The sequence below is a fragment of the Citricoccus parietis genome (assembly GCF_042433045.1).
In the GTDB taxonomy this organism is placed as follows: domain Bacteria; phylum Actinomycetota; class Actinomycetes; order Actinomycetales; family Micrococcaceae; genus Citricoccus; species Citricoccus parietis.
Genome location: NZ_JBHLWH010000047.1, coordinates 1 through 57671 on the forward strand (window position 1 = coordinate 1; position 57671 = coordinate 57671).

Annotated in this window: 46 protein-coding genes, 1 tRNA gene and 1 riboswitch (1 of these 48 running past the window's edge); of the genes, 17 read left to right on the forward strand and 30 right to left on the reverse strand. The window is 69.8% G+C overall.

Annotated elements, in window-relative coordinates:
- Nucleotides 1–91 precede the first annotated feature (91 nt).
- Nucleotides 92–2533, reverse strand: a complete 2442-nt coding sequence (locus ACFFIO_RS16205; protein ID WP_378043449.1) for an MMPL family transporter — start codon at nucleotides 2531–2533, stop codon at nucleotides 92–94.
- Nucleotides 2534–2645: 112 nt separating this feature from the next.
- Here ACFFIO_RS16205 and ACFFIO_RS16210 point away from each other — a divergent pair, with 112 nt between their 5' ends.
- Nucleotides 2646–3143: a MarR family winged helix-turn-helix transcriptional regulator gene (locus ACFFIO_RS16210; protein WP_378043451.1), complete on the forward strand. Its 498-nt coding sequence runs from the start codon at nucleotides 2646–2648 to the stop codon at nucleotides 3141–3143.
- Nucleotides 3140–5539 carry a chorismate-binding protein gene (locus ACFFIO_RS16215; RefSeq protein WP_378043453.1) on the forward strand — a complete coding sequence of 800 codons (2400 nt, stop codon included), beginning with the start codon at nucleotides 3140–3142 and terminating at the stop codon, nucleotides 5537–5539. The genes ACFFIO_RS16210 and ACFFIO_RS16215 overlap by 4 nt, the downstream gene beginning before the upstream one ends.
- A 76-nt stretch (nucleotides 5540–5615) precedes the next feature.
- Here ACFFIO_RS16215 and cls read toward each other — a convergent pair whose 3' ends face one another.
- Nucleotides 5616–7115, reverse strand: a complete 1500-nt coding sequence (gene cls, locus ACFFIO_RS16220; RefSeq protein ID WP_378043455.1) for a cardiolipin synthase — start codon at nucleotides 7113–7115, stop codon at nucleotides 5616–5618.
- A gap of 9 nt (nucleotides 7116–7124) precedes the next feature.
- Nucleotides 7125–7736, reverse strand: coding sequence for a TetR/AcrR family transcriptional regulator (locus tag ACFFIO_RS16225; RefSeq protein ID WP_378043457.1), 612 nt, complete (start codon nucleotides 7734–7736; stop codon nucleotides 7125–7127).
- Nucleotides 7737–7950: 214 nt separating this feature from the next.
- Between ACFFIO_RS16225 and ACFFIO_RS16230 the strand changes: the two genes are divergently transcribed.
- Both ACFFIO_RS16230 and ACFFIO_RS16235 read left to right on the forward strand, forming a co-directional pair.
- Entirely contained in the window at nucleotides 7951–10695 is a 2745-nt protein-coding gene (locus ACFFIO_RS16230) for an MMPL family transporter (protein WP_378043459.1), read from the forward strand.
- A 72-nt stretch (nucleotides 10696–10767) separates the two neighbouring features.
- On the forward strand, nucleotides 10768–12000 hold the full coding sequence (locus ACFFIO_RS16235; RefSeq protein ID WP_378043460.1) for an aminotransferase class IV: 1233 nt from the start codon (nucleotides 10768–10770) through the stop codon (nucleotides 11998–12000).
- A 2-nt stretch (nucleotides 12001–12002) separates the two neighbouring features.
- Here the strand turns inward: ACFFIO_RS16235 and ACFFIO_RS16240 are convergent, their stop codons facing one another.
- Genes ACFFIO_RS16240 through ACFFIO_RS16250 form a run of 3 tightly spaced genes read right to left on the reverse strand, consistent with a single transcriptional unit; the run spans nucleotide 12003 to nucleotide 15178 of the window.
- Nucleotides 12003–12809 (reverse strand): energy-coupling factor transporter transmembrane component T family protein, encoded by an 807-nt coding sequence (locus tag ACFFIO_RS16240; RefSeq protein WP_378043668.1) that lies wholly within the window; start codon nucleotides 12807–12809, stop codon nucleotides 12003–12005.
- Between the two features lie 2 nt (nucleotides 12810–12811).
- Entirely contained in the window at nucleotides 12812–14455 is a 1644-nt protein-coding gene (locus ACFFIO_RS16245; protein ID WP_378043462.1) for an ABC transporter ATP-binding protein, read from the reverse strand.
- 3 nt (nucleotides 14456–14458) lie between these two features.
- Nucleotides 14459–15178, reverse strand: a complete 720-nt coding sequence (locus ACFFIO_RS16250) for an ECF transporter S component (RefSeq protein ID WP_378043464.1) — start codon at nucleotides 15176–15178, stop codon at nucleotides 14459–14461.
- A 91-nt stretch (nucleotides 15179–15269) separates the two neighbouring features.
- A riboswitch (TPP riboswitch) is annotated at nucleotides 15270–15373 on the reverse strand.
- A 91-nt stretch (nucleotides 15374–15464) separates the two neighbouring features.
- On the opposite strand from ACFFIO_RS16250, the gene ACFFIO_RS16255 reads away from it, so the two are divergent.
- Nucleotides 15465–15746 carry a DUF4235 domain-containing protein gene (locus ACFFIO_RS16255; protein ID WP_378043466.1) on the forward strand — a complete coding sequence of 94 codons (282 nt, stop codon included), beginning with the start codon at nucleotides 15465–15467 and terminating at the stop codon, nucleotides 15744–15746.
- A 158-nt stretch (nucleotides 15747–15904) separates the two neighbouring features.
- Here the strand turns inward: ACFFIO_RS16255 and mnhG are convergent, their stop codons facing one another.
- From mnhG to ACFFIO_RS16290, 7 genes are all read right to left on the reverse strand, one after another.
- Nucleotides 15905–16336 (reverse strand): monovalent cation/H(+) antiporter subunit G, encoded by a 432-nt coding sequence (gene mnhG / locus ACFFIO_RS16260; protein ID WP_378043670.1) that lies wholly within the window; start codon nucleotides 16334–16336, stop codon nucleotides 15905–15907.
- Nucleotide 16337: 1 nt separating this feature from the next.
- Entirely contained in the window at nucleotides 16338–16625 is a 288-nt protein-coding gene (locus tag ACFFIO_RS16265) for an MrpF/PhaF family protein (protein WP_378043468.1), read from the reverse strand.
- Nucleotides 16622–17218: a Na+/H+ antiporter subunit E gene (locus ACFFIO_RS16270; protein WP_378043469.1), complete on the reverse strand. Its 597-nt coding sequence runs from the start codon at nucleotides 17216–17218 to the stop codon at nucleotides 16622–16624. The genes ACFFIO_RS16265 and ACFFIO_RS16270 overlap by 4 nt, the downstream gene beginning before the upstream one ends.
- On the reverse strand, nucleotides 17215–19032 hold the full coding sequence (locus tag ACFFIO_RS16275) for a Na+/H+ antiporter subunit D (RefSeq protein WP_378043471.1): 1818 nt from the start codon (nucleotides 19030–19032) through the stop codon (nucleotides 17215–17217). Before ACFFIO_RS16275 ends, ACFFIO_RS16270 begins: the two co-directional genes overlap by 4 nt.
- Nucleotides 19032–19724, reverse strand: coding sequence for a Na(+)/H(+) antiporter subunit C (locus tag ACFFIO_RS16280; protein ID WP_378043472.1), 693 nt, complete (start codon nucleotides 19722–19724; stop codon nucleotides 19032–19034). Before ACFFIO_RS16280 ends, ACFFIO_RS16275 begins: the two co-directional genes overlap by 1 nt.
- The gene (locus tag ACFFIO_RS16285; RefSeq protein ID WP_378043474.1) at nucleotides 19721–22948 is read right to left on the reverse strand and encodes a Na+/H+ antiporter subunit A; all 3228 of its coding nucleotides are present in this window, start codon (nucleotides 22946–22948) and stop codon (nucleotides 19721–19723) included. Before ACFFIO_RS16285 ends, ACFFIO_RS16280 begins: the two co-directional genes overlap by 4 nt.
- A gap of 126 nt (nucleotides 22949–23074) precedes the next feature.
- On the reverse strand, nucleotides 23075–24406 hold the full coding sequence (locus ACFFIO_RS16290) for an MFS transporter (RefSeq protein WP_378043476.1): 1332 nt from the start codon (nucleotides 24404–24406) through the stop codon (nucleotides 23075–23077).
- Nucleotides 24407–24649: 243 nt separating this feature from the next.
- Between ACFFIO_RS16290 and ACFFIO_RS16295 the strand changes: the two genes are divergently transcribed.
- The gene (locus ACFFIO_RS16295) at nucleotides 24650–25618 is read left to right on the forward strand and encodes a hypothetical protein (protein WP_378043478.1); all 969 of its coding nucleotides are present in this window, start codon (nucleotides 24650–24652) and stop codon (nucleotides 25616–25618) included.
- A gap of 103 nt (nucleotides 25619–25721) precedes the next feature.
- On the opposite strand, the gene dcd is transcribed toward ACFFIO_RS16295, so the two are convergent.
- Entirely contained in the window at nucleotides 25722–26303 is a 582-nt protein-coding gene (dcd, locus tag ACFFIO_RS16300) for a dCTP deaminase (protein ID WP_378043480.1), read from the reverse strand.
- A gap of 152 nt (nucleotides 26304–26455) precedes the next feature.
- Here dcd and ACFFIO_RS16305 point away from each other — a divergent pair.
- The 5 genes from ACFFIO_RS16305 (at nucleotide 26456) to ACFFIO_RS16325 (ending at nucleotide 31614) form a co-directional block, all read left to right on the forward strand.
- Nucleotides 26456–26526, forward strand: a tRNA-Gly gene (locus ACFFIO_RS16305).
- A 75-nt stretch (nucleotides 26527–26601) separates the two neighbouring features.
- Nucleotides 26602–27612, forward strand: a complete 1011-nt coding sequence (locus tag ACFFIO_RS16310; protein WP_378043671.1) for an AEC family transporter — start codon at nucleotides 26602–26604, stop codon at nucleotides 27610–27612.
- A 387-nt stretch (nucleotides 27613–27999) separates the two neighbouring features.
- Nucleotides 28000–29196, forward strand: coding sequence for a hypothetical protein (locus tag ACFFIO_RS16315; RefSeq protein ID WP_378043482.1), 1197 nt, complete (start codon nucleotides 28000–28002; stop codon nucleotides 29194–29196).
- A 221-nt stretch (nucleotides 29197–29417) separates the two neighbouring features.
- Nucleotides 29418–30740: a glycine cleavage T C-terminal barrel domain-containing protein gene (locus tag ACFFIO_RS16320; protein ID WP_378043484.1), complete on the forward strand. Its 1323-nt coding sequence runs from the start codon at nucleotides 29418–29420 to the stop codon at nucleotides 30738–30740.
- Nucleotides 30727–31614, forward strand: coding sequence for an IclR family transcriptional regulator (locus ACFFIO_RS16325; RefSeq protein ID WP_378043486.1), 888 nt, complete (start codon nucleotides 30727–30729; stop codon nucleotides 31612–31614). The genes ACFFIO_RS16320 and ACFFIO_RS16325 overlap by 14 nt, the downstream gene beginning before the upstream one ends.
- A gap of 7 nt (nucleotides 31615–31621) precedes the next feature.
- On the opposite strand, the gene ACFFIO_RS16330 is transcribed toward ACFFIO_RS16325, so the two are convergent.
- The 3 genes from ACFFIO_RS16330 to ACFFIO_RS16340 all read right to left on the reverse strand — a co-directional run bounded on the left by ACFFIO_RS16330 (nucleotide 31622) and on the right by ACFFIO_RS16340 (nucleotide 36972).
- Nucleotides 31622–34219, reverse strand: coding sequence for a GcvT family protein (locus ACFFIO_RS16330; protein WP_378043488.1), 2598 nt, complete (start codon nucleotides 34217–34219; stop codon nucleotides 31622–31624).
- 107 nt (nucleotides 34220–34326) lie between these two features.
- Complete coding sequence (locus tag ACFFIO_RS16335) at nucleotides 34327–34803, reverse strand: flavodoxin domain-containing protein (protein WP_378043490.1); 477 nt, start codon at nucleotides 34801–34803, stop codon at nucleotides 34327–34329.
- Between the two features lie 45 nt (nucleotides 34804–34848).
- Nucleotides 34849–36972: an NHL domain-containing thioredoxin family protein gene (locus ACFFIO_RS16340; RefSeq protein ID WP_378043492.1), complete on the reverse strand. Its 2124-nt coding sequence runs from the start codon at nucleotides 36970–36972 to the stop codon at nucleotides 34849–34851.
- Nucleotides 36973–37508: 536 nt separating this feature from the next.
- On the opposite strand from ACFFIO_RS16340, the gene ACFFIO_RS16345 reads away from it, so the two are divergent.
- The 3 genes from ACFFIO_RS16345 to ACFFIO_RS16355 all read left to right on the forward strand — a co-directional run bounded on the left by ACFFIO_RS16345 (nucleotide 37509) and on the right by ACFFIO_RS16355 (nucleotide 43285).
- Nucleotides 37509–39404, forward strand: a complete 1896-nt coding sequence (locus tag ACFFIO_RS16345) for an alkaline phosphatase (RefSeq protein WP_378043494.1) — start codon at nucleotides 37509–37511, stop codon at nucleotides 39402–39404.
- 139 nt (nucleotides 39405–39543) lie between these two features.
- The gene (locus ACFFIO_RS16350; protein WP_378043496.1) at nucleotides 39544–41943 is read left to right on the forward strand and encodes a calcineurin-like phosphoesterase C-terminal domain-containing protein; all 2400 of its coding nucleotides are present in this window, start codon (nucleotides 39544–39546) and stop codon (nucleotides 41941–41943) included.
- 127 nt (nucleotides 41944–42070) lie between these two features.
- A complete protein-coding gene (locus tag ACFFIO_RS16355; protein WP_378043498.1) occupies nucleotides 42071–43285 on the forward strand; it encodes a WxL protein peptidoglycan domain-containing protein in 1215 nt (404 codons plus the stop codon).
- A gap of 17 nt (nucleotides 43286–43302) precedes the next feature.
- On the opposite strand, the gene ACFFIO_RS16360 is transcribed toward ACFFIO_RS16355, so the two are convergent.
- From ACFFIO_RS16360 to ACFFIO_RS16410, 11 genes are all read right to left on the reverse strand, one after another.
- Nucleotides 43303–43593 (reverse strand): DUF6480 family protein, encoded by a 291-nt coding sequence (locus ACFFIO_RS16360; protein WP_378043500.1) that lies wholly within the window; start codon nucleotides 43591–43593, stop codon nucleotides 43303–43305.
- Between the two features lie 114 nt (nucleotides 43594–43707).
- On the reverse strand, nucleotides 43708–44670 hold the full coding sequence (locus ACFFIO_RS16365; RefSeq protein WP_378043502.1) for a hypothetical protein: 963 nt from the start codon (nucleotides 44668–44670) through the stop codon (nucleotides 43708–43710).
- Nucleotides 44667–46772 (reverse strand): bifunctional copper resistance protein CopD/cytochrome c oxidase assembly protein, encoded by a 2106-nt coding sequence (locus ACFFIO_RS16370; RefSeq protein ID WP_378043503.1) that lies wholly within the window; start codon nucleotides 46770–46772, stop codon nucleotides 44667–44669. The genes ACFFIO_RS16365 and ACFFIO_RS16370 overlap by 4 nt, the downstream gene beginning before the upstream one ends.
- A 98-nt stretch (nucleotides 46773–46870) precedes the next feature.
- Nucleotides 46871–47746: a copper resistance CopC family protein gene (locus ACFFIO_RS16375; RefSeq protein WP_378043505.1), complete on the reverse strand. Its 876-nt coding sequence runs from the start codon at nucleotides 47744–47746 to the stop codon at nucleotides 46871–46873.
- Nucleotides 47747–47838: 92 nt separating this feature from the next.
- Nucleotides 47839–48675: a hypothetical protein gene (locus tag ACFFIO_RS16380; RefSeq protein ID WP_378043506.1), complete on the reverse strand. Its 837-nt coding sequence runs from the start codon at nucleotides 48673–48675 to the stop codon at nucleotides 47839–47841.
- A 230-nt stretch (nucleotides 48676–48905) separates the two neighbouring features.
- A complete protein-coding gene (locus ACFFIO_RS16385) occupies nucleotides 48906–49190 on the reverse strand; it encodes an HU family DNA-binding protein (protein WP_115932098.1) in 285 nt (94 codons plus the stop codon).
- A 260-nt stretch (nucleotides 49191–49450) separates the two neighbouring features.
- Entirely contained in the window at nucleotides 49451–49681 is a 231-nt protein-coding gene (locus ACFFIO_RS16390) for a hypothetical protein (RefSeq protein WP_378043508.1), read from the reverse strand.
- Between the two features lie 269 nt (nucleotides 49682–49950).
- Nucleotides 49951–50256, reverse strand: coding sequence for a 30S ribosomal protein S14 (gene rpsN, locus ACFFIO_RS16395; protein ID WP_115932099.1), 306 nt, complete (start codon nucleotides 50254–50256; stop codon nucleotides 49951–49953).
- A 3-nt stretch (nucleotides 50257–50259) separates the two neighbouring features.
- Complete coding sequence (gene rpmG, locus ACFFIO_RS16400; protein ID WP_159552753.1) at nucleotides 50260–50427, reverse strand: 50S ribosomal protein L33; 168 nt, start codon at nucleotides 50425–50427, stop codon at nucleotides 50260–50262.
- Between the two features lies 1 nt (nucleotide 50428).
- Nucleotides 50429–50665 (reverse strand): 50S ribosomal protein L28, encoded by a 237-nt coding sequence (gene rpmB / locus ACFFIO_RS16405; RefSeq protein ID WP_115932101.1) that lies wholly within the window; start codon nucleotides 50663–50665, stop codon nucleotides 50429–50431.
- Nucleotides 50666–51084: 419 nt separating this feature from the next.
- Nucleotides 51085–51573 (reverse strand): MarR family winged helix-turn-helix transcriptional regulator, encoded by a 489-nt coding sequence (locus ACFFIO_RS16410; protein WP_378043672.1) that lies wholly within the window; start codon nucleotides 51571–51573, stop codon nucleotides 51085–51087.
- 311 nt (nucleotides 51574–51884) lie between these two features.
- On the opposite strand from ACFFIO_RS16410, the gene ACFFIO_RS16415 reads away from it, so the two are divergent.
- A complete protein-coding gene (locus ACFFIO_RS16415) occupies nucleotides 51885–53264 on the forward strand; it encodes an aspartate aminotransferase family protein (protein WP_378043510.1) in 1380 nt (459 codons plus the stop codon).
- Here the strand turns inward: ACFFIO_RS16415 and ACFFIO_RS16420 are convergent.
- Both ACFFIO_RS16420 and ACFFIO_RS16425 read right to left on the reverse strand, forming a co-directional pair.
- The gene (locus ACFFIO_RS16420; protein ID WP_378043512.1) at nucleotides 53254–53853 is read right to left on the reverse strand and encodes a DUF6328 family protein; all 600 of its coding nucleotides are present in this window, start codon (nucleotides 53851–53853) and stop codon (nucleotides 53254–53256) included. The two genes, ACFFIO_RS16415 and ACFFIO_RS16420, sit on opposite strands and share 11 nt — an antisense overlap.
- The gene (locus ACFFIO_RS16425) at nucleotides 53850–56444 is read right to left on the reverse strand and encodes an ATP-dependent DNA ligase (protein WP_378043514.1); all 2595 of its coding nucleotides are present in this window, start codon (nucleotides 56442–56444) and stop codon (nucleotides 53850–53852) included. The genes ACFFIO_RS16420 and ACFFIO_RS16425 overlap by 4 nt, the downstream gene beginning before the upstream one ends.
- Nucleotides 56445–56489: 45 nt before the next feature.
- Between ACFFIO_RS16425 and ku the strand changes: the two genes are divergently transcribed.
- Both ku and ACFFIO_RS16435 read left to right on the forward strand, forming a co-directional pair.
- Nucleotides 56490–57542, forward strand: coding sequence for a non-homologous end joining protein Ku (gene ku / locus ACFFIO_RS16430; RefSeq protein WP_378043516.1), 1053 nt, complete (start codon nucleotides 56490–56492; stop codon nucleotides 57540–57542).
- Between the two features lies 1 nt (nucleotide 57543).
- A protein-coding gene (locus tag ACFFIO_RS16435) for a DNA topoisomerase IB (RefSeq protein WP_378043518.1) crosses the window boundary here: on the forward strand, nucleotides 57544–57671 show its start. 889 nt of this gene lie beyond the right edge of the window; only the first 128 of its 1017 coding nucleotides appear in the window; it begins with the start codon at nucleotides 57544–57546; the stop codon falls past the right edge of the window.

The following is a 57671-nucleotide window of genomic DNA, read 5'->3' on the forward strand; positions in this document are numbered from 1 at the left end:
CCTCGAACGACACGATCCTCGCAACTCCCTGAAAGATAGGGTGTTGCGAGGATCGCTAGAGCCCGCCTCATGATGACGGGGCCCTGCTGTTTCACGTGGTCCTGGCCAGCTTGGAGGGCCACCACACCTTCGGCCCGATGTCATACGTGAGCGCCGGGACCACGAGTGAGCGGACCAGGAAGGTGTCCAAAAGGACACCGAAGGCCACGATGAACGCCAGTTGCACCATGAACATCAGCGGGATGACCACCAGCGCCGCGAAGGTGGCCGCCAACACGACGCCGGCCGAGGTGATGACGCCGCCGGTCACGGTCAGGGCCTTGAGCACCCCCGCGCGGGTGCCGAGGGGGAACGCCTCCTCCCGGGCCCTGGTCATGAGGAAGATCGTGTAGTCCACGCCGAGCGCCACGAGGAACACGAAACCGTAGAGCGGCACGGTGGGATCGGCCCCCGAGAAGCCCAGCACATGGTTGAACACGAGCGCCGAGACGCCGATGGCGGTACCGAAGCTGAGCACGGTGGCCAGCACCAGCAGGACCGGCGCAACGACGGAGCGCAGCAGCACCATGAGGATGACCAGCACCACGATCAGCACGAGCGGGATGATGGTCCGCACATCGGCCTGCGCCGTGGTGTTGGTGTCCAGGTTGGTGGCGGTCGTCCCGCCCACCAGGATTCCCGGGTCCACGGCGTGCAGGCTCTCCCGGAGCTCGACGACGGTCTGCTCGGCCTCCATGGAGTCCGCGGCATCCGCGAGGGTCGCCTGCAGGTAGACGCGGCCGTCGACCTCGAGCGGCTCCGCCGGCGGACCGCCCTGTCCGGCACTCGCCGGGCCGCCGCCCTCGGCGGTGAGGTAGGCGGAGGCGACGCCGTCCGTGTTCTGGACGTCCTCGAGGACCTCGTCCGCACGGTCCGCGGGGGCGATGATCGTGGCCGGGGCGCCGGTGCCGGCGTCGAAGTGGTCTTCGAGCACCACCTGCTCGGCCTTGCCGTCACTCTCACCCAGCAGGACTTCGGTCTGCGGGACGCCGCTGGCCTGGAGCTGGGTGATGCCCGCCGCTCCGACCAACAGCACCGCGGCGGTGACCATCCACACGGCGCGGGGACGGCGGGCCACCAGGGCGCCGATCTTGGTCCACACCCCGTGGTTGGACTCGAGTCCGCGGATCGGTGTGCCGGCGGCATCGACGGGCTGGCGGAATCGGGCGTCCTTGCGGGACACGGTGCCCGGCCGGGGAATCGAGGGCCAGAAGGCCGCACGCCCCACGAGGTAGAGCACCGCGGGCAGGAAGGTCAGGGATGCCGCCCAGGCCAGGACGATGCCCGAAGCCGCGATCGGGCCGAGGGAGCGGTTGGAGTTGAGGTCGGAGAAGAGCAGGCACAACAGGGCGATCGCCACCGTGGCCGCGGAGGCGGTGATGGGCTCGAAGGAACCCTTCCAGGCGTTCCGCACCGCCGTGGCCACCTTCGTCCGGACGCGCAGCTCCTCTCGGTAGCGGGCCACCATCAGCAGGGAGTAGTCCGTGGCGGCGCCGATCACGAGGATCGAGAGAATCCCCTGCGACTGGCCGTTCAGGGCGATCCACCCCTCGGCGGCCATCCAGTAGATCGCGAGGATGGCCACGCACAGGGCCGCCACGGAGTTGAACAACACCAGCAGGGGCAACAGCACGGAGCGGTAGACCAGCACCAGGATCACGAACACCACGCTGAGAGCCACGGCCAGGAGGATCCCGTCAATGCCAGCGAACGCACCGGCCAGGTCGGCAGCGAGCCCGGCGGGCCCGGCCACGTGGACCTCGGCTCCGGCCAGCCCCCCATTGCCCGCGCCGGTCAGGTCCGCCTGGGAATTGGCGGCCACGGCCCGCAGGTCCTCGACCACCACGTCCGACTCGGCCGACTCCGTGTTGACGAGGGCGATGTACTGCACAGCCTCCCGGTCCTCCGAGGGCACCGGGCCGATGATCTGGTCCACGCCCTCCACGGCGCCGAGTTCCTCACCGAATCCGGCCAGCGCCTCCATCTCACCGGCGGACGCGGCGCCCTCGGCGAGCGCCTGCCCGTCCGGCAACCCGAGGACCACGAGGGCGGGGATCTGCTCACTGTCCGTGAACTGGGAGACCCATTCCCCGGCCTGCGTGGACTCGGCGGAGGCCGGCAGGAACGTGGACTGGTCGTTGGAGGAGACCTCCCCGAGCTTGCCGAAGGTCGGTCCACCCAGGCCGGTGCCGGCCAACCAGGCCAGGGCCAGGACGGCGGCGGCCACCACCCGGACCCACACCTTGCCCCAGGGACGCTTCTTCTCCTGACCCGAACGGCGGTCCGGCCGGTCGTCTGGCCGGGTCTCTGGCCGGGTCTCGGCGCGGTGCTCAGGCTGACGACCTGACTGGAGGTCTGGCTGACGACCTGACTGGAGGTCTGGCTGACGACCTGACTGGAGGTCTGGCTGACGACCTGACTGGAGGCCTGGCTGATGTCCCGGCTGAAGGTCGGCGGCTTCGGGCTCGGCCCGATGTCGGGGGTTCTCTGGCATGGGCACTACGCTAGCGCATTCACTCGATCATCGAGATACCCGCTGTCGAGTGATCTCCTGGCCACTGCCGCTCAGTAGACTGGAGCGTCAGACAACGGCGGAAGGAGGCCCCATGTCGCAGTCCGGCCAGGAGTCTGCCGAGCTCCTTCAGCTGATCCATGCCCTGCGCCGGTATGCCGAAGTGGCGGACCGGGCCGTCGACGCCGCCGGCCACCGCAGCGGCCTGCACCGCACCGACCTGCGCGCCCTGACCATCCTCATGCAACGTCAGGCGGCCGGCCTGAACACCAGCCCCACCGACCTCGGGCGGATGCTGAGCCTCACCTCGGCCTCCACCACGGCCCTCGTGGACCGCCTGGTCGCCAACGGCCACGCCCAGCGCACCCCGTCCACCACGGACCGGCGGCGGGTCAGCATCTCCCACACGGACACCGCCGCCGTGGACGGGCGGAAGATCTTCATGCCGATCGCCCGCACCATGGCCGACCGCCTGTCCGGGTTCACACCGGAACAGATGCAGACCGCCATCGAGGTCCTGGCGGCCGCCACCGAGGCCCTCGACTCTTTCGAGGCGCCGGCGGGTCCTCCGCCCGCCCACGTCCAGTCATGACATCCACCGCTCGTTCCGAACCCCGCACGGAGATCGCGGGCGGGCGACTGCGAGCTCCCCTCCTGCTGGCGATCGACGGCCGCTCCGGCGCCGGCAAGACGTCCCTCGCCGGGGAGACGGCCGCGTTGCTGCGGCCCCACCTGGAGGTGGCCGTCTTCCACCTGGACTCCATCTATCCCGGTTGGGACGGCCTCGTCGCCTCCCTGGACACCTACGTCCACGACGTCGTCGCCCCGCTCGCCCAGGGCCGCACCGCCCGGTGGACCTGGTGGGACTGGACCGCTGATGCTCCGGGACGCGCGGATGCCACCCCGCCGGCCGACGTCGTGATCCTCGAGGGCGTGGGGGCCGGGAACCGGAGCGCCCGTCCGCACCTGGATGCCGTGGCCTGGGTGGCCATGGATGACGGCGAGCGCCAGCGGCGCGCGCTGCGGCGTGACGGCGAGACCTTCGCCGCTCACTGGGAGCGGTGGGCCGCACAGGAGGACGTCTACCTGGCCGGGGATGAGGTGGCGGAGGCGGCGGGACTGACCCTCAATGGCCACGGACCCACGCCGCGGGCCGCGGCCGACCTGGTGGAGCGCCTGCGCTCCCTGCCCGGCTGGGAGGCCGCGCTCGCCCTCGTGCCGGCACCCGGCCCGCCCGAGTGGGAACGCCGCACCCTGGCCACCGCCGCGGAGCCGAGGGCACTGTTCGCCGCCATGGGCGGCCCGGAGGCCGCGACCGCCCTGTTGCTGGAGAGCTCGGACCGGGACGTGACGCCCGCAGCGGAGCGCAGCCGGTACTCGCTCATCGGCCTGGCCACCGACTCGTCGACCGTGGCGACCCACACGGACGGCGTCACCACCGTCTCCTCCGGCCTCCTCACCCTGCGGCGCCCCGGGGCGTTCTTCCCGTGGCTGGCCACGGTCTGGCCCGGCGGCTCCGGTGCCGACCACCCCGAGGCCGGGCACGACGCCGGCCCGGCAGGCCTGAGAGCGCCCGGCACCCACGGCGGTGCGGATGGCGCAGGTCATCGGGGCGGCTCCGGTCATGCAGGCGATCCGGGCGGCTCCGGCCCTGCGGACAGCCCTTTCCAGCCCGGCTGGATGGGCTGGATCGGCTACGGCATCAAGCGTGAAGCCGGTTCCCCGGACGGCGCGGCAACGCTGGCCGCGGCCGCCGACGAGACTGCGCCGACCGTACCCGAGGCCCTGCTGTTCCGCCCGGAGCGGGGCGCCAGCGTGGACCACGTGGCCGGCATCACGACCCTCTTCTGGTCCGCCGACGATCCGGGCGGGCCGGAGTGGGCGGACCGGGTGGCGGATGGATGGGCGGATGACCTGCCGGACGGGCTGTCGACTGAGCGTTCGGAGGGGCAGCCGGCCGACCGCACGGAGGGCCAGACCGTCGCATCACCCGCCGTTCCCCCGGTCTTCACCGTGAGGGACACCCGTGAGGAGTACCTGGCCAAGATCCGGGCGGCCCAGCAGGAGATCCACGAGGGGAACACCTACGAGGTCTGCCTGACCACGGCCCTGGAGTCCACGGTGGACTCCTTCGACGGCTGGTCCACCTACCGGCGGCTCGCCGAGGCGAACCGGGCCCCGTTCACCCTGTACCTGCGCACCCAGATGCCCAGGACCGGCGTCGGGCGCGGAGCCGAGACGGGCAGCGGGCCTCAGACCGGGAGCGAGCCGGTGCAGATCCTCTCCACCAGCCCCGAGCGGTTCCTCTCGGTCTCCTCGAGGGCGGCGGGCGGCTGGCTGGTGACGGAGCCGATCAAGGGAACGCGCCCGCGCGGTGCCACGCCGGACGAGGACCGCGCGCTGGCCGAGGAGCTGGCCTCCTCCCCCAAGGACCGGGCCGAGAACATCATGATCACGGACCTGGCCCGCAACGACCTCTCGCGGTTCGCCCGGCCGGGGACACTGGCGACCACGCGGGTGTGCGCGATCGAGTCGTACCCGACGGTGCACCAGATGGTCTCCACGGTGACCGCCCAGCTGCAGCCCGGTGTGCCGCGGGCGGATGCGCTCGCCGCGGCGTTCCCGCCCGGGTCGATGACCGGCGCCCCGAAGATCTCCACCATGGACATCCTCGAGGACCTCGAGGCGGGGCCCCGCGGGGTGTACTCCGGGGTGGCCGGCTACCTCTCCTCCGATGGCGCGGCCGACCTGAACGTGCTGATCCGCACGCTGGTCGCGGTGCCGGCGGGGCCGGCGTCGGCCGCAGGGGAACCGGTGGAGTCGGCGGGGCCGGCGTCGGCCGTGGGGGAATCCGGGCGCACGCACCTGTCCCTCGGCGTGGGCGGGGCGATCACCGCGGACTCCGTGCCGGAGGAGGAATGGGACGAGGTGCGCACCAAGGCCCACGGCGTGCTCCGGGTGCTCGGCTCGGCCTTCCCGGACGCCTGACCCCCTCGCTTTCAGTCGAGTTGGGGTGCGTGTTTCCGCCCCAGACCCACCCGAACCCGACTGAAAGCGGGGCGGGTCACTGCAGGGCGGAGGTCAGGCGGAACACGTTGTCCACCCAGCGCTGGGCCCGCGGCCGGCCCTGCCATTCCGCCAGGGTCAGCTCCTCGGACACGGCCCGGTAGTCCTCGATCACGGGTTGCAGCGCCTCCACCATCTCGGAGCCCACGGTCAGCACCGAGACCTCCATGTTCAGGGAGAAGGAGCGCATGTCCATGTTGGAGGAGCCGAAGACCGCCACGTCGTTGTCCACGGTGAACAGCTTGGCGTGCAGCACGTTGGGGTCCGGATAGCGGAAGATCCGGATGCCGGCCTTCAACAGCGCGTCATAGTAGGACTGCTGGGCGTGGTGGACCATGAACTGGTCCGCCTTGCGGCAGACGAACAGCTCCACGTCCACCCCGCGCTGGGCCGCGGTGGTCAGGGCGTAGAGCATCGAGTCATCCGGCACCAGGTACGGCGAGACCACCACGAGGCGCTCCCGGGCGGAGTAGAACAGATGGTTGAACACGCGCAGGTTGTTCTCATTGGAGAATCCGGGGCCGGAGGGGATGACCTGGGCGATGCTGCCGTCGTCCACCTCCAGCTCGGCCAGGTCGGGTTCGCGGAATCGACCTTCAAGCTCGTCTCCGGTCTCAGCGAACCAGTCGGTCACGAACACCACGTCGAGCGAGGCCACCACGGGGCCGGTGATGCGGCTCATCAGGTCCACCCACTCCCGGCCTATGGCATGGGACGAGGCCCGCTTGTAGCCGGGCTCCACGAGGTTCTGCGAGCCGGTGTAGCCCACCAGCCCGTCCACGATGAGGATCTTGCGGTGATTGCGCAGGTCCGGGCGCTGGTACTTGCCACGCCAGGGCAGCACGGGCATCGCCAGGTTGTACTCAAGTCCGGCCGCATCCAGCCGGCGCCGCAGCTGCCGGTAGCCCTTGACCCGCATCGAGCCGATGTGGTCGAAGAGGATCCGCACCGTCACGCCCCGGGCGTGGGCCCGCTCCAGGGCCTCGAGCACCACGGAGGAGTACCCCTGCCGGTCCTTCGGGTCGTCCGCGAGGATGTAGAAGATCAGGTGGACGTAGTCCTGGGCCCGGTCGATGTCCGCGGCCATCCTCTGCATGGACGCCCGGTAGTCGGTGAGGTACTCGAAGGCGTTGCCGTCCAGCATCGGGAAGCTCGTCAGGTTCCGGGTCAAGCGCGCCGCCGACACCACGTACCGCGGGGCCATGCCGGCGTCATTGGGCAGCTGCAGGTGGGCGGTGGCCTGGCCGAGAGCGTCGTTGACCGCCTTCTGACGTGAACGGCGCTGGCCTCCGAGCCGGAAGGAGCCCAGCAGCAGGAACAGGATGAGGCCGGGCAGCGGCAGGAAGAAGATGATGAGCAGCCACGCCATCGCCACCGCGGGGCGGCGACCGCCGGGGACGATTCCGAGCAGCAGGATGCGGATGCCGACGTCGATGATCCAGAAGATGACGGTCAGCCAGTCGGGGAAGATGCCGAACTCGGCGGTGGGCCAGAGCATCACCCCAGCCTACGGTGAGTCAGGTCTCCCAGCCGGGACCACGAGGTCCAACAGCTGGTCGATCCACTCGGTGGTCAGGGGCCGGGAGAACATCAGGCGCAGCAGCAGGCTCGCTCCCACCGTCTCGGCGAGGAACGACGGCGGCGCGGCCAGTACCCCCGGATGGTTCCGGTCGTGCTCCTGGAACCGCGCGTCCAGCCCGGCCATGATCGGCTGCACCAGGGCCGAGTGCATGGCGGCGGAGGTCTCCCCGGCGGAGGTCAGGGCGGACATGATCGTCTGGATGAGGCGGGAGACCTCAGGCGCCTCGATCTCGGACTTGAGCGCCGCGAGCCAGGCACCCAGGTCAACGCGCAGGTCACCGGTGTCCTCGGGCACCCCGAGGGGCATCTCCAGGAAGCCCTCGGCCAGGGCCTCGACCACCACGCCGGCCTTGGAGCCCCACCAGCGGTAGATGGTCTGCTTGCCGACCCCCGCTGCGGCGGCGATCCCCTCGACCGTGAGCTCCTGGAACCCGCAGCCGACCATCAGGTCTGCCGCCGCCTCCAGCACGGCCACGCGCGACTTCTCGCTGCGCGGCCGCCCCCGGTGCTCCACCGGCTTCTCCGCCTCGACGTTCAACGACGCCCTCCTGCTCCTGTGACCTGTCCGCCAGCTGATCTGTCCGCCAGCCTATGGCCTGCCGTTCGTGGCCCATCTCACGCCGACCATTTCGATACGAGACGTTCCGTCTACTATAGTCGTTGCCGGACGTGTTGGGTCTCGGCAGGCCGCCGTATGACCCGCCCGCCGACTCTCCTGGCCGCCCATTCTTCTCCTCAAGGAGTGACGCCTCATGGCTGAACTGCTCTACCGACTCGGCTTCGGGTCCTCCCAGCGCCCGTGGACCGTGATCAGCAGCTGGCTGGTGGTGCTGGCGCTGGCCGTGGGCGGCTTCCTCGCCTTCGGCGGGACCCTGACCTCCTCCATCACCATCCCGGGCACCCCCACCAGCCAGGTCACCGACCGGCTGACCGAGGAGTTCCCGGAGGCGGCCAACGGCGCCGGGTCCGTGGTGTTCCGCACCGCGGACGGCTCCGAGTTCACGGCGGAGCAGGAACAGCAGATCACCGACCTGATGGCCGATGTCGGGGACGTCGAGGGGGTCGACTCCACCCTGGACCCCTTCACCACCGAACAGCAGAAGGCGGACGGTCAGCAGGACCTGGAGGACGGCCGCGCCGAACTCGAGGACGGCCGCCAGCAGCTGGAGGACGGCCGGTCCCAGCTGGATGACGCCGTGGCCCAGCTGGACGCGGCGCAGACCGACCTGGACTCCGGGCAGGAGCAGCTCGACGCCGGCCAGGCCCAGTTGGACGAGGCACGCGCCCAGGCCGAGGCGGCCGGTTCCCCGGCCGCGATGATGGCCCAGCTCCAGCAGCAGCAGGCCGCCCTGGACGCCCAGCAGGAGGAGCTGGATACCGCCCGCGCCGAGCTCGACGAGGGTACGGGCGACATTGAGTCGAACCAGGCCACCCTGGACGAGTCCGCCCAGGAACTGGCGGACGGCGAGACCGAACTGGCCCAGGGCGAGCAGATGCTGACCCTCACCCAGGACTACCGGACCGTGTCCGAGGACGGCACAGCCGCCGTCGGGACCGTGTCCTTCACCCTCCCGGCTATGGAGGTCGAGCAAGACATCAAGGACGAGGTGGTCTCCGCCCTGACCGAGGCGGACATCGCCGGCGTCGAGGTGCTGCCCGCCAACGACCTCTCCCAGGCCATCCCCCAGATCGTCGGGCCGGCCGAGGTCATCGGCCTGGTCATCGCCGGGATCGTGCTGTTCATCACGCTCGGCACCCTCGTGGCCGCGGGCCTGCCGATCCTGACCGCCCTGATCGGTGTGGCCATCGGCGCCGCCGGCACGCTGGCGTTCTCCGGGATGATCGACATGTTGTCCGTGACGCCCGTGCTGGGCCTGATGCTCGGCCTGGCCGTGGGCATCGACTACGCCCTGTTCATCATCAACCGCCACCGGCGCCAGCTCAAGGACGGTCTCCCGCTGCACGAGTCCATCGGCCTGGCCACGGGCACCTCCGGCAACGCCGTGGTGTTCGCCGGCCTGACCGTGGTCATCGCCCTGGCCGCCCTGAACGTCACCGGCATCCCGTTCCTGGGCCTGATGGGCACCGTGGGCGCCGTCTGCGTGGCCCTGGCCGTGCTGATCGCCATCACCATGATGCCGGCCCTGCTGGGCCTGGCGAAGCACCGGGTGCTCTCCAAGAAGGAGCGGGCCGCCGCGGACGCCACGGTGGCGGCAGCCACCAGGACGGCCAGCACCGGCAAGCACACCGCCGCTGCGGAGCACGCCTCCCCCACCGGCAAGGCACCCCAGCCGATGTCCACGGTGCGCGCGGTGCTCACCGCCGTCGGGTCCGTGGTTCTGCTGGCCGTCATCGCCATCCCGTTCTTCTCCATGCGCCTCGGCCTGCCGGACGGCGCCTCGGAGCCGCCGGAGTCGGCCAGCTACCAGGCCTACGAGACCATCGGCGACAAGTTCGGCGAAGGCCGCAACGGTCCCCTCGTGGTGACCGCGGATCTGCCGGAGGGCCTGACGGACACCGAGATCGTGGACGAGCAGCTGGCCGTCGCGCAGCAGCTCCAGGGCATCGAGAGTGTGACCTCCGTGGTCCCGGCGGCCGTGTCCGAGGACAACGGCATGGCGATGTTCCAGGTCATCCCGGAAGGCGGCCCGAACGCGGTCTCCACCGAGGAACTGGTGCACACGCTGCGCGCCACGGAGCCGGAGTCAGAGTCCACCAACCTGGCCGTGGCCGGCACCACCAGTGGTTTCGTGGACGTGGCGGAGAAGCTCGCCGAGGCCCTGCCGCTGTACCTGGGCGTCGTCGTCGGGCTGTCCCTGATCATCATGATCGTGGTGTTCCGCTCGCTGTTGGTGCCGCTGATCGCCACCGGCGGGTTCATCCTCTCCGCCTTCGCCGCGATGGGTGGCGTGGTGGCCATCTACCAGTGGGGCTGGCTGGCCACGGTCTTCCAGGTCCACAATCCGGCCCCGATCCTGGCCTTCCTGCCGACCATCATGGTGGGTGTGCTGTTCGGCCTGGCGATGGACTACCAGCTGTTCATCTCCACCGGCATGCGTGAGGCCTATGCCCACGGCTCCTCCGCCCGCGTGGCGGTCCAGCAGGGGCTGAAGGCCGGCCGCTCCGTGGTCATCGCCGCGGCCATCATCATGATCAGCGTGTTCGGCGGCTTCGTGTTCTCCGAGTCCGCCATGATCCGGCCGATCGGCTTCGGTCTGGCGTTCGGCGTGCTCGTGGACGCCTTCGTGGTCCGGCTGCTGCTGATCCCGGCCCTGATGCACCTGTTCGGCGACTCCGCCTGGTGGCTGCCGAAGTGGCTGGACCGGATCCTGCCGAACGTGGACGTCGAGGGTTCCTCGCTGGAACGCAGCCACGGCTACTCGGATCCGGAGCTGGCCGGCGCTGACGGTACTGATGGTGCTGGGTCCGGCGGCGGGTCCAGCGACGGCGGAGACGGCGGGGGCCGTGACGACGACCCCGCGCTGACCCGGGTCTGACACCGCATCACCACCGCTATGGGGCGGGGCGCATCACGGATGCGCCCCGCCCTCCTGCGTAGGCTGTGGCCTATGACAGAGTCGTCCCAGCCAGCTGCACCGTTCGTCCCGGGTCCCGGGGAATCCGTGGTCGTCTACCTCGAGCCCGACGCCGGCCCGGCCGGTTCCGCAAACAGTGCCAGTTCCGCGGGCGGTGCCGGTTCCGCGGGCGGTGCCGGTTCCGCAGGCGGTGCCGGTTTCCCCACCGGCTCCGGTGCCGGGGCCGCAGGCGGTGCCGGCGTGAGCCTGCGGGTGGACGATCCCCGCCGGCCCGCCATCCTGGTGACGGACCAAGGCCTGACCCGGGGGGACGGCGTGTTCGAGACCATGACCGCCGTGGCGACTAAAGGCTCGGGCACGGGCACGGGCACGGGCACGGGCACGGGAGCACCATTCCGAGTCCGCAAAGAGGATTCCCACCTGGCACGACTGGCCACCTCGGCCGAGGCCCTGGAGATTCCCCTCCCGCCGGCAGCGGACTGGCGGCGGGCCGCCGCGGTGGGACTGGAGGCGTTCACCGCTGGCAACCCGGGCGTCGACGCCGTGGTGAAGCTGGTGGCCACCCGAGGCCCGGAGGGGGCACCCGGCGGAGGGCACTACGTGCGGGGCGCGGCCGACGTCGGTTCCGATGGCGAGCTGGCCGAGGCCACAGAACCGGGGCTGCCGGTCCCGTCGCACCTCACCGGCACCTATTGGGTGCTCGTCTCCCCCGTGTCCCCGGGTCTGGCCGCCGCCCGTGAGCGCGGCCTGAAGGTGCTGCTACTGGACCGCGGCGTCGACTCCGGGGTGGCCGAGCGCGCGCCCTGGCTGCTGATGGGCACCAAGTCGCTCAGCTATGCCGTGAACATGGCCGCCCTGCGCTACGCCACCTCGCAGGGCGCGGACGACGTGATCTTCACGTCCTCGGACGGCCAGGTGCTGGAGGGACCGACCTCCACCGTGCTGATGGCCCGGCGGGTCCCGCAGCAGGACGGCAGCACAGGGATCGAGCTCATCACGCCCCTGCGCAGCTCCGGGATCCTGCCTGGCACCTCGCAGGGCACCATCTTCGCCGCCGCCCAGGCCGCCGGGTGGCAGCTGGGGTACGGGCCGTTGGAGCCCTCAGACCTGATGGATGCCGACGGGGTCTGGCTGGTGTCCTCGGTGCGCCTGGTCGCCCCCGTGACCCATCTGGACGGCGAGGAGATCCCGCAGGACGCCGAGCTCACCGAGCTGCTGAACGGCTTCCTGGCCGAGGACCGGGAACCCGGCGAACACGGGCCGTGACCCTACGCCCAGACGAGGTTGAAAGCCCCGGTTGCCACGGACAGGCCGGCTGCTAGGGCAGCCAGCCCGATGCCGCCCAGGACCACCCAGACGTCCACCGCACCGAACCGCGATTCCCGCGCCCAGGTGCGGTCGCCGGTTCCGAAGCCCCGCGCCTCCATCGTGACGGCGAGCTTGGTGGCGCGGCGGATGGCCTGCACCATGAGTCCGAACACCTGACCGAGCCAGGAGCCCAGTCGTCGGACCGGGTTTCCTCCGGCCCCGACGCCACGGGCTCGCCGTGCCTGGCCGAGGGTCCGCCATTCCTCCGTCAGCACGCCCAACAGCCGGAAGGCCGCCAGGGAGCCGAGGACGAAGCGGGCGGGCAGTCGCAGCCGTTGGGACAGGGCGTCGGCCAGGTCGGTGGGGTCGGTGCTGATAAAGACCATCACGCCGGGCAGCGCCACTGCGAGGATGCGTAACCCCGTGGCCGCCCCGGCCAGGACCGAGCCCTCGGAGATGCTCACCGGCCCCGCCTCGAACAGCATTGATCCGGAGTCTTCGCCGACCAGGGCGGTGCCCCAAGCGGAGACCAGCGCGGCCGCCACCAGCACCCAGGCCCGCCGGAAGAACTCGCCGACCCGGATCCCGGACAGCGGCAACAGGGCCACGGCGGCCACCAGCACGGTTCCGGAGGACACCCAGTCCATCGTCGCCACCAGCACCGCCGTCACCGGCAGCAGTGCCGCCAGCTTGGCCAGGGGGTTGGCGCGCTCGAAGACCGATCCGGCCACGGGGCGGGACGGAGCCGCGAGGGCGGCAACGGGCACCGTCACGCGGCCACCTCCAGCTCGACCACCCGGGCGTCGAGCGCGGCGGCGAAGTCGGCATCATGGGTCACGGCCAGCACCGAGCGGCCCTCGGCCACCAGCCCGCGCAGCAAGCCCGTGAGCACGGCCCACGTGTTGGCGTCCTGGCCGAAGGTCGGCTCGTCGAGGAACACCACCTCAGGCCCGGCGGCCAGCACCGTGGCGACGGACAGCCGCCGCTTCTCCCCGCCGGAAAGGGTGAACGGGTTGACCTCGGCCAGCGCTTCCAGATTCAGCTCCGCCAGCAGCCCATCTACCCGCGCGGCTGCCTCCTCGTCCGTGAACAGCCGCTGCCCGGTCTCGGGATCGCGGGCATGGCGGGGACCGAACAACAGCTCGTCCCGCACGGTGGTCGCGACGAACTGATGCTCGGGTTCCTGGAAGACCGTGCCGATCCGGCTGACCAGGTCAGCGGCCTTCCACCGGTGCGGGTCGTCCGGCAGATGGCCGGCTCGCTCCCCCTTGAGCGCGGCCCCCGCCGTGAGCGTGCCCGCGTGGGAGGGGATCAGTCCGGCCAGGGTCAGCAACAGCGTGGACTTGCCGCTGCCGTTGGCACCGGTCACGACGACGGCCTCGCCGGCTCCCAGCTCCAGGTCCAGGTCCCGCTGGACCGGCTTCGGGGTGGGACCGAAGCGCCGGCGCCATCCCGGTGTCACTGGCTCCCGGGAGACGGCCAGGCCACGGGCGGTCAACAGCGCACCGGGGGGCGCCGCCGTCGTGCTGTTGATTCTTTCCGCGCCCCCCTGCAACTGGAGGTCAATATCGCCCGGATTTGGGTCGGTACCAGGCCCATTCCGGTGCGAATTCGACCTCCAGTTGCGAGGGGTGGGGGTAATCGGTGTCGGAACACGGCCGGGCACCCAGACGCCCGCCGCGGCCAGCTCATCCCGGACGGGGCCCGGGGCGAGGAGCTCGCCCGGGGGACCGTCGTGGCTGATCCCGCCGCCGGGCTCCACGACGAGCATGCGGTCCACATGGTCGGCCCACACGGCGAGGCGGTGCTCGACCACGAGCAGGGTCGCGCCGGTCCGCTCGACCACGGCGAGCACGGCGTCGCGGACCTCCAGCACCCCGGACGGATCCAGGTTCGCGGTCGGCTCGTCCAGCAGGATCAGCGGCGGGCGCATCGCCAGGATCCCGGCCAGGGCGAGGCGCTGCTTCTGCCCGCCGGAGAGTCGCGAGGTGTCCCGGGCCAGGGAGATCCCCTGGTCCTCACCCAGTCCCACGGCGTCCAGTGCGTCCCGGACGCGGTCCCAGATCTGCTCCCGCGGCACCTGCAGGTTCTCGGCGCCGAACGCCGCATCATCGCCGACCCGGGACAGGATCACCTGGGTCTCGGGATCCTGCTGCACCAGCCCGGCGTGGCCGCGCAGCTCACGCGATACGGCGCCGTCCACCCGCAGGGAACCGGTCTCCTCGGACTCGTCGGCGGGATCCAGCACCCCGGCGAGGGCGTAGAGCAGGGTGGACTTGCCGGCACCGGAGGGGCCTGCCAGCAGGACCTTCTGCCCGGCCGGCACCTCCAGGTCCAGCCCCGCGACGGCGGGGACCGGCCGGCCGGCGTGGCGCCAGCCCCAGTCCGCGGCGGTGATGCGCGCTCCCGGCACCGCTCAGGCCACCGGCTCCTGGTGGGCACGGCGGGAGGCCAGGGCGGACAGGGCCCCCGTGGCCGCGAGACCACGCGTGGCCAGCCAGGACAGCAGGCCGGCGATCACCAGCCCGGACACGCCCACCAGTCCCACGTAGATCAGCTTCCAGTCCAGCGTGTACTCGGGGAACCAGTTGAAGATGAACGCGTCATTGATACCACCGAAGATCCCCGTGACCAGGCCGGCGAGCAGTGCCACGGGCAACGTGAAGCGGCGGTAGAGGAAGGCCAGCAGGATCAGTTCGGCCCCGAGGCCCTGGACCACGCCGGAGGCCAGCACGGTCAGGCCGAACTGGGAGCCGAGCAGGGCAGAGACCGTTGCGGCCACCAGTTCGGTGAACAGCGCGGCCCCGGGTCTGCGGATGATGAGTCCGCCGAGCACGGCCGGGAACAGCCACATTCCGGCCACCAGGGCGGAGGACGGCGGGAAGGCCGCGAAGGCGGGGCTCAGCCCGGCATAGGCGAGGTTCCAGGCCCAGAAGATGACGCCGGAGGCCACCGCGATGACGGCCGCCACGACGATGTCCACCACCCGCCAGGAGCGCCGGTTCGGGGCGGCGTTGCGGGCTGCCCGGCCGGTGCCGGTCGTGCCGCCGGTGTCGGCGGACGGCGCGTGGCCGGCGTCGTGCCCGGGGGTTGCGCCGGGGTGGTGCGGGGTGTTGCCGGTCTTCATGGAGACCATGTGGTGTTCCTCCTCAAGGATGCAAGGAGGGGGACGGAACGGTACGCCGAGGGCACTCGAAGACGAATGCCGGTGGACGGTTCCTGACGTTCCATCAGAGAACTCGACTTCCTTCGCCGGTGCTAACCGGAGCAGGTTCGAGGGTCTGCGCTGGGCGCACTCTCAGCACCCGAAGGTGCTCCCCTGTCGTTCACAGTGTCCAGCCAGCATAGTCCACGAGGCCCGGTCGATCCACCGACCCGATAGGCTGGGGAACGACCATGCAGTCAAGCCGGGAGGACACCCCATGAACAATCTCACGGACAAGATCGTCAGCACCGCGATCACCGTCGTCGGCGGCTATGTCGGCACCAAGGTCGTCGAGTTCACCTGGCGGAAGGTGACCGGCCATGACGCCCCCAAGGACGCGGAGGACACCGAGGCGAACATGTGGAGTGCCATCACCTTCGCCACGATCTCCGCCGGCATCACCGCCCTGATCCGGGTCACCTCCCAGCGCGGCGCCCACAAGGCCATCGAGTCGATGAAGTCCCGCTCCCCCAAGAAGGCCGGCGCCGCCGAGGTGTGAGCCGAGCCGACCTGTACAGCGTCAGCCAGCGGCCGGCGTCGGGCACCGTTGACCGGGCCCGACGCCGGCCGTCGCGTTCTCCGATGGCCGCACCGGGCGCGCGGGCACGGGCGCGGCCCGGGCGGGCAGGCCAACCAGAATCCGGAGGACAGTAGCGCCTAGTCCCGGCCCCCGTGGTCGGTGGGGTCCTCCCTCGGTACGGTCCGTTGGTCCGGCGCCGAGGCCGCGGGCTTGCCGGCATCGTCATGGCTGGCGACCACGTCCGCGAGCTCGTCCACGTAGAGGTACTCCTTCTTGAGGTGCTTGGTCCGGTATCCCGCTCGGCCCACGAGGTGGGCGGAGACCGGGGCGGTGAGCATCTGGAGTACCCACGCCAGCACGAGCACGGGGACCCACACCCAGGCCCGCCAGGCGAAGGCCAGGGCCAGCAGCATCAGCAACAGGCCCAGGACCTGGGGCTTGGTCCCAGCGTGCATGCGGGAGAGCTGGTCCGGGAACCGGAACAGGCCGATCCCGGCCACGGTGGACATCAGGGCACCGAGCACCAGCAGCACTGCTGCGACTCCGTCTGAGATCTGGATCCAGTCCATGTCAGGCACGTTCACTCGGCTCCTTCCTGGCCTCGGCCGCGAACCGGGACAGCGTCACCGATCCCACGAAGCCGATCACGGAGGCCACCACCACGAACACGATGTTGTCCGTGTGGTGGTGCACGGCCATCTCCACGCACAGCGCGGACGAGATGACGATCAACAGCACGTCCGTGGCGATGGCCCGGTCCAGGATCGAGGGCCCGCGAACGATCCGGTAGATCGCCGCCAGGGCTCCCACGCCCAGCAGTACCAGGCAGATGATCCCCGCCCATTCCAGCATCGTCATCGGAGCCTCCTCCCCGCCATGGGCTCGGCGCCGCGCGCCTCGTCCTCCTGCACCAGGGCCAGGTCCGCCTTGGAGCCGATCGCCCGGATGATCGCGGCCTCGGTGCTCAGGGCCTGGGCCCGGTAGGCCTCGACCGCCTCCGCGTTGTCCACGTTCAGGCAGTGCAGGTACAGGGTGGAGCTGGGCCGATCCACGTCGATGACGAGGGAGCCGGGCACCAGGGCCAGCGCATGGCCGGTGAGCGTGACGATCAGGTCGTCGTGGCTGCGCAGCGGGACCGCCACCACGGAGTTGACGATCTTGGGCCCCTGGGTGATGGCGTCCCAGGCCACCGAGATGGACGCAGTCACCACGTGCCAGAGGAACCGGACCGTGAAGACCAGGAAGTACCAGAGGTTGAACCGGTCCGAGAAGTTCACGCGCGGCAGCCGGTAGAAGCTCAACGTCAGCATCGAGAACACGACGCCGGCCAGCAGGACCCCCGGCGAGAAGTCCTGCCAGAGGGCGCCCCACGTCAGGGTCAGGCCCAGGAGGATGGGCCATTGGCTCCAGAAGGAGCGGCCCCCGTCCTGGTCGTCGGAACCGGTGCTCATGGCTGCCCCCCTTCCGTACTGTCGCCGACGTCGTGGCCTTCGGAATCCCCGCGGATGGAGTCCAACTCGCCCGGCCCGGACGTGTCCTGGTTCGGGACGCTGATGCCCCGCTCCTCGAGCGTGCCCAGGTCCTGCGTGGCCTGTTCAGCGGCCTCCGGTCCGAGCACGGCCTCGATGTACGGGGTGCGCTGGAGCATGTCCGTGGCGGCCCGGTCGGAGAAGGCGTACAGCGGTCCGGCGAACACCGTGAAGGCCAGGCCGAGGGCCACCAGGCCGATCGTCGGATAGACCATGCCGCGAGCCGGGCCCTTGGCGATCCTGCTCTTGGTCCGGATCTCGGTCTTGGTCTTGGTCGTGGTGGTCGTGGTGGTCGTGGTGCCCGTGGCAGCGGTGACGTCCGTGACGCTGGCGGTGCCGCCGTCGTCGCGCCGGGCCTCGGCCTCCTCCAGGGCGAGCACGAGCTTGGCCGGCGGATGTTCGATGTCCTCCACCTTGCGCCAGAAGGCACGTGTCCACACGCGGACCATGACCAGCAGGGTCAGCAGCGAGGTCGCCACGGAGGCGGCCACGAGCGCCCAGGCCATGCCGGTGTCCGAGCCCACGCCGGCCTGGATGAGGCCGACCTTGGCGAGGAACCCGGAGAACGGCGGGATGCCGCCCAGGTTCATGGCCGGGATGAAGAAGAGGATGGCGATCAGCGGGGAGATCCGCGCCATCCCGCCGAGGCGGTCGATGTTGGCCGAACCCGCCCGTTGTTCGATGAGGCCGGTGACGAGGAACAGCCCGGTCTGCACGGTGATGTGGTGGACCACGTAGAAGACGGTGGCCCCCAGCCCCAGGATGCTGGACATGGCCACGCCGAAGATCATGAAGCCGATGTGGGAGACGAGGGTGAAGGACAGGACGCGCTTGATGTCGTTCTGGGCGAGCGCCCCGAGGATGCCGACGATCATCGTCAGCAGCGCCACCCACATCAGCAGTGCGTTCACCCGGTCTCCCGGGAACAGCAGCGTCTCGGTGCGGATGATGGCGTAGACGCCGACCTTGGTGAGCAGGCCGGCGAACACGGCGGTCACCGGAGCGGGGGCGGTCGGGTAGGAGTCGGGCAGCCAGAAGGACAGCGGGAACACTGCGGCCTTGATGCCGAAGCCGACGAGCAGCATCACGTGCAGCACCATCTGCACGTCGGGATCCAGTTCGGCGAGCTTCACGGCCAGGTCGGCCATGTTGATGGTGCCCGTGGCGCCGTAGATCATGGCGATGGCGATCAGGAAGAGCACCGAGGAGATCACGGAGACCACCACGTAGGTCACGCCTGCACGGATCCGGGGACCAGTGCCCCCCAGTGTCAGCAGCACGTAGGACGCCGTCAGGAGGATCTCGAAGCCGACGTAGAGGTTGAACAGGTCACCGGCCAGGAAGGCGTTGGACACGCCCGCCACGAGGATGAGGAACGTGGGGTGGAAGATCGAGACCGGTCCGCCCTGATCCTGGTCCGTGATGCCCTGCGCGGAGGCGTAGATGAGCACAGAGAGCACGATCGCCGAGGAGATCACCAGCATCAGCGCGGAGAACCTGTCGACCACCATGGTGATGCCCCACGGGGCCTCCCAGCCGCCGATGAACACGGCCACCGCGCCCGTGTCCCACGTGGCGGCCAGCAGCAGGCACTCGAGGAGCAGGGTCAGCGTGATGGTGGTGACGGTCACGGCGATCTGCGCCTTGGGGCGGCGGACCAGCACGAAGGCCAGCGCGGCACCGAGGATCGGCAGCAGGACCGCGAGCGGGGCGAGCGAGACGATGTCCAGGTCCATCACTCACCGCCCTTCGGGTTGCGGCCCTTCGGCCGGGAACGGGGGCTGCCGGAACGCTCGTCCTCGTCCGGCAGGTGGTCGTCATTCCCCGTCGACCCCACCGGGTGTTCGCCCTCCTCCGGCTCGTGTGCGGAGCGGCGTCCGGTACCCGGCAGGCGCCGGTTGGCATCCGCCTGCACGGTCACGGTGCCGTCACCGCGGTGCCTGACCGCCATGGCTCCGGTGGACGGGTTGATGGCCGTGGCGTGCTCGTAGTCCGCGTTCGGGTCCTCTCCTTCGTCGAGGAACTCCGAGGGCTCCTCCTGCAGCTCGGCGTCATCCTCCGCATCGAAGGACGGCCGTTCGGCGACCTTGACGTCTTCGGTATCCACCAGGACCTCATCACGGCGGCCCAGCTTCCAGGACCGGTAGATCATACCGAGCATGAAGGCGGTGATGGCGAACGAGATGACGATCGAGGTCAGTGTCATCGCCTGAGGCAGGGGGTCGGTGTACTCGCTGGGGTCCATCCCGTTCTCGACGATCGGGGCCTGGCCGGGGGCGCCGGCCATGGTGAGGATCAGCAGGTTCGTGGCGTTGGTGATGAGGATCATGCCCAGCAGCACTCGGGTCAGCGTCCGCTCCAGCAGCAGGTAGACGCTGACGGCGTACATCACACCCATGACCAGCAGCAGCACAATGTTCACGCTCATGGCGTCACCGTCCCGGTTCCCGTGGTTCCCGTGTTTCCCGCGGCACCGGTGGATCCGGTGGGGGTGGACGTGGCGGTCGTGCCAGCGGATGGGCCGGTGGCGGAGGTCGTGGCGGTGCTGGAGGTGGCTGCCGCGAGGCCGGTTCGGGCCTCACGGCGGCGCTTCTCGGCCTCCACGAGCGCCGTGGTCTCGACCTCGTGGCGGCGGTCCACCTCCGAGCCGAGAGAGCGCAGGACGTCGATGACCAGGCCGACCACCACGAGGTAGACGCCGATGTCGAAGATGGTGGCCGTGACGAACTTGACGTGTCCGAGCACCGGCAGGGTGAACTCGATGATGGCCGATTGGAACACCTGGCCGCCGAAGAACAGCGGGACCATGCCGGTGACGGCGGCCAGGGCGAGCCCCGAGCCCAGCAGGACGCCGGCGGGGATCGGCATGGCCTGCTCGAGCTCGTAGCGGCCACCGGCCAGGTAGCGGATGGTCAGGGCGAGGCCGGCGATCAGCCCGCCGGCGAATCCGCCGCCCGGAGTGTTGTGGCCGGCCAGCAGCAGGTAGATGGACAGGAGGATGATCACGTGGAAGACGAGCCGCGTGACCACCTCGAAGATGATGGACCGGCGCTCAGGAGCCACAGTGCGACCGGCCACGAGCCACTGGTCCTCGTCCACGATGGCGAACTTGCGCAGGGCGGCCAGCTGCCGGGACTCGGCGGGGCCCGTGGGGCTGTAGCGACCCACCGAGCCGGAGGCCACCTTGTCCAGGTCACCGGTGCGGCGGTCCCGGTGCTGGATGAAGATCAGCGAGGCGACCCCGGTGGCGGCCGCGGCGAGCACGGTGATCTCCCCGAAGGTGTCCCAGGCGCGGATGTCCACGAGCAGCACGTTGACGATATTGGCGCCGCCACCGTCCTCATAGGCCAGCCGCGGCATCTCCAGGGAGATCGGATCGGCGGTCCGGGAGGCCAGGACAGTGATGGCCACCCAGATCATGACCAGACCGAACAGGACGCCGAGCACCGCGTGTGCCCAGCGGATGTTGGTGCGGTCTCGGGTGTACCAGCCGGCCGGCAGCACGCGCAGGCCGAGCACCATGGCCACGAGGACGATGGACTCCACGAGCAGCTGTGTCAGGGCCAGGTCCGGCGCGCCCTGCAGCGCGAAGATGGCTGCCAGCCCGTAGCCGGACACGGAGACGAGCAGCACCGCCATGAAGCGCTTGCGGGCCCGGATCGCGGCGATGGCGCCGGTGATGATGGCCGCCCCGACGAGGATCTGGGCGACGGAATCGCCCCACGTCCAGTTCGCGGAACTGAAGATGGACGCGGCCATGCTTGCGCCGCCGTCGTGCTCGTGGGGGAACAGCAGCGCCAACAACGGTGCGATGAAGGCGACCGCCAGGATGATGAACAGGTAGAAGCTCAGGGAACCGCGCTGGGTGCGGCCGGTGATCCAGACGGCCACGTCGTCAAGCACCCGGAGCGTATAGCGGTAGAGGCGCTGGGCATCCACCCAAGACGGCACGGCCTCCTGGAAGCGGGCCACCCGGTCCTTGGCGAAGTACAGGGCGAGGCCGAGGACGATGATGGCGACGGAGATCCCGAGCACCGGGGTGAAGCCGTGCCACAGGGCCAGGTAGGCCGGCTCGGTGCCCGCCTCCAACGGGTCCATCGATGCTCCGAAGGCCACGGGCAGGGCTTCCATGGTGCCGGGGATCAAGGCACCGATGACGCAGGCCAGGGCCAACAGCGCCGAGGGGCCGAGGGCACCGGCCGTGACGGGGCCGTGGAAGTGGGTGTCCTCGACGGTCTTCAGGCCGCTTTCCGTGCGGAGCTTCTTGGTGGCGAAGGCGCCCCACAGGAAACGGGCGGAGTACGCGGCGGTCAGGACCGAACCGAGGGCGACGACCACGAGGGGGGTCCAGGCCCAGACGGATGCCCAGAGTCCGCCACCGGTGCCTGCCTCGGCCCAGTGCAGCATCGACTCGAGGACGGATTCCTTGGCGACGAAGCCGAAGAGGGGCGGGACGCCGGCCATGGACGCGGCACAGACGACAGCGGTGGCGGTCAGCCAGGGATGGTTGCGGCCGATCCCGGAGAGTTTGGCGAGGTCGCGGGTGCCCGCCTCGTGGTCGATGATCCCGACGACCATGAACAACGGCGCCTTGAACAGTGCGTGCGCCACGAGCATGGCCAGTCCGGCCATGGCGGCGTCCTGGTTGCCCAGTCCGTTGGCGACCATGAGGAAGCCGAGTTGGGACACGGTGCCGTAGGCGAGGATCAGCTTGATGTCCGTCTGGCGCAGAGCCCGCCAGCCACCGACGAGCATGGTCCAGAGGCCGACGCCGAGCACGAGGGCCTGCCACCAGCCGGAGTCGGCGAAGGCCGGGGCGAGCCGGGCGACGAGGTAGATGCCGGCCTTCACCATGGCGGCGGCGTGGAGGTAGGCCGAGACCGGGGTCGGGGCGGCCATGGCTGCCGGGAGCCAGAAGTGGAAGGGCGCCTGCGCGGACTTGGACAGGGCACCCACGAGGACCAGCACGATGGCCCATTCCATGAACGCCCCACCGAGGGGGCCGGCCATCAGTTCCGGACCGCGCTCCACGATCTCGGAAAGGCGGTAGGTGCCGGCGGCCTGACCGAGCATCACGAGGCCGACCAGCATGGCCAGGCCGCCGAAGGTGGTGACGATCAGGGCCTGGATGGCGGACCGGCGGGCAAAGATGCGGTGGGCGGAGTAGCCGATCAGCAGGAACGAGAGGACGGACGTCAGTTCCCAGAAGGTGTAGAGCACCATCAGGTCGTCCGTGGTGACCAGGCCGAACATGGCGCCGGCGAAAGCGATCAGCTGGGCGCCGAAGGCCGCATTGCGCGGCTCGTTGATCGTGAAGTACCGGGCACAGTACGCGAGCACGAGGGCGCCGACGCCAAGGACGATCAAACCCATGAACGCGGCGAGGGCGTCCATCCGGAACGACAGGTTGATGCCGAGGTCGGGGATCCACTCGTAGGTCTGGACGAGTCCGCCGGGAGCGGCGGCGGGCGGGGAGGCCCCCGAGTTGACGGCCTCCTGAGCCTCGAGGACGGCGGGCAACTGGAACAGGAGCCAGACGAAACCTGCGGCCGGGACGGCGGCGAGGATGTAGAACCCGTTGCGATCCGCGACCCGGAAGACCAAGGGGGCCACGAGTGCCATTGCAAAGAGAGCAATGAGCACAGTCAGCACGGGGCGGCCTCCATCTTCGGGTGGGGGGGTCGGTTACATCCTACCGGGCGCACGGCGACTGCATTTCCTGATTATTCTCATGGCGTCAAGGGAATACCGACGGTTTTTCCAGTGTTTGTTCAGAGGTTAAAGGGCGTCCTCGGACTTCGGATCCCGCACCCTGACCAGCAGGGCCATGCCGGCGATCAGCACCAGCAGGATGGCAGGGACCATATACCGCGAGTCACCGGTCAGGGCGATCCCCACGGAGATCAGGGCCGGGGTCAGGAAGGACACCGCCCGCCCGGTGGTGGCATAGAGGCCGTAGATCTCCCCCGCCCGCGCTTCCGAGGTCAGCCTGCCGAGGAAGGACCGGGACGAGGACTGGACGGGGCCCACGAAGAAGCACAGGAGCAATCCGAAGATCCAGAAGGCCGTGGTCCCGTTGAGGAAGAAGATGATCCCGGCGGTGACGATCAGCCCGACCAGCGACCCCATGATGACGCGCTTCGGCCCGATCCGGTCGTCGATCCAGCCACCGGCGAAGGAGCCGACGGCGGCGACCACGTTGGCGGCGATGCCGAAGATGAGGATGTCGGCCGGGTCCACGCCGTAGACCGTGGTGCCGAGGATGGCACCGTAGGCGAAGACCGCGCTGACGCCGTCACGGAAGACGGCCGAGGACGCCAGGAACCAGAAGGTGTTGCGCTGATGCCGCCACAGTCCCAGGATGGTCCGCCAGAGACGGCGGTAGGACTCGAGCAGGCTGACCTTCTCTTCCTTGCCGGAGCCCCGGTGTTCAGGGGTGCTGAAGAACAGCGGCAGGGCGAAGGCGATGAACCACAGGGCTGAGAAGAGGGCCACCACACGGATGTTCATCGCGTCGTCATTGGTCACCCCGAGCCAGTGCGTGTCCCCCGAGATGAAGCCCACGTAGAGGATGAGCAGCAGGAAGATCCCGCCCACATAGCCCGCACCCCAGCCGATGCCGGAGACCTTACCGATGGTCTTCGGAGTGGCCACCTGCAGCAGCATGGCGTTGTAGTTCACCCCGGCGAACTCGAAGGCCACATTGGCGGCGGCGATCAGGACCACACCGAGCAACAGGTATGCCTCGTCCGGGCGGACGAAGAAGCACAGGGCCGTGAGCAGGATGACCACACCGGTGTTGATGCCCAGCCACAGCTTGCGCCGACCGCCCCGGTCCGAACGCTGGCCCATCACGGGAGCCGTGAGTGCCACCACGATTCCGCCGATCGCGTTGGCCGCGGTGAGCCACTGCGTGCCCCGGTCATCCGGCCCGAATGAATCCGAGGCCAGGTATGTGGCGAACACGAACGTCACCATCACCGCGTTGAAGGAGGCAGAACCCCAGTCCCACAGCGCCCACGCGGTGACGTGCTTGCGGTTCAGCGGGCGGTCGATTGGGCCGGCGTCCGCCATGGCCGCGGGCGACGCCGGTGCGTTGGGTGTGCTCATGCGGGCATGCTACTTGGCTGCCGGGGCCTGACCGTGAACGGCCGGCGTCGACGCGACGGCATTCCCGCCGCGTGGCCTCCACATCAGTTGCTGGATTGCACCCCGGTGTTGCGGTCTAGCACCGAGACGTCCTCAACAACTGGTGGTTGGCCACCACCCCGGTCCACCGCTGACCGAACCGCAGTTGTCCACAGGTTGTCCGGTCTGGACCTGCAAGACCTTCCACCGGACCACGATGGCTTCATGGTCCATCGACGCGCACTGCCGGAACCGCTGCAGCACACGCCCTTCACCCGCGCTGAGGCACGTCGCCACGGTGTCAGCAGGAAGCGTCTCGAGGCACGGGATATCGTTCGCCTCGGCCACGGGTTGCTGGCGTCCTCGTCGGTTGACACCGGATGGCCCGCCGGCTTCGACGAACCCGGCCACGGAATGGGTCGGCTGTCCCTGGCCGCGCTGGCACGGCAGTTTCCGGATGCCGTGTATTCCCACGGCACCGCCGCCCTCGTGTTCCGCCTGCCCCTTCCGGACATCGTCGCCTCGGACAAGACGATCCACCTGACGTGGTGTAGCGGGACTGGTGCCGCCCAGCGCAAGGGCATCACGGCCCATCGCTCACCGGTGCCAGAAGAGGATCGGGTGCAGTTCCGGCGGCTGCCACTGACCAGCCCGGCGAGAACCTGGGTGGACATGGCCAGTCTCCTGGACCTCACCGACCTCATCATCCTGGGGGATGCCATCGTGAACAGACCGTGGGACCAGGATCGGCGCGTTGATGGCTTGGCAACCCTGGCTGGGTTGTCCGACGCGCTACTCAGGGCAGGCTCGGTCAAGGGAGTCCGCGATGCCCGGGCCGCGCTGGCGAGATGCCGTGTCGGCGCCGACTCGCCACCGGAGACGTTGACGCGGCTGGCACTGGTGGATGCAGGCCTTCCCGAACCGGTCGTACAGCTCAAGGGGGATCCCAGCGACCGCTTTGCCCCGACGGCAGACCTGGGTTACCGAGATCAGAAGATTGCCATCCAGTACGACGGAAAACACCATCGCACGGCATCACAGCAGGCCTCCGATGCCTACCGAGACGCGTGGTTCCAGGAACGCGGATGGCTCGTGATCCGGCTGACGTCGCTCGACCTCGGCCAGGGTTTCAGTCGCTTGATCCACGTGGTTCGCCGCCGGTTCGAGGCTCACGGCAACTCAGCCACGGCGTAGGGCACCGCTGTTGGTGATCAGTTGCTGGATTCGACCCCCATGACCGGGTCAAGCACTGGGCACAGATTCAGCAACTGATCCACAGCTGGCCAGGCGACCGCCCTCAGCGTTCGATGATGGTCCGGTGGAAGTTCTGGTGCGAGCGGGACGCCGTGGGGCCGCGCTGTCCCTGGTAGCGGTTCAGGTAGGGGCCGGAGCCGTAGGAGTGCTCGGCCGGCGAGGACAGCCGGAAGAAGCAGAGCTGCCCGATCTTCGAACCGGGCCACAGCTTGATCGGCAGGGTCGCCATGTTGGACAGCTCCAGCGTCACATGCCCGGAGAAGCCGGGGTCGATGAAGCCGGCGGTCGAGTGCGTCAGCAGGCCCAAGCGGCCCAGCGAGCTCTTGCCCTCCAGGCGCGCGGCGATGTCGTCCGGCAGGGTGACCTGCTCATAGGTGGAACCCAGCACGAACTCCCCCGGGTGCAGGATGAACGGCTCCTCGGGGTCCACCTCGACCAGCCGGGTCAGTTCGTCCTGCGGTTCGGCCGGGTCGATGTGCGCGTACTTGTGGTTGTCGAAGAGCCGGAAGAACCGGTCGAGGCGGACGTCCACGCTGGAGGGCTGGACCATGTCCAGGACCAGCGGGTCCAGCTGGATACGTCCGGCGCCGAGTTCGGCCCTGATATCGCGATCTGAGAGAAGCACGTACCCAAAGTAGCGCAGGGCACACCATGGTGCAGAAGCAGTGAAGAAGCCATGCAGAAGCGGACACCGCCTGGGCTCCGTGTCCGGCAGTGACCTGCGGGGGAATCCGTGTAAGCTAGACTGCGCGTGACAGGCCGACCAGGCCATGTCCTGCGGGCGTAGCTCAATGGTAGAGCGCTTGCTTCCCAAGCAAGATACGCGGGTTCGATTCCCGTCGCCCGCTCTCTTTCTGCCCGGGGTGCGCCCGATCCGGCCGGATCCAGCCTCAGGGACGGAACCGCAGGGGAAGGGGATGCCGGTGCTGGAGGTCATCTCCGGATTCACGGTCGTCTGGGTGATCATCCTGGTCGGCTACGTCACCGGCCGTTCCAAGGTCCTCGGTGACCACGGTCAGCCGGTCCTGTCACGCCTCGCCTTCTTCGTGGCCAGCCCCGCACTGCTCTTCGACACGCTCTCCGCCGCTGACGTGCAGTCCGTGCTGGGTCCGCAGCTGCTCGTAGCCGGCATCTCCGCCTTCGCCGCCGCCGGCCTCTACCTCCTGCTGGCACGGTTCATCCTGCCGAAGCGCGACGGCTCGGAGACCGTCATCGGCGCCCTGAGCGCCTCGATGGTCAACTCCGCCAACCTCGGCATCCCCATCGCCGCCTACGTCCTCGGCGACGCCGCCCTCGCGGCCCCGGTGCTGATCTTCCAGCTCGCCATCTACACCCCTATCTACGTGGCGGCGATGGACTCCACCACCCTGGCCGAGGCCCGCCGCCGCGCGGATGCGGGAGGCCCATCAGGGCACGACGCCGGCCGCTCGCCCGGTCCGAAGCGTCCGCCCAACCGGTGGGTCGCCTTCTGGCGGCAGGTCGGCCACATCGCGGTGAATCCGATGATCATCGGCTCGGTGCTCGGACTGGTCTTCTCGGCGACCGGGTGGGTCCTGCCGGAGCCGATCGCCGAATCCATCAGTTTGATCGCCGGGGCATCCATCCCGGCCATGCTGCTGGCGTTCGGCATGTCCCTGGTGGGTTCCAAGCCCTTCGAGAAGGCCGCCGGCCGCCGGCCGGACGTGGCACTGGCCTCCGCCATCAAGCTGCTGGTCCATCCGCTGCTGGCCTGGGTCGTGGCCGGGCCGCTGTTCGGGATGGAGGGCAATGAGCTGCTGATCGCCGTCGTCCTGGGCTCCCTGCCCACGGCGCAGAACGTGTTCGTCTCGGCCTCCCGCTATGAGACCGGCATGGTGGCCTCGAAGGACACGATCCTCATCACCACCATCGTGGCCATCCCGGCCATGATCGCCGTCGCACTGATCTTCGCCTGAGCGAGTTCGTGTTCGGCCCGGTTCAGCCTCTGACGCCGCGGCGACGCGCGGCCTTCGCCCCGGGCCTCCGCAGGCCACCAGGACCAACCCCAGCAGCACCACGTGGATCGCCGCCGCCCGCAAGCGCAGCATCCAGGTCACCAGCACCGCCGTCAGGACCACGCCCAGTTCGAGCACGATGATCACCGGGGCGATGTGCAGTGCCTCGCTGGCCTCTTCCATGGCGTAGCGGATCTGCCCCAGGGTCATCCCGGGCACGGCCGCCAGCGGGTTCCACACGAGGATCTGCAGTGCCGCCACGGTCGCATAGGCCACCACCACGCAGAACACCACGACGGCGGCGTAGCGCTGCGACGAGTGCATGCGGCCCATCCTAGGATGGCAGTCATGCCAGAGGTCAGAGACGACACCGCCACCACCGACGGTCGGCCGGCGCAGGACGGATCCGGAGGACGAGACGCCGGTGCAGCGGGGAACCGCCGCGGGCGAACACTGGGCCCGGCCTGGGCCTGGTGGGGCGGCGGAGCCGCGTTGGCGCTGGCGGCCGGGGGGATCGCGATCGCCACGGTGAACACCACTGTTTACTCCCCCGAGACCCAGGTCGAGGACTACCTGGCAGCGCTGACAGCCGGCGAGGGCGGGACCGCTGTGGCCCTGGCCTCCGGTGACGGTGCCGCTGGTACGCCAGCCGAACTGGCGCCCGGCACGGCCACAGACCTGCTGCAGGGCGAGCCGCTGATCTCCGGCATGGCAGCCCTCGGAGACCTCACCGTCTCCCGCGGTGAGGACACGCCGGACGGCCGGTCAACGGAGGTCCTGGTCGGTTACACCGTGGACGGCGAGGAGCACAGCACCACCTTCACGGTGGAGAAGACCGGCCGCGACTGGCTCTTCTTCGACCGGTGGCGGTTGGCGGAGGTTCCCGTGCAGTCGGTCCAGGTGGTGCCGACGCAGTTGCCGCCCGAAGCCGCGTCCGGTCCGCTGACCGCCTCAGTGAACGGCGTCCAGGCACCCCTGGTGGCCGAGCAGGAGGAGACGCCCGGACGGACCTTCGCGGTACTGCCCCCGATGGTGGTGGAGGTCGGCTTCGAGAGCACCTACCTTCAGGCCCCGCCGGCCCGGCTGGTCGTGGACCACACCGCAGCCGAGGGCGCGGACACCGAGGCCGGCAGCACCGACCCGTCGGCAGGTTCCCTCACGTTGGACCTGGCGCTGCAGTACACGGACGCCGTCTCCGCCGAGGTCAACGAGCAGCTGGACCGCTTCCTCTCCGGATGCACGGAGCAGAAGGTCCTCAACCCCGCGGGTTGCCCCATGGGTTATGACACGGTGAACCGGATTCCGCCGGAGTCGATCACCTGGTCCATGGCCGGCGACCCCCGGGCCAGCGTGCACGAGCTGCCTGCCGAGGGCGACGATCCCACGGCGGTGGCACCACTGGAGGCGGAGGCCATCCTGTCCCTGAGCGAGATCGACCTGGTGACCGGGGAACAGCACACGGTCGAGCACCGCGAACCGTTCACGCTGGAGGCCGACCTCACCGTCACCCCGGACTCGGTGCGCTACACGCCGAACGTTCCCTGACGCCGGCGGGCACCCCGGCGGGCACACCGACAGGAAACGACAGGTAGACGCCGGCAAAACAACGGGACCGCACCTCTTCCCCGGGACTTTCGACGCCGCTACGGTGGTCGCACCAGATGCGCATGACGGAACGGTGTTCATGATGCGCAACGTCTGGCGAGGCGGTCCGGCCGTCGCCGCGGCAGCCTCCCCGCCGCCCACAGCGCCCAGAGGATGAACCCATGCAGAACACCCACCCCAACGTCCCCTCGATTGACCAAGAGGACCGCACCGTCCCGATCAACCTCCGGCAGTCCGGTCCGACCCCGGTCCAGATGCTGATCGACACCCGCGTCCGCAAATCGCCCTATTGGCATCTGTCCATGGAGGCCGGCTGCTGGCGGGCCTCCGTCTACAACCGTATGTACCACCCGCGCGGCTACGTCCGGCCGGAGGACGGCGGGATGATGGCCGAGTACGACTCGCTCGTGAACCACGTGACCCTGTGGAACGTGGCGGTGGAACGCCAGATCCGGGTCCAGGGTCCCGGCGCCGAGGACTTCGTGAACTTCGTCATCACCCGTGACGCCACCCGGATCCCCGTCATGCACGCCCGCTACGTGATCCTCTGCAATGAGCACGGCGGGATCCTCAACGATCCCGTCCTGCTCCGCGTGGCCGAGGACGAGTTCTGGTTCAGCCTCTCGGACTCCGATCTGCTGTTCTGGCTCCAGGGCGTCAACGTCGGCCGCCGGTTCGACGTGGACATCCGTGAGATCGACGTCTCCCCGGTGCAGATCCAGGGTCCCAAGTCGGTGGACCTGATGGCCGACCTCTTCGGCCCGGCCGTGGCCGAACTGCCGCCCTACGGACTGCTGGCCGGTGACGTGGGCGGCTGCCCCGTCATCGTCTCCCAGACCGGTTTCAGCGGGGAGAAGGGCTACGAGATCTACCTGAAGGACTCCACGCTGCACGCCGAGACCCTGTGGAACACGGTCCTGGAGGCCGGCAAGCCCCACCAGCTGGCCGTCGTCGCCCCGGCGCACCACCGCCGGATCGCAGCCGGGATCCTGTCCTGGGGCCAGGACATGGACCAGGAGACCCTGCCCTTCCAGGCCAACCTCGGCTACCAGGTCCCCCGGCAGAAGGCCGCGGACTACATCGGCAAGGCTGCCCTGGAGGAGGCCCGGCGCCAGCTCGAAGCCGGCACCCCGCCCTACACCCACCAGCTGGTGGGTCTGCGGCTGGGTGGCAAGCCCATCGAGGACTATGCGCCGGACTTCTGGCTCATCAGCCCCACGCACGACGGCGGTCCGGGCGAGCCGGTCGGCTACGTCACCTCCCCCTGGTTCTCGCCGGAGCTCGGCCAGAACATCGCCATGGGCTATGTGCCGGTGGACTTCACCGGGGTGGGGACCCAGCTGTGGGTCCAGCTGCCGGACGAGTACTCCGATGTCCCCGGCAGCCCCGTGGCCGCCGAGGTGGTCGAGGTCCCCTTCCGGCCCTCCGTCAACCCGAATCAGCGCGAGATCCTCCGCCAGCGGGGGCTGGATGCCGCCGTTTGAGGATGAGGGCGGTGTCCGGCCCGGGCCGGACACCGCCGAGGTCACGGAGGTCAACGTGGCCTCCCCAGCCGTCGCCGCGGAAATCGCCACGGAGGTCAGCGAGAACGGAGGTGGCGCCTCCGGGGTGCAGTCCGTGGACCGGGCCGCCACCGTCCTGCAGATCCTCGCCCGGGAAGGACGGGCCGGGGTCAGCGAGATCGCTGCGGAGATGGGGATCCACAAGTCCACGGCGTCCCGCCTGCTCGGGGCCCTGGTGGCCCGGGAACTGGTGCAGCAGGACCGGGACCGGGGCAAGTACCAGTTGGGCTTCGGCATCCTGCGCCTGGCCGCCGCGATCCCGGGGCGGCTGAACCTCGTCCAGGAGGCCGGCCCCCTGCTGCAGGACCTCGCCACCGCGGTGAAGGAGACCGTGAACCTGGCCGTGCTCCGCTCCGGCTACGCCGTCAACGTGGACCAGGCCCTCGGCCCGTCCACGCTGGCCACGCAGGACTGGATCGGCAGCCTGACGCCATTGCACGCCACGGCCTCCGGCAAGGTGCTGCTGGCGGCCCTGTCCACGGAGGACCGCCGGCAACTGCTGCAGGGCACCCGCCTGCCGCGGTTCACCTCCCGGACCATCACGTCACGGGCCAAGCTCGAGGAGGAGTTGCTGCAGGCGGCGCACGCCGGGCACGCCGTGACCCGGGAGGAGTACGAGATCGGGCTGTCCTCGGTGGCCGTCCCGGTCCGCGACCACCGGGGCGCGGTGATCGCGAGCATCAGCGTGTCCGGCCCGGCCTTCCGGTTCTCCCCCGACGGCGATCCCTCGGTGCTGGAGGCCCTGCACCGGACCGGCCTGGCCGCCAGCCAGCGGATGGGGTACTCGGCCGGCTGACCCGGCCTCACCCGCGGAGCCGGGTCCCCTCCGGGTCCACCAGGGGCTCGGCGTTGATCGTGGCGGGCACCATCCGGTCGAAGTACCGGATCTCGACGGCGTCCCCCACCTCCAGCTCCCCGGGCAGCCAGGCATAGGCGAGGGGACGATGCACGGTGTATCCGTAGGCCGCGCTAGTGGTGTAGCCGACGGGGTGGCCGCCGGAGAAGACCGGCTCGGAGCCCAGGACCACCGTGGTGGCGTCATCCACCGTGAGGCAGCGCAACCGGGGCCGTGCGGCCAGCTCCTGACCGCGGAGCCGTTCCACGGCCTCCCGGCCGACGTACCCCTCCTTGGCCGCCCGGACCGCGAAGCCGAGTCCGGCCTGGAACGGGTCATGTCCGGTGTCCATGTCGGCCCCCCAGGCCCGGTACCCCTTCTCCAGCCGCAGGCTGTTGAACGCCCCCCGCCCGGCGGCCACCGCCCCGAGGCCGCGTCCGGCCTCCCAGAGGGCGTCCCACAGGGCGAGACCGTCAGCGGCATCGGCGTAGATCTCCCAACCCAGTTCGCCCACATAGGAGACCCGGAGCAGGCGGACCTCGATCCCGGCGATCGAGGTGCGGGCCATCCGGAAGTAGCGCAGACCGTCGTCGGACAGGTCCTGGGCCGTCAGCGGCTGGACGAGGTCCCGGGCGTGCGGCCCCCAGACGCCGATGCAGCAGGTGCGGTCCGTGATGTCCTCCACCCGCACCGTGCCGTCCGCCCAGTCCGCCGCCTGCTGCTCGAGGTACCGGGCGTCGATCCCGCCGTTGGCCCCGAGCTGGAACACGTCCTCGGCCACCCGGGCCACGGTGATGTCGCTGCGGATGCCGCCGGCCTCGTCCAGCATCAGGGTGTAGGTGACGGCGCCGACGCGCTTGTCCATGGGCGTGGTGGTCACCCGCTCCAGCAGGCCCAGGGCCCCTGGACCGGAGACCTCCAGGCGCTTCAGCGAGCACAGGTCATACAGTCCCACGGCGGTGCGGGTGGCGTGGGCCTCCGCCGCGGAGATCGGAGAGTCGAAGCGGCCGGCCCAGGAGTCCCGTTCCGGGGGCCGCCAGTCCGCGGGCAGCTCCTCCAGCAGGGGCCGGTTGGCCTCGAACCAGTGCGGGCGCTCCCAGCCGCCGGACTCCAGGAAGACGGCCCTGAGCTCCACCTGGCGGGCGTGGAACGGGGCCAGCCGCAGGTCTCTCGGGGAGAGCCGCGGCTCCAGCGGATGCTTGATGTCATAGACCTCCACGAAGGCCTGCTGCGCGGTCTCCAGAACGTAGTCCGGCTCCAGTTGCACCCGTTCGAACCGGGCCAGGTCCAGCTCGCGCAGGTCCGTCTCCGGCTGCCCGTCCACGAGCAGCTCGGCCACGGCCTTGGCGACGCCGGCCGAATGCGTCACCCACACGGCCTCCGCCAGGTAGAAGCCCCGCAGCTCCCTCGACTCCCCCACGAGCGAGCCGCCGTCCGGGGTGAAGGAGAAGATCCCGTTGAAGCCGTCCTGCAGGGTGGTCTCCCGCAGCGCCGGCAGCAGCAGCCGGGACTGCTCCCACGGCCCCTCGAAGTCCTCCGGGGTGAACGCCAGTTTGGACGGCATGCTCCCGCTCGGGCCGCCCGGCCCCTCAAGGTCCGGCAGCTCGTCATAGCGGGCGGGCATCGGCCGGTGCGCGTAGGACCCGATCCCGATCCGGTTCCCGACCTGCCGGAAGTACAGGTCCTCGCCCTGGTGCCGCAGCATCGGCAGGCGCGCGGTGTTCCCGGTCCCGACGACGGCGCCCTCCGCTGGGGTGCCCCGGTCACCGCGCGGTTCGCTCCCGGCGCCCTCGGTCCTACCAGCCCCACCGGCCCCCCTGGCCGTCCAGGCCGTCCAGGCCGCCAGGGCGGGCACCTCGGTGGTGGTCACGTACTGGTGCGCCAGGGGCACCAGTGGCACCGGCACCCCGGCCAGCTCACCGACCTGCGGCCCCCAGAACCCGGCGGCGTTGACCACCACGTCTGCACCGAAGACCGAGTCCCCGGCGCGCACCCCGGTGACGCGGCCGGCGTCGTGCTGGATGGCGGTGACGGGGACGCGTTCGAGGAAGCGGGCCCCGCGGGCCTCGGCGCGGGCGCGGAGCAGCTCGACGGCCAGGACGGAGGAGGCCAGGCCGTCGGTGGACAGGTGGAGGGCGCCGAGGATGCGGTCGGCCTCCAGCAGCGGGTGCAGGGCGGCCGCCGATTCCGGGTCCAGCACCGTGGCCTCCAGCCCCCAGGCCACAGCGAAGTTGGCGCGGCGGTGCAGTTCGGCGAGGCGTTCGGCAGTGGTGGCCACCTCGAGGCCGCCGACCGGGTTGAACGCGGATTCCCCGGTACGGGGGTGGATCAGCGAGGCGAGCTTGGTCCGGGTGTAGGCGGCCAACCGGGTCATGGCCCGGGAGGGGTTGGTCTGGAAGACGAGCCCCGGGGCATGGGACGTGGAGCCGCCGGTGAGCGGGATCGGCCCCCGGTCCAGGACGGTGACGTCCGCCCAGCCGCGCGCGGTGAGCTCATCGGCCAGGTTCGCACCGACGATCCCGGCGCCGATGATGACGACCCGGGGGGACTTCGAGAGTGTGTTCATGTTCCGCATCCCTCAACAGCGTTCACGTACTGCAACCGTGAACCCCCGGTGAGGGATGCGTCAAGGAATCCCGGCGCGGAGGCCGGGAGCGATTTACGGGGAGGGATTCAGTGGGCGCCGCGGTCGGACAGCGACTTGCCCCAGGCCTCGATGGCCTCCCAATTGCGGAAATCACCGTACTGGCCCTTGACCAGCTTGATGCTCAGCTTGTCCAGGAAGCCGAGCTTCTCCTCCGTCAGGGCGCCGCGCAGGTAGGCGGTGTCCCGGGGCCCGTAGGAATCGATGGTGGCCTGCAGGCGCGGGTTGATCGAGGGCGCGGCGCCGGAGGCGAGGATGAACAGGGACTTGTCCGCCAGCTCGGCCCGGTGGGTGTCCAGGAACGCCTTGCCGGTCTTGTCCAGCGCATCACGGTAGATCGGCAGGGCCACCACCACGGCCTCGACCGTCGCGAGCCACTTCGGGGCGTCCTTCGGGTGCTCCACCACGGTGGTCACGCCCTTGTTCACGCGCAGGACCTTGGCAATCCGTTCGGCGATCTCTCGGGTGGATCCGTGCTGTGAGGAGGCTACAACCAGGGTGGTCATGGGACATCTGCCGCCTTCGGGTGTCGGGTGCGGTGCTGGCGCTTGTCAGTGTATCCCGCGCAGGTCCAGGTCCAGACGGGTCTCCGGAACCGGACCGGATGCAGCGGGGCCGGTCTCGGTCGATGCCGCGGACTCAGTCGTGGTCTCCTTTGCGCCGGCTCCGGCGTGCACCGTCACCGGGATGCCCCAGTCCTGCTGGTAGAGGTGGCAGGCGGCGTGGTCCGGAATCGGCTGGCCCGCCTCGCCGTCGCAGGAGGCGGCGCGCGCGGTGATGTGCAGGACGCCCTCGGCCACCTCCGGGTTGATCCGCAGGGTGCGGTGCAGTCCGGTGGAGGTGCCCTCGCCGCCCAGGAGCAGGTTCTCCGGGGAGGAGGAGATCTTCAGCTGCGTGGGGTCGCCCCAGCGGTCGTCCAGCTTCTGCCCGGTGGGGGCGGCGAAGGACACGGCCAGCTCCACGTCCCCGGCGGCGATGGCGGTCCGGGGACGCTGGGTCTGCAGCGCGCCCTCGTCCACCTGCAGGTACTCGTCCGGCACGGACAGCCGCACCAGCTGGTGGGCGTTGGTCTCCACCACCACGATCGAGGCGGGGTTCCCGTCGGCGTCGGGTTCGACCAGGATGTCCGAGGGCTCCTTCAGGCCGCGGGCCACGGTGGACACCTCGGCCTCGGTGGCGCGGCCATCAGCGGCCACCCCGGCCGGGGCGTACCGGCGGATGGCCCCGTTGTAGGTGTCCGCCACCAGCACGGAGCCGTCCGGCAGTGCGGCCACGCCCAGCGGGTGCTGGAAGCGGGCCTGCTCGGCGGCCCCGTCGCGGAAGCCGAAGTCGAACAGGCCGGTCCCGACGGCGGAGCTCACCTGGCGCTCCCGCGCTTCCGCGCCGGTGGCCGGGGTGATGGAGCGCAGGGCGGAGGACTCGGAGTCGGCGAGCCAGAGGGTGCCGTCGGCGGACTCGGCCAGCCCGGAGGTCTGGGCGAACCAGGCCTCGGCGGGCCCCCCGTCCTCGAGGCCCTCCAGTCCGGTGCCGGCGTAGACCGCCAGGTCCCCGGTGCGCGGATCGAAGCTGAAGATCTGATGGGTGCCGGCCATGGCCACGATGAGGGTGTCCTCGGTGGTGGACCAGAGCACGTCCCACGGGCTGGACAGGGAGGTCTGCAGCGGGTCGGTGCCGAAGGGCTCGAGGGAGACGGCCGCCTCTCCGTCGGCGGCGTCGGGATCGGCTGCGGCGCGGGCACGCTCCGGGTCGATCAGCCGCTGCACACCGTTGCCGGCCAAGGTCCGGACGGAGCCGTCGGCCAGTGACAGGCCGCGCAACCGGTGGTTGACGGTGTCCGCCACCACCACGTCGTAGCCCACCGCGGTGGCGACGTCCTCGGGCAGCAGGGTCAGCCCCTGGGGCTCGTTGAAGAGAGCCGCCTCCGGGCCACCGTCCGTGATCCCCTTGGTGCCCTCCCCGATGGTGCGCAGCACGGTGGTCAGGTCCTCGGCCAGCTCCACGAGACGGTGGTGGCCGGTGTCCGCCACCAGGAACGTGCCCGGCTGCGAGCCACGGGCTCCCAGGGCGATGGCCTTGCCGGGGAACTTCAGGTCCCGGGCCACCGGTTCTGGCGGGACGTAGGGGCCGTTGCCGCGGTGCAGTGTCCCCTTGGCCTCGTGCTCGGCCACCAGCTCGTCGACGAGGGAGGTCAACCCGGCCACATGGCCCTCGCCGGAGAGGTGGGCGGCGATGTACCCCTCGGGGTCCACCACCACCAGGGTGGGCCAGGCACGGGCCGAGTAGGCCTGCCAGGTGGTGAGGGTCGGATCGTCCAGCACGGGGTGCTGGACGTCATAGCGTTCCACGGCGGCGGCGAGCGCGTCCGGGTCCGCCTCGTGGTCGAACTTGGGCGAGTGCACCCCTACGGTCACGAGCACGTCATGGAACTCCGCCTCCAGGGGCCGCAGTTCGTCGAGTACGTGCAGGCAATTGACACAGCAGAAGGACCAGAAGTCCAGGATCACGATCTTGCCGCGCAGGGACTCCAGGTCCAGCGCCGTGCCGCCGGTGTTCAGCCAGTTGCGGCCGACGAGCTCGGAGGCGCGGACGCGGGACGAGGCCCGCGGGGTGATGACGGCCGGAGCGGCATCAACGGGGGCTGCTGTGGTGACCGGCTGGTCGGCAGAGGTGCTCATGGGCTCCATTCTCGCCCCGGTCTCACCCCGGTGGCCAACGCGTGAAGTCATACAACGCCCACGGCTGAATCCACGACTGGCGGCTACCTCGTCTGCCGGGCTCGCCACCGGGTGTCCCGAGTTCAGCCGTGGAGATCTTCCGCGCGGGCACGCGACTCTAGGGAGCCGATCAGGCGATGCACAGAAGCAGCACCTGAACATCGGGAGAATACGGACGTTTGATCGTTACCTTGACGCCACCTGAGTGCTACCTCTTGGTCCGGAAAACGCCCTCGATGCCGCGTGTCACGGGGCTTTTGAGGACTTTCCCTCCGGTTGCACTGTTCTTCACCGCACCGTGACAACACCGACACCACCGCTTTCTAGTCTCGAGAACGGCACGGAGGGGGTGCCCATCGATCCGGCGGATCCTTCGCCTTCTGGTCGTCTTCTCCCGGATTCCGGGAACACCGCTCCGCGCCGCACCCTGTCCGCTTTCGACTCAAGTCATCCACGCTCGACATCACTTCACCTTCGATTCCACGATGGAGATCTCCATGCGCAAGAACACCCTGCACCGCGGTGCTGCGGGACTGCTGGCAGCGGCCGTGGTGGCCGGCGCCGGCATGGCCCCGGTGCACGCCGATCAGGCGGATGAGCAGTCCGGCCCCAAGAACGTGATCTACATGATCGGTGACGGCATGGGCTACAACCACGTCGCCGCCACCAACTTCTTCGAGACCGGCCAGTCGCAGTACCAGATCGACCGGAACGCCGAGACCGGCGAGACCACCGCCCATGAGGGCGAGCCGGTCCAGGTCTACGAGCAGGACGACTTCAACCTCGTGGGCCAGACCCACTACCCGGTCAACTCGGGCTACGACCCAGAAAAAGCCTGGAGCGACTTTGACTACGTGAACCACGGCGTGACTGATTCGGCCGCCTCCGGCACCGCGATGGCCACCGGTCAGAAGACGGTCAACGGCCGGATCAACCTGGACGCTGACGGCAACCATCTCAAGACCATCTCCGAGCAGGCCCACGAGGTGGGCAAGTCCGCCGGCGTCGTGTCCTCGGTGCAGTACAACCACGCCACCCCGGCCTCCTTTGCGGCCCACAACATCGACCGCAACAACTACCTGGAGATCGGCACCGAGATGATCGACGCCGAGTACCTGGACGTCATCATGGGCGCCGGCCACCCGATGTACGACGACAACGGCGAACAGCGCGATCCCGTGTACAACCACATCAGCGAAGAGGACTACCAGCGCGTTGCGGGCGGCGAGACGGACTGGGACTTCATGGACACCCAGGCCGATTTCGAGGCCCTGGCGAACGGCGAGGTGGAAACGGACCAGGTCTTCGGCCTGGCCCCCGTCGCCACCACGCTGCAGCAGGCCCGCGAGGGCGAGGGCGAGCTGCCCGGCGAGGCCCCGTTCAACGAGAACGTACCCGATCTGCCGACCATGACCGAGGGTGCCCTCAACGTCCTGGGCCAGGACGAGGACGGCTTCTCCGTGATGATCGAGGGCGGTGCCATCGACTGGACCGGCCACGACAACGACTCGGTCCGGAACATCGAGGAGACCCAGGACTTCAACGCCTCCGTGGAGGCCGCCGTGAAGTGGGTGGAGGAGAACTCGAACTGGGAGGAAACCCTCCTGGTCGTCACCGCCGATCACGAAACCGGCTACCTCTCCGGTGTGGATTCCGATCCCGACTTCACCTCCATCGCCGGTGAGACCGGGCAGGTGCCGGACCAGGACTGGTACTCCGGCAACCACACCAACCACCTGGTCCCGGTCTACTTCCGTGGCGCGGGCTCCGAGCAGATCATGGAGCGCGCCACCGGCGAGGACCCCGTCCGCGGTTCCTACATCGACCACACCGACGTCGCCGATCTGTTGATCAATGACTTCTGGGCCACCAGAGACGGGGAGCCGTCCGAGGGGGACATCCCGGTGGAGGCCGAGGTCCCCGGCCTGCCAGGCGAGGGCGAGGATCCGCAGGAGCCAGGCAGCCTGGCCCTGTCCATCGCCCCGGGCACCGCAGCCCTCGGCGAGCAGCGCAACGCTGGTGACCGCCTGCGCCTGTCCGGCGAGCTGCCGGCTCTTTCCGTGACGGACACCCGCGCCGAGGCCGAGGGCTGGACCGTCTCCGGGCAGTCCTCAGAGCTGGCCGATGGCGAGGCCACTGTTGAGGCCTCCTACCTGGGCTGGTCACCGCACCTGATCGAGTCCACCAACGGCGCCACGGTCGGCGAGCGGGTTCAGACCCAGCTCTCCGGTGGCGAGGGCCTGGCTGCCCCGGCCACCCTCGGATCGGCCGACGCCGAGAACCGCCTCGGCACCACCGAGCTGAGTGCAGACCTGGAGCTCGAGCTTCCCGTGGACACGGAGGCCGGCAGCTACCAGGGCGCCGTCTCCATGTCCCTGTTCCCGGTCGACTGATCGGCTGAACAACAGACCGCCGTTTCACGAGGTGGCCGGTGCGAATCCCCGCACCGGCCACCGCCGGCCCTCACGGGTCATCTGGGGCATCACCGGAAATCAAGTTCGCAACGACACCAAGAACGGAAGTCGCATCACCATGAACTCGACACCCTCTGCCCGTCAGACAACGAAGCAGGACATCCTGTTGAGGCGCTCGGTCGCCATTGCGGCCGGCCTCACCCTCGTTACCACCGGCGGCATCGTCGCCCCCGCCGTGGCGGCCCCGTCCCAGGCGGCGGACACCTACGCCGCCGCGGACACCGCCCAGACATCCGCCGAGGACGCCGGCACCGCCTGGGACGAGCAGGCCTACCGCGGCTCCGTCCACGTGGAGCCCGGCTCCGGCGCCGCCGAGGACACCCTCGACGGTACGGTCTTCGACGATCTGGACCAGGACTCCCGCCAGGACTCCGATGAGCCCGGTATCGAGGGCGTACAGGTCTCCAACGGCCGGGACATCGTCACCACGGATGCCGAGGGCGACTACGAGCTGCCGGCCTTCGACCACATGACCGTCCACGTGACCCAGCCGTCCGGCTACCAGGTGCCGATGGACGATGACAATGTGGCGCAGTTCTTCTACAACCACTCCCCGGAGGGCTCCCCGGATCTGCGCTATGGCGGCATCGAACCGACTGGCCCGCTGCCCGAGGCGGTGAATTTCCCGCTGTCCGCCTCCGAGGCCACCGCGTCCTCCGAACAGCACTGCGTGATCGGCGGCGACATCCAGACCTATGACAAGAACGAGGTGGAGTACGCCCGTGCCGGCGCCTTCGCCGATCTGGCCCAGCGCGACGACTACGCCGGCTGCGGCGCCCTGTTCGTCGGGGACAATGTGGGCGACGACCTGTCCCTGTACCCGGACGTCAAGGACCTCGCCTCGATGCTCAACGGTCCCGCGCGCTTCCTGCCCGGCAACCATGACCTCGACTTCGATGCACTGGAGGGAAAGCACGAGTTCGACACCTACCGCTCGCACTTCGGCCCGGAGTACTACTCCTACGATGCCGGTGACACCCACGTGGTCACCCTGAGCAACATCCAGTACCCCACGCAGGTCCCGGCCGCGAAGGGCGACTACACCGAGGGGATCGACGAGCAGCAGATGGAGTGGCTGCGCCAGGACATCGCCAACACCCCGGCGGACAAGGCCATCGTCATCGCCTCCCACGCGCCCCTGGCCGACTTCCAGGACACGCAGGAGCGAGTCGACGGGATGCCGTACCTCCAGGAGATCTACGAGATCCTCGAAGGCCGTGAGGTCACCGCGGTGTCCGGCCACATGCACCGCACCGAGAACCTCCGCGAGGGCGACCGCCTGGCCGCCTGGGAGAACCTCTTCGGCGAGCAGGGCCTCCCGTTCACCCACCTGACCGTGGGCGCGATCTCCGGCGACTGGTATTCCGGCCGCCAGCTCGAGGGCGGCTACCCCACCGCACTCCAGGGTGACGGCGGCGTCCCCGGGGTCGTGACTTTGGACATCGACGGCACCGAGGTCGTCGACCGCTTCACCCGCACCAACGGTGACAACGAGGACCAGATGTCCCTGTCCCTCAACACCCCGGCCTACCGCGAGTGGTACGAGGCCAACATCGAGAACGGCGGCGAGGCCGAGGAGCTGGAGAACCCGAACGCCGTTCCGGCCGAGGACCTGGGCGAGACCTGGCTGACCACCAACTTCTGGATGGGGTCCACCGGCTCGACCGTGGAGGTCTCGGTGGACGGTGGCGAGCCGGCCGAAGCGGAGCGCACCCAGCAGATGCTGGGCGAGGAGCGCCTCACTGGCGCCGAGGTCTCAGACCCGGCCGCGGTGCAGGAGCAGCTGGTCCACGGGGGCAGCCCGGCCAACAGCTCGATGCACATCTGGCGCCTGCCGCTGCCTGCCGATCTGGAGGCGGGTGAGCACACCGCCGAGGTGACCGCCACGGACGTGCACGGCCGCGAGTTCACCGAGACCCTGAGCTTCACCGTCGGCGGGTCCGAGGGCGGCGAGTCCGGCGGGGACATCCCGGTCGAGGCCGAGGTCCCCGGTCTGCCCGGTGACGGTGGCAACGGCGAGGACGGCGCCCTGGTGATGTCCGTGACCCCGGGCAGCGCCGAGCTGCAGGACGCCGAGACCGCCGGAGACCGCGTGGCAGTGGCCGGCGTTCTGCCGACCGTTGCCGTGACCGACACCCGCGCCGAGGGCAAGGGTTGGGAGCTCTCCGGCCAGGCCGGCGACCTCAGCGCCGGCGAGGCCGAGATCACGGCCTCACATCTCGGCTGGAGCCCGGCCGTGGTCTCTTCCACGGGGGGTGCCACCGCCGGCGAGCCGGTGGACACGGAGCTCTCCGGCGGCACCGGCCTGGCTGAGCCCGCACTGCTGGGTGCCGGCGACGCCGAGACCCGCCGGGGCACCTCTGAGTTCGGCGCTGATCTCCTGCTGGAGGTCCCGGTGGACACCGAGGAGGGCTCCTACAGCGGGAACCTGTCCATGTCCCTCTTCCCGATCGACTGATCACCGCATCTCCGCCGCACGACGCCGGCCGGGACCTTCCGCAGGGGAGGTTCCGGCCGGCGTCGGGCACCGGGGCCGACGAAGCGGCCCTCCCTGAACCGCCTCCGACCCGACCGAACGGCCCGTCATGACTCTCCCAGCCCCCACCCACTCGACTCGCCGCCACCCCCTCCGTGCCAGGATCGCCCGCGCCTTCGGCGCCGCCTCCGCTGCCGCCGCGCTGACCGCCACCCTGACCGGCGCGGCCCAGCCGGACATGCCGTCGGATGAATCGGGCGTCGACTCGGGCCGTTCCACCACCGGTGAGGAGGTCGTGTGGTCGCTGACCCCCACGTCCGGGAGCGACGGCGAGGACGCCGGCGGGGACCGGGTCTCCTTCCGCTTCGAGGTGGACCCCGGGCAGAGTGTCGAGGACGCCGTGGAACTGACGAATCACACCAACCGGGAGATCACCTACGATCTGACGGCCTCGGACGGCGTCGTCGGTTCCACCGGCGCCTTCGACATGTTGCCGCCCAGCGTGGAGTCCGAGCGCACCGGGACCTGGATCGAGCTGGTGGAGGATTCCGTCACCGTCCCCGCCGGCGAGTCCGTCGAGGTTCCCTTCACCCTGACCGTGCCGGAGAGCGCCACCCCGGGCGACCACCCCGGCGGGATCGCCGCCTCGGTCAGCCCCGAGGACGCTGCCGGCGATCAGGTCTCCACCGTGGCCCGGGTAGGCGCGCGCGTCCACTTGCGGGTGGCCGGCGAGATCAAACCCGTGATCGGGCTGACGGACCTGCAGCTGGACTACGAACAGAACTGGAACCCCTTCGCCCCGGGGACCCTCACCGCCCGGTGGACCACCGAGAACCCCGGCAATGTCCGGCTCGGCTCAGCCCAGGACCTCACGGTGGGCGGACCCTTCGGCTGGTTCGCCCAGACCGAGCCTGCCACGGAGATCCGCGAGCTGCTGCCCGGCCAGGTGGTCGAGCTGGAGATGTCCACGGAGGCCTGGCCGCTCTTCGTGGACGGCGCCGAGGTGATCTCGACTCCCTCCGTGGTCGGCGAGGACGAGGTGGAGGCGGAGCTGGAGCGGACGGCGGTCACCGGCACCACCATGGCCCTGCCGATCCCCCAACTCATCCTCCTCGCCCTGCTCGTCCTGCTCGTCTGGTGGCTGGCCACCCGGCGACGCCGGCGCAAGGCCGCTTTCGCGGCCGCCGTGGAGAAAGCCGCGCAGAAGAAGGCCACCCAGCAGCCAGCAGCGGATACGCCGACGGACGAGGGGGATCAGACGGACCAGGCACTCGAGGGGTCCTCGGAGCAGGCCTCAGAGCCGCCCCGCGAGAGCGTGTCCTAGCCCGTCCTGGGGCCGGGTTACTCCTCGTGACCCTGGTCCCGGCTCATCTGGCCGTCGGCGGGCGGCGTCTCCCCCGGCGGCACGCTGCCACCCCGGTCCAGACCGGTGACATTCTCCTCCGCCGGGTCCGGGTTCGCGGACTCGGCCTGCTCCTCGGAGTACGTGTCACCGTCCTCCTCGGCCGGCTTCCCCGGCTGGTTGGCGGCACCGGTGACCCCGCGCTGAGGCTGCTGGGTGCCCTGCCGGTCGAGTTCGCTGGTCTCCGTGTCCCGAAAGCTGTCATCGGGTTGTGGCTGGGTCTCGCTCACGGTGTGCTCCTTCGGGTTGCTGGTGAGTCGCTGCCTGCGGCCATCCTGGCAGCACCCCCGGCGCTACGTGAACCCCTGTGCGCCCCGCCTGAACCCCTGTGACCTCCGTGAGGTTCAGAGCGCCCCCTCGGCGGAGGCCAGGATCTGCTCGGCGATGGCGGTGAACTCCTCGCCTGCCACCTCCGAGCCGCCGATGAAGGAGACCATGACCACGTGCTCGGCAGTCTGTCCGATCAGCACGTGGGCCGTGGTCTCCGCGCCTCCGCCGGCCGGGGTGCGGGTCCACACCAGGCCGGAGTCCACTCCTTCTCCCTCCGATGCGGAGGTCCGGGCGGTGAAGTCGAACGTGGACTGCTGGAGGTTCGCGTCCGTGACGGTCATCGTCAGCTCAGGACAGTCCGCCACGAGCCGCTCGACGTTGGCCAGGTGGTCCTCCACCACGCCGGCGTCCTCGAGGGAGGCGACCTCCACAGTGCCCGTCCCGGCGAACGTCTCAGAGCCGAAGTCCCGACGGGAGGCATCCGCCCCCGGCATCAGGATGGGCGACCAGTCCACCGCCGTCAGCGGGGACTTGCAGCTGGCCGGCTCCACCGTGGTGCCGGAGGAGTTCGTCTGCCGCAATCGGGCGTCCTCGCGCGTGGCGGCGATCTCGGTGTCCGTGGCAGAGACCTGGTTGGTGAATCCGAAGCTGGCGGCCCGCTCGGCGGCGGCGCCGACCGCGGCCTGGTCGGCCCGCGCGTCGGCGGCCTCTGTCTCCGAAGGGTCGGCGGAAGCCGTGCCCGACGCCGGCGACCCACCGTCCGCGCCCGCCCGGCCTTCCGCTCCTTCGCCGTTCTGACCGTCGGCCCCAGCGGTCGGCAGGGCGCTACCGGACGGATTCTCCGCGGTGATCCCGTGCGGGTTGGCGGGGACGCCGGCGTCGCTCCCGTCCTGGTCGCTGACGCCGCCCGAGCAACCGGCGAGGACGAGCATCCCGGCCAGTCCCAGGGCGGCCATCCGAGCACCCGGGCGGCGCAGCCGGCGGGAGCCGAGGATGGGCCGGTTGACCGGGGTGCGGCGGGGGGAACGGGTGGTCATCGGCGGGGCTCCTCGTTCTCGGCAAGTTCTTCGTACATGCGGTTCCAGGCCTTGAGCTCGGCCTCGTCGTTGAGGTCGGCCTTGCGGTCCAGCCGCTTGGTCTCCTTGGCGTCCGTACGGGACCACATCACGGCCACCGCAACGGCCATGAGCACCGTGGGCACCTCGCCGATCCCCCACATCACGGCGCCGCCGATCTGCTGGTCGGCGATGGCGGAGGGCCCCCAGTCGCGTCCCGTGGAACCGAACCAGGAGGCCTGGAGCAGGGATTCGGAGGAGGTCATGGCAACGCCGATGAACGCGTGGAACGCCATGGTGGCCAGCAGGATCACCAACCGGAGCGGGTAGAGCGCCTTGCGCGGCAGCGGGTCGATCCCGATCATCACCGAGGCGAAGATGTAGCCGGTCAGCAGGAAGTGCACGTTCATGAACTCGTGCCCGAGGTGCTCCTGGAGCGAGAAGCCGAAGAACGGCGTGTAGTAGAACACCAGGATCGAACCGGCGAAGTTCACGGCGGCCACCACCGGGTTGGTGATGAACCGACCGAAGGGCGAGTGCACGATCCACAGGATCCACTCGCGAGGGCCGCGGGTGCCGTCCGTGCGGCTGGGCAGGGAGCGCAGCGCCAGGGTGACGGGGGCGCCGAGCACCAGGAACATCGGCGAGATCATGGTCAGCGTCATGTGGGCCACCATGTGGGCACTGAACAACACCTGTCCGTAGATCGCCGGGGAGCCGGAGGTCACCCAGAACAGGATGGTCAGGCCGACCACGAAGGAGAGCGTGCGCAGCACGGGCCAGCGGTCGCCGCGGCGGTGGAGCCGGACGGTGGCGCGCACGTACCAGAGCACCAGGAACGCGATGATGGCGACCCACAGCCAGTCGAAGCGCCACTGCGTGAACCAGGTCTGGAAGGTCAGTTCCGGCGGCAGGTCGTAGCCGGTGAGGATGCGGGCCGGGGAGGCATCCGGGGCGATCTCCTCGGGGACGGGCGGAGAGGTGCGGGAGAGCACGGTGGCGAGCCCCATGATCGCCGCCATGATCGCCGCCTCCACCGCGATCAGCTGCCAGAGCAGGCGCTTGGCGGCCGCCGGCGGGGCGGTGGTGCCGGTGGCCAGCCGCGGGATGACCCACAGCCGGTGCATCAGGCCGATCAGGCCGAGCAGCACCGAACCCACGAGCTTGGCCAGCACCAGCACGCCGTAGGGACTGGCGAGCTGCTCCAGCGTGTTCATGCGGATGGCGGCGTTGACCACTCCGGACAGGACCACGGTGGCCAGCCCCAGCCCGGCCAGGAGCGAGTAGCGGCTGACCACGGTGTAGATCAGCGGTTCAGGACCCTGCCGGTGGGCGGAGGGCTTGCCACTGGCACCGTCCGGACCGTGCAGCTTCGGGGAGACCAGGGCCAGGACGATCAGCCCGCCGATCCAGACGACCACCCCGAGCAGGTGCAGGCCGATCGAGTTGACGGCCCCGTTGTGGTCATCCCCGGAGGCCGAGTGGCCGATGAGGGCCAGGGGCACGATGCCGACCAGGCCGAGCAGGGCGGTCCAGGCCAGGCCCACCGTGGAGCGGACGGCCAGGGCCAGCGAGGTGATGACGGCGGCCAGGACCGTCACCACGGTCCAGGCCTGGCCCACCGAGATGTCCTGCAGGTAGCCGACGAGGCCGGAGGTGAACGAGGCGCTGGGGTCCAGCGGCATGCCGGCGAGGTCCGAGTAGGACAGCACGAGAACGGCGAGGGCGGACAGCGTCCAGACCACGGAGGCCACGGTGGCCACCTGCATCAGCCGGGTGAAGGCCGGATGTTCGCCGCCTTCTCCGCTGTGAGCGCGCTGGCCCCGGGTGGGCGGCATGATGGCGCAGGCGAAGATCAACGCGCCGACGGCGGTGGGCATGGCCAGGTTGTTGACCATCTCGGCCACCGGCAGTCCCCAACGGGTCAGGGCCCCGGGGTCGGAGAGCTGGTCCACGGCCAGGATGCCCGTCCAGGCGGCGGCCAGCACCAGGGTGACCGCGCCGACGACGCCGGCCACGGGCCACAGCCACACCGGCGCGGAGGTGCCCCGCTCAGCGGTTGGGGAAGATTTCACAGTATCCATTCTCTCGCAGGTGGTTCCTGCCGGTGGCGGCCCGGGGCGGAGGTGCCCCGGGCCGCCCGGTGCAATGCAGTTGCACTACAGAGCGGTGCTCTGGCCGGTCAGCGGCCGCTGGTTCCCGAGTCGTTCGATCCTCCGTCGGGACCGTTGGTTCCTTCATCGCCATCGATACCGTCAGTTCCGTCAGTGCCGTTGCCGGTACCGCCTTGACGGCCAGTGGAGCCGGTGTCGATGGCCCTGGCCTTGCGGAACACCATCAGCATGGCGACCACGACGACGAGGACGCCGCCGATGGCCGCAGGCCAGACCCAGCCCGCGACGGGGGCGGCGGGTGCCTGGCTGTCCTCGGCAGTGGCCTCGCCGGACACCGGGTCGGTGGCCGCGGTGCCGGGCTCGGCGGTGGCCGCCGTGGTCGCCGTGGTCGCGGAATCCGTAGCATCCGCGACGGTGCCGGTGCCGGCATCACCCGGCGTGGCGTCCGAGGAGACCGGCGCGTCCGGGTTCGGCACCCCGCAGTCCTCCGGGGCGGCCGCTTCGGGTGCGTCAGGGTCCTCGAGGGTGAACTCGTACCCCTTCTCCTCGGAGTGTCCGTCTGAATACACGACCCGGTAGTCCACCGTGTATTCGCCGTTGGGCAGGCCCTCACACAGGGCGGCGGTGAGGTTCGGACCGGCGACCTGGGCTTCGCCGTCCTGCCACTGGTGGCCGTCCTCGTCGGTGACCGTCACGAGGTTCTGGATGCCCTGGCCGGTGGTCAGGCTCCCGGAGAATTCCAGGCCGATCTCGGCCGGGACCTCGAGGACGGCGGTGCCTGCCGCCGGGGTGGCCGACAGCAGCTGGTCATGCGCCGCCGCCGGGGTGGCCGTGGCCAAGGCGAGCAGCGCGGCGGCCGCGAGGGCTGCCGTGCCGGCGCCGAGGCCGCGGGCGCGCTGGGTGCGCAGGGGTCGTGCAGGGGTGATGGTTCTGTGAGTGTTCATGGTGTCCTTCACAGCCCGGGCCGAGAACGGCACCGGGCAGGGGTCTGCAAGATGGAGGGTGGAGTTTCCCCGGCCGGCGGATCAGTGGACGATCAGGCGGCCAGGGCGAACTCCGGCGGACCGCGCAGACGTTGCGATGCCAGCAGCACCTCATCAAGCCGGCGCGACACCCAGACGGCGCTGACGGCCACCCGACGGACGGGGACGGTCGGGATCCACCGGGCCAGCCGGGCGCCCGGGGACCGCAGGACGAGCCCGACGGCGAGTTCCGCCACCCGCGCCGCGAGCAGTTCCCCGCGGCGCAGGACCAGCACGGTCCCGACGGCGGCCAGCACGTGGGCGAGCACCATCGCCGTGGAGAGCGTGCTGAGGGCATCGTCGGCGACAGCAGGGACCGGCAGACCGGCCAGGGAGCCAGAGCCGAGATGGCCGGCATGGGCGGCAGAGCCGAGATGGCCGGCATGGGCGGCAGAGCCGAGATGGCCGGCATGGGCGGCAGAGCCGAGATGGCCGGCATGGGCGGCAGAGCCGAGATGGGCGGCATGGGCGGCAGAGCCGAGATGGCCTGCAGCCGACCTCAGCTCGCCGAGGGCGCCGGCGGCGGTGGGCACGGCGGCGATGGAGTAGAGCCAGTGGAAGAGCAGTTGGCTGGCGCCCACCCCGGAGGCCAGGCGCCACCAGGACAGCCGGCGCCCGGCCAGGGCGGTGCAGAGGGGTCCGGCCAGCGCGAGGGTGAGGATCCAGACGATCGGTGCCGGGCCGGCGTCGTGCAGGTGGCCTGGGCTGTGGCCGTGCGCGGGCAGATCAGCCGAGCGTGTGGCGACGGACGCAACGGTGTGTGATCCGGCGGCCCAGAGTGTGGCGACGACGGCGGCCGCCCAGCCGCGCAGCAACCGGGCGGGGCCACGCACGGGGGCGGGGTTGGGCACAGGGTAGCGAGCAGGGTGTGTGGCCACCGTGCACCTCCCTAGCGTCGAGCGCTTGGACCGTCCTCTATGCTACGCGGATTCTACCGGCTGTAGAAAACTGCGAGGCCGGGCTGCACGCCGGCCACGCGGTGCCGAGGGGTTAACCGACGAAGGCACCCCACCGAGTGGAGCGCCTTCGTCGATGGCCGGGTGGCCGGACCCGTGTGGGCCACGGCCGGGGCCGTCCTGGATCACTTGCCGGTGGCTGCGGCCTTCAGCTTGGAGCCAGCGGAGATCTTGACCGAGTGGCCGGCCGGGATCTGGATGGTCTCGCCGGTCTGCGGGTTGCGGCCGGTGCGGGCAGCGCGGTCGGTGCGCTCGACGGCGAGCCAGCCGGGGATGGTGACCTTCTCGCCCTTGGAGACCTGGGCGGAGAAGATCTCGAAGACGGCATCCAGCACGCCGTTCACGGCGGCCTGGGAGTTGCCGGTCTTCTCGGCGGCGGCGGCGACAAGTTCACTGCGGTTCATAGCCATGTGTCCTCCTGGACTTCGATGCTGGTTTCCCTTGGCCCGAACCGGTCAGATCCGGGCACGTGCTTCGAAAGCTACCACCCGGAAGCGCGGAAACACGCCATGGAAGCCTGCAAACACACGGATTCTGGGGGAATTCCCACAAATTTCCGCCTCCAAGGCCCCTGCCGGCGGCAAAGGGCCCTCTCCGCAGAGGAGAGGACCCTTCGTCTCGTGGGGCATGACCAGCGCGGCTCAGAGCCGCCTGGGGTGGTCCCGACTGGTCAGGAGGCGCGGTTCTGCAGGCGCTGCTTCAGCATCTCGCTGCCTTGGTCACCGGCCTTCCGGTTGTTCTCCTGGATCTTCCGGAACCAGTCCGCCAGCTCGGTATCACCGGCCTGTTCGGCATCGCGGGCGTAGGTCTCGGCCTGGAAGACCATCTTCAGGGACGCCTCCAGGACTGAGATCAGGTCGTAGTTGGGGTCCTTGACGGGGCTCTGGGGTTCGTTCGCCACGCTTTCCTCTCCTCCAGATGGGGTATCGGAATGCCAGTGCCGGCGGAGCCGGCAACTCCTGGCGTCTCCCACGCTAGGGGTGACCATATCCAGACTCAACCCTGCACGTTCGCCGCAGAGGGATGAAGACAAGAGGGGCTGAAAACGAGGGCTGAAAACGGCCGAAGGGGTGGCAGACCCTACGGTCTGCCACCCCTTCGGATGGTGTGCTTGGCGCCGGAAGGCGCCGTCACCGGGCCAGAGGCCGGCGGGTTGTCACCGGATAGACGTCACCAGGAGGACTTGGTGATGCCCGGCAGCTCGCCACGGTGGGCCATGTCGCGGAAGCGGACACGGGAGATGCCGAACTTCTGGAAGGTACCGCGCGGGCGGCCGTCGATGGCGTCGCGGTTGCGGACACGCACCGGGGAGGCGTTGCGGGGCAGCTTCTGCAGGCCCACGCGGGCGGCCTCGCGCGCTTCATCGGAAGCGTTCGGGTCGACCAGGGTCTTCTTCAGCTCCAGGCGCTTCTCGGCATAGCGGGCAACGATGACCTTACGCTGCTCATTCTTGGCAATCATGGACTTCTTGGCCATGCCTCAGCGCTCCTCTCGAAATTCGACGTGCTGGCGGGCAACCGGATCGTACTTCTTGAGCACGATGCGGTCCGGGGTGTTGCGGCGGTTCTTGCGGGTCACATAGGTGTACCCGGTGCCGGCGGTGGACTTCAGCTTGATGATGGGACGTACGTCCTTGTCCTTGGCCATGTCAGAGCTTCACTCCCTTGGCGAGCAGATCGGCGATGACGGCGTCGATACCGCGCACGTCAATGGTCTTGATGCCCTTGGCGGACAGGGTCAGCGTCACGTTGCGGCGCAGGGACGGAACCCAGTAGGTCTTCTTCTGGATGTTCGGGTCGAACCGGCGCTTGGTGCGACGGTGCGAGTGGGAAATGCTGTGGCCGAAACCTGGCCCAGCCCCGGTTACCTGGCAGTTTGCTGCCATGATCACTCCTCGTTGCAAGTAGTAGTAAAAGAACGGGCGGAACCCGTTGTGAAGCCTCCGGACGAACCGGGCGCTCCACGAGTCCCGCCACCAGTTGTGACACCGCGCTCTTACTGCGACTTTCCGAAGGGGTAACCAGGCTGGGTGAGATCCAACCGAAGTGCCCTATATCGCGGGGGAAGACGGTGAGTCCCCAGCTGCGCCGGTGAGGGCTGGCCGGGGATCCGGTTACGGGAAGCACGTTGTTTTCCGATGTCCTGGCGACCCCTGCGGAACACGGGCACACCACAACTCAACGCGGCTTAACGCCGTTCCATCTTAGGGCACAGTCCCGCATCGTTCAAACCGGACGGCTGACGCCGGTCAGCCGGGCAGGCGCTTGTCAGCCGTATCGAGGCAGTCAGGCAGGCTGAGGCCCGTCAGGCGGGCCGGGGCTTGTCGTTCGCCAGTGCCGGATCCCGGAAGACCCAGTGCTCCGGGTCCAGATGCGCGAGGATCTTGGAGCCGATCCGGCCCAGGTCGGCCAGGTCGCGGTCATCCAGGCTGTCCAGCAACCGCGCGCGCACGCTGGCCACGTGGTGGGGGGCCAGACGGACGATCTCGGCCATGCCCTCGTCCGTGATGACGGCCATGGTGACGCGGGCGTCCTCGCTCGAGGGGCTGCGCCGCATCAGGCCACGGCCTTCAAGCTTGCGGGCCACATGGGACAGCCGTGACAGGGAGGAGTTCGTGCGGGCGGCCAGCTCACTCATCGGCAACGCCTCGCCGCTCTCCGAGAGCATGGCCAGCACCTGGTACTCGAAGAAGCTGACAGTGCCCTCCACCTGAAGGTCTGCCTCCAGGGTGGGCATGAGCTGCATGTGGGTGGCCACGAGGGTCAGCCAGGCCCGGCGTTCCGCGGCGGACAGCCAGCGGACGCCGTCGACGCCGGTCTCTGCGGAGGACTCCGTGCCCCGGGCCGCCTGAACAGAATCTCTCACGGGGTCCATGATGCCATGGTGCCATTCCGCCAGCCGGGCCAGGCGCGCATCACGCCACGTGAACCGGCCATCTGTACGAACTCGTCCGCACGTGGTCGCATTGGCCCGCACACGCCCGCCGCCCCGTCGGATCAGGCATGCTGGTGGACAGGAGTGTCCCCGGACACATCAGGATTGCCACACCATGTGCCACACCAGTGCCACACCATGATGCCCGCCAGCCAGTACCAGGAGAGTCGATGACCATTCAGCCCGTGTCCCCTGACCCGTCCATCAGCGAAGACCTGCTGGCCGCCGGCCGCAAGGCCTACGACCTCGACCGCGAGCATGTGTTCCACTCGTGGAGCGCCCAGCGGACCATCACGCCGATGACGGTCGTCAAGACCGAGGGCCCCTATGTCTGGGACGGGCAGGGCCACCGGCTCATCGACTTCTCCTGCCAGCTGGTCAATACGAACATCGGCCACTCACACCCGAAGGTCGTGGCCGCCATCCAAGAGCAGGCCGCGGACATCGCCACCATCAACCCTGCCCACGTCAACGCCGCCCGGTCCGAGGCGGCCCGGCTCGTGGCGGACGTGGCACCCGGGGACCTGAACCACGTGTTCTTCACGAACGCCGGAGCGGATGCCGTGGAGCACGCCGTGCGGATGGCCCGGGTCCACACGGGCCGGCCCAAGGTACTGTCCGCCTACCGCGCGTACCACGGGGGCACGGACCTGGCCTTCGCCCTGACCGCCGACCCCCGGCGGAATCCCGTCGATACGGCGACGGCCGGCGTCGTCCATTTCATGCCCGCCTATCCGTACCGCAGCTACTTCCACTCGACCACCGAGCAGGAGGAGTCCGATCGCGCGCTCGCGCATCTGGAGCAGACCATCCTGCTCGAGGGGCCGCAGTCGATCGCGGCGGTGATCCTGGAGTCCGTCCCCGGCACGGCAGGGATCTACGTGCCGCCGGCGGGATATCTGCAGGGCGTGCGAGAGCTGACCCGCAAGTACGGCATCCTGTTCATCGCGGACGAGGTCATGGTGGGCTTCGGCCGCACCGGCCAGTGGTTCGCGGTCAACCACTGGGGTGTGGAGCCGGACCTGCTGACCTTCGCCAAGGGCGTGAACTCCGGCTACGTGCCACTCGGCGGCGTGGCCCTCTCGGACGCAGTCTACGAGACCTTTGCCGAGACGCCCTACCCGGGCGGGCTGACGTACTCCGGCCACCCGCTGGCCTGTGCCGCGGCCGTGGCCACGTTGAACGCGATGCAGGACGAGGGCATGGTGGCCAACGCGGCCCGGCTGGGTGAGGAGATCATCGGGCCACGCCTGCGGGAGATCCTCGACGCGCACCCCTCCGTGGGAGACGTCCGTGGCCTGGGCGCCTTCTGGGCCGTGGAGCTGGTGAAGAACCGGGAGACCAAGGAGCCCATGGCCGCCTATGGCGGGTCCTCCCCCGAGATGAACGAGCTCGTAGCCGAGTGCAAGAGGCTGGGGCTGCTGCCGTTCCAGAACATGAACCGCATCCACGTGGCCCCGCCCCTGAACGCCCCGGATGAGGTGGTGCGCCACGGACTGGACATCCTGGACCAGGCCCTGGCGGTCACCGACCGGTACGTCACCGGCTGAGCACGGGAGGCTCCCCACCGGGTGGCCCGGTGCGGGTCTGGCCGCCGGTCCGCGGCCCGGGGCGCAGCAGCGGCGGGAGCACCCCCATCAGCACCGCGATCACCAGGGCGGTGGCGCCGGTGATCCACCAGGCCACGTCCGTGGCCACCAGGACGTGGGCGATGAACGCCACGCAACCGGCCAGCAGCAGCCCCATGCCAGCCAGGCAGATCCGCACCACGCGGTCCCCGAGCGCCACGGTGCGGTTCTTGACGAGCCGGCCGAAGAAGCGCCGGTGGATCACCACGGGCAGCAGCATCAGGACGGTCAACAACACCGCCGTCACCAGCAGCGCCAGGTACCACCCCTGGAGATGGCTGGCCACCTCGGCGAACCGGGCCTGGAACGGCAACGTCATCAGGAACGCCGTGACGATCTGCGTTCCTGTCTGCATCACCCGCAGCTCCTGGAGCAGGTCACTCCAGTTGCGGTCCAGCTTCTCCGCCGGCGTCTCATGCCGGAGCGCCTCCTCCGGGGACGCGCTCTCACCGGCCGGCGCCGGGGATGCCTTCTCCCCGGCCGGCTCGGGGCCGTGCGCCGCACTGCTCACGGGATCTCCCAGCGCACCTCGTCAGGGGACTTGTCCTCACGCCAGCCCCGCCACGAGGCCTGGCGGACCCGGCCGGAACGGGTACGGCCGGCCAGGGACACCTCGCCCACCAGGGACGGGGTGACCCACCAGGCATCGGACCGGTCCTCGGCGGGCACGTCCGGCACGGGCGGGGTCTTGCGGGACAGTCGCCGCAACCGGGATTCGGTCTCGGCCAGCTGGGTCGCCGAGAAACCGGTACCCACCCGCCCGGCGTACCGCAGCTCACCCGCCTCGTCCGGCACGGCCACCAGCAGAGAGCCGATCCCGCCCGACCGGCCTCCCCTGCCCTCCCGGGCCCCGATGACCACGACCTCCTGGTGCTGTTGCAGCTTCAGCTTGATCCATGCGGAGCCGCGCCGCCCCGGCAGGTACAGGGAGTCCGTCCTCTTGGCGACCACGCCCTCGAGCCCGAGATCGCGGCTGGCCTGCTGGGCCCGGGCGAGCGTCCCGTGGTATCCCGGGGGCACGGACACCACGTCCCCCTTCCCGACGCCGGCCTCCAGCACCTCGCGACGCTCACCATAGGGGGTGCGCAGGAGCGAGCGGACCTGCCGCCCCGAGGCGCCCGGCGGCCCCAGCTGGAGGATGTCGAACACCAGATACCGTAACTCGACCCCCTCCGAATCCGCGGCGGCCCCGTCAGTCTGACCAGCCCGGGCGGACTGGCCGGTCCGGCCCCGCCGCCGCATCCCCCGGCTGGTGCGGCCGCTGACCTCCTGGAGCAGTCCGAAGTCCGGCCGGCCCTGGCCGTCCAGGGCCACCAGCTCCCCGTCGAGCACCGCCCCGCCACACTCCTCCGCGGGCCCGGTGAGCAGCTCGGTGAGTTCCTGCAGGGAGGGATAGTCGGCCGTCAGGTCCTTGCCGTTGCGGCTGGCCAGGACGACCTGCCCGGGCGACACCCCGGCCAGGAGGCGGTAGCCGTCCCACTTCATCTCGTAGGACCAGTCCTCGTCCGCGGTGAGGTCGGCGGGCTGACCGGAGGTGGCCAGCATCGGAGAAGGCAGGTCTGCCACCGTGAACGCGGCATCCTCCGAACCCTTCGCGGCAGATTTCGCGGTGGGCTTCTCGGTACGTTTCTCGGTGGGTTTGGCGGTGGTCTTCGAGGCGCGTTGTGCGGTGTTCGTCTCGGGCTGGTCCTGCATGAGGTGGAGCAGCCAGTTGTCCTCCCCGCCCATGCCAGGGGCGTTGATCAGGGCGTAGCGCCGCGGCACCCCGCCGAGGCCGCCGTCCGGCCGCCCGGACAGCACGGCGATGACCTCCTTGCCCTCACGCCACTTCTCGATCTCGATGGTCCCGGCGTCCCATATGGTGACCTCCCCGGCGCCGTACTCGCCCTTCGCGATGGTGCCCTCGAAGGTGCCGTACTCCAGGGGGTGGTCCTCGGTCTGGACGGCCAGCCGGTTGGTCTCGGTGTCCAGGGGTGGCCCCTTGGGCACCGCCCAGGACACGAGCACCCCGGAGTGCTCGAGCCGGAAGTCCCAGTGCAGGCGCCGGGCGTGGTGTTCCTGGATGACGAACGTCGGCCGCTCGCCCTCACCGAGCTGTCGTTCCATCGGCGCCTCCGCCGGCACCGGTTCGGCCGTCTTGCTCGCATCCCGCATGGACCGGTACTTTGCGAGGCGGTCGTCGAGATCGTCGGAACTGTCTGGGCGGTTCGGCACCCAGCCGAGGGGCGCCAGCGGGTCCTGGCCGTCGGCGACCCGCTCCAACACCTCGCAGAGCTCCAGGTGCCTCAGGTCCGGGTCCTCCAATTCCGCCCAGGTGCGCGGCGCCGCCACCCAGGGACGGTCCCGCCCACGCAGCGAGTAGGGGGCCACGGTGGTCTTGGACCCGTTGTTCTGGCTCCAGTCCACGAACACCTTGCCGGCGCGGCTGGCCTTGCGCATGCTGGAGATGACCTCGTCCGGGTGATCTGCCTCCAGCGCCTTGGCCAGCTCGTGGGCCACTGCGCTGATGGCGTCCGCATTGTGCTGGCCGTCCAGCGCGGCGTAGAGGTGGATGCCCTTGGACCCCGAGGTCACGGGGAAGGACTCCATGCCCATGTCCGCGAGGATGTCCCGGCACCAGCGCGCCACCTCGGCACAGTCGGCCAACCCCACGCCCTCCCCCGGATCCAGGTCCAGCACCAGGCGGTCCGGGTTGCGCGGCTGTCCGTTCCGCCCGAAGCGCCACTGGGGAGTGTGCAGTTCCAGGGCGGCGACCTGGGCGAACCAGGCCAGCACGGCCGGCTCATTGGCCAGCGGATAGGTGTTGGTGTGGTCGGAGTGCGCGATCCTGCCGGTCGGGATCCAGGACGGCGCCGAGTCCTCGAGGTCTTTGCGGAAGAACACCTGTCCGGGCTTCTCCGCCGTGCCCACGCCGTCCACCCACCGCTTACGGGTGACCGGGCGCTGGGCCACCTGCGGTATGAGCACGTCCGCCACCGCGAGAAAGTACTGCATGACCTCGGCCTTGGTGGTGCCGGTGGCCGGGTAGAGCACCTTGTCGAGGCTGGAGACGGAGAGCTGATGTTCACCGACGGTGTAGGTCTGCCGCGCGGATCGTGCCATGCCACCCCTCCCCCTGGCTGCCGACAAGGGCCTATGCTGACGCCCATGAGAGCCATCTGGTCTGGATCTATCACCTTCGGCCTGGTGAACGTCCCTGTCAAGGCGTATTCGGCGGCGAAGAAGCACGACATCAGCTTCCACCAGGTCCACGACGCCGACGGCGGCCGGATCCGGTACCAGCGCCGCTGCGAGGTGTGCGGGAAGAAGATCGACTACGAGCACATCGACAAGGCCTACGAGGACGGCGAGCAGACGGTGGTCCTCACCGACGAGGACTTCGCTTCGCTGCCGGAGGCGCAGAACGACGAGATCGAAGTGGTCCAGTTCGTCCCCTCGGATCAGATCGACCCCATCATGTTCGGCAAGAGCTACTTCCTGGAACCCCAGGGCAAGTCCCCGAAGTCCTACCTGTTGCTGCGGCAGGCCCTCGGGGACACCGACCGCACCGCCGTGGTGACGTTCGCGCTGCGCCAGAAGACCCGGCTGGGTGCGTTGCGGGTCCAGGACGACGTCCTGGTGCTCCAGGCCATGTACTGGGCGGACGAGGTCCGGGAGGTCGATTTTCCCGCGACCCGGTCCCAGGCCAAGATCGGCACCAAGGAGAAGAAGCTGGCAGCGGCTCTGGTGGACCAGTTCGCCTCGGATTTCACGCCCGAGGAGTTCGAGGACACCTATCAGGTGGAGTTGCACAAGCTCGTCGACGCCAAACTCGAGCAGGGCGAATCCCTGGACACCGCCGCCACGTTCGGCGACGTCACGGAGGAGTCCGAAGGCGAGGATGCCGAGGTCATCGACCTGATGCAGGCCCTGAAGGCCTCCCTGGACAAGAAGCGGGGCGGCCGCAAGACCGCCGCGAAGGGGTCCCGATCCACGTCCGGGACGAAGACGTCAGCTTCACAGAGGTCCGACTCGAAGCCATCTGGATCAAAGACGTCGAGTTCGAAGGCGTCCGGCGGTCGGAAGACCGGTGCCAAGAAGTCTGGCTCGTCCGGTGGGTCTGATGCATCCGGCAAGTCCGGCAAGAAGCCGGCCAAGTCGGCGAAGTCCAGCGCGACGTCCGGAGAGAAGTCCGGTTCCCGCCGCCGCAAGAGCGCCTGAGATGGCCCGGCTGCGGAGGTCGACGCCGGGCACCGGGGGCTACACCCGGCACCGGGCGGGCACGGGGTTCAGCTACCGGGGCGCCAACGGACGCCGCATCACCAACGCCACCACCCTCGAGCGTCTCCG

What these genes read in the sequence shown, in the direction of transcription:
- rpmB (WP_115932101.1), bottom strand. Translation starts at nt 50,665, where the DNA reads ATGGCAGCAAACTGCCAGGTAACCGGGGCTGGGCCAGGTTTCGGCCAC.
- ACFFIO_RS16385 (WP_115932098.1), bottom strand. Translation starts at nt 49,190, where the DNA reads ATGGCTATGAACCGCAGTGAACTTGTCGCCGCCGCCGCCGAGAAGACC.
- ACFFIO_RS16275 (WP_378043471.1), bottom strand. Translation starts at nt 19,032, where the DNA reads ATGGACCTGGACATCGTCTCGCTCGCCCCGCTCGCGGTCCTGCTGCCG.
- mnhG (WP_378043670.1), bottom strand. Translation starts at nt 16,336, where the DNA reads ATGGACTGGATCCAGATCTCAGACGGAGTCGCAGCAGTGCTGCTGGTG.
- rpsN (WP_115932099.1), bottom strand. Translation starts at nt 50,256, where the DNA reads ATGGCCAAGAAGTCCATGATTGCCAAGAATGAGCAGCGTAAGGTCATC.
- ACFFIO_RS16375 (WP_378043505.1), bottom strand. Translation starts at nt 47,746, where the DNA reads ATGAACACTCACAGAACCATCACCCCTGCACGACCCCTGCGCACCCAG.
- ACFFIO_RS16210 (WP_378043451.1), top strand. Translation starts at nt 2,646, where the DNA reads ATGTCGCAGTCCGGCCAGGAGTCTGCCGAGCTCCTTCAGCTGATCCAT.
- ACFFIO_RS16325 (WP_378043486.1), top strand. Translation starts at nt 30,727, where the DNA reads ATGCCGCCGTTTGAGGATGAGGGCGGTGTCCGGCCCGGGCCGGACACC.
- ACFFIO_RS16355 (WP_378043498.1), top strand. Translation starts at nt 42,071, where the DNA reads ATGACTCTCCCAGCCCCCACCCACTCGACTCGCCGCCACCCCCTCCGT.
- ACFFIO_RS16265 (WP_378043468.1), bottom strand. Translation starts at nt 16,625, where the DNA reads ATGACGATGCTGGAATGGGCGGGGATCATCTGCCTGGTACTGCTGGGC.
- ACFFIO_RS16370 (WP_378043503.1), bottom strand. Translation starts at nt 46,772, where the DNA reads ATGGATACTGTGAAATCTTCCCCAACCGCTGAGCGGGGCACCTCCGCG.
- ACFFIO_RS16235 (WP_378043460.1), top strand. Translation starts at nt 10,768, where the DNA reads ATGACAGAGTCGTCCCAGCCAGCTGCACCGTTCGTCCCGGGTCCCGGG.
- ACFFIO_RS16320 (WP_378043484.1), top strand. Translation starts at nt 29,418, where the DNA reads ATGCAGAACACCCACCCCAACGTCCCCTCGATTGACCAAGAGGACCGC.
- ACFFIO_RS16340 (WP_378043492.1), bottom strand. Translation starts at nt 36,972, where the DNA reads ATGAGCACCTCTGCCGACCAGCCGGTCACCACAGCAGCCCCCGTTGAT.
- ACFFIO_RS16330 (WP_378043488.1), bottom strand. Translation starts at nt 34,219, where the DNA reads ATGAACACACTCTCGAAGTCCCCCCGGGTCGTCATCATCGGCGCCGGG.
- cls (WP_378043455.1), bottom strand. Translation starts at nt 7,115, where the DNA reads ATGCTCTGGCCCACCGCCGAGTTCGGCATCTTCCCCGACTGGCTGACC.
- ACFFIO_RS16425 (WP_378043514.1), bottom strand. Translation starts at nt 56,444, where the DNA reads ATGGCACGATCCGCGCGGCAGACCTACACCGTCGGTGAACATCAGCTC.
- ACFFIO_RS16250 (WP_378043464.1), bottom strand. Translation starts at nt 15,178, where the DNA reads ATGGTCTCCATGAAGACCGGCAACACCCCGCACCACCCCGGCGCAACC.
- ACFFIO_RS16365 (WP_378043502.1), bottom strand. Translation starts at nt 44,670, where the DNA reads ATGACCACCCGTTCCCCCCGCCGCACCCCGGTCAACCGGCCCATCCTC.
- ACFFIO_RS16350 (WP_378043496.1), top strand. Translation starts at nt 39,544, where the DNA reads ATGAACTCGACACCCTCTGCCCGTCAGACAACGAAGCAGGACATCCTG.
- ACFFIO_RS16215 (WP_378043453.1), top strand. Translation starts at nt 3,140, where the DNA reads ATGACATCCACCGCTCGTTCCGAACCCCGCACGGAGATCGCGGGCGGG.
- ACFFIO_RS16255 (WP_378043466.1), top strand. Translation starts at nt 15,465, where the DNA reads ATGAACAATCTCACGGACAAGATCGTCAGCACCGCGATCACCGTCGTC.
- ACFFIO_RS16280 (WP_378043472.1), bottom strand. Translation starts at nt 19,724, where the DNA reads ATGAGCGTGAACATTGTGCTGCTGCTGGTCATGGGTGTGATGTACGCC.
- ACFFIO_RS16270 (WP_378043469.1), bottom strand. Translation starts at nt 17,218, where the DNA reads ATGAGCACCGGTTCCGACGACCAGGACGGGGGCCGCTCCTTCTGGAGC.
- ACFFIO_RS16345 (WP_378043494.1), top strand. Translation starts at nt 37,509, where the DNA reads ATGCGCAAGAACACCCTGCACCGCGGTGCTGCGGGACTGCTGGCAGCG.
- rpmG (WP_159552753.1), bottom strand. Translation starts at nt 50,427, where the DNA reads ATGGCCAAGGACAAGGACGTACGTCCCATCATCAAGCTGAAGTCCACC.
- ACFFIO_RS16315 (WP_378043482.1), top strand. Translation starts at nt 28,000, where the DNA reads ATGCCAGAGGTCAGAGACGACACCGCCACCACCGACGGTCGGCCGGCG.
- ACFFIO_RS16205 (WP_378043449.1), bottom strand. Translation starts at nt 2,533, where the DNA reads ATGCCAGAGAACCCCCGACATCGGGCCGAGCCCGAAGCCGCCGACCTT.
- ku (WP_378043516.1), top strand. Translation starts at nt 56,490, where the DNA reads ATGAGAGCCATCTGGTCTGGATCTATCACCTTCGGCCTGGTGAACGTC.
- ACFFIO_RS16335 (WP_378043490.1), bottom strand. Translation starts at nt 34,803, where the DNA reads ATGACCACCCTGGTTGTAGCCTCCTCACAGCACGGATCCACCCGAGAG.
- ACFFIO_RS16295 (WP_378043478.1), top strand. Translation starts at nt 24,650, where the DNA reads ATGGTCCATCGACGCGCACTGCCGGAACCGCTGCAGCACACGCCCTTC.
- ACFFIO_RS16230 (WP_378043459.1), top strand. Translation starts at nt 7,951, where the DNA reads ATGGCTGAACTGCTCTACCGACTCGGCTTCGGGTCCTCCCAGCGCCCG.
- ACFFIO_RS16290 (WP_378043476.1), bottom strand. Translation starts at nt 24,406, where the DNA reads ATGAGCACACCCAACGCACCGGCGTCGCCCGCGGCCATGGCGGACGCC.
- ACFFIO_RS16415 (WP_378043510.1), top strand. Translation starts at nt 51,885, where the DNA reads ATGACCATTCAGCCCGTGTCCCCTGACCCGTCCATCAGCGAAGACCTG.